Source organism: Vibrio sp. vnigr-6D03, from assembly GCF_002835515.1.
Classification (GTDB): Bacteria; Pseudomonadota; Gammaproteobacteria; order Enterobacterales; family Vibrionaceae; genus Vibrio; species Vibrio penaeicida.
In genome coordinates, this window is record NZ_PIZL01000036.1 from 1 (window position 1) to 57,671 (window position 57,671).

At 43.7% G+C, this 57,671-nt stretch carries 43 protein-coding genes; 17 read left to right on the top strand and 26 right to left on the bottom strand.

Annotated features, from left to right (window positions below):
- Nucleotides 1–233: 233 nt before the first annotated feature.
- From CW749_RS23025 to CW749_RS23050, 6 genes are all read left to right on the top strand, one after another.
- Nucleotides 234–1,214 (top strand): dipeptidase, encoded by a 981-nt coding sequence (locus tag CW749_RS23025; protein WP_101114743.1) that lies wholly within the window; start codon nucleotides 234–236, stop codon nucleotides 1,212–1,214.
- A gap of 11 nt (nucleotides 1,215–1,225) precedes the next feature.
- On the top strand, nucleotides 1,226–1,762 hold the full coding sequence (locus CW749_RS23030; protein ID WP_101114744.1) for a DUF5943 domain-containing protein: 537 nt from the start codon (nucleotides 1,226–1,228) through the stop codon (nucleotides 1,760–1,762).
- A gap of 100 nt (nucleotides 1,763–1,862) precedes the next feature.
- Nucleotides 1,863–3,923: an NADH:flavin oxidoreductase gene (locus CW749_RS23035; protein ID WP_101114745.1), complete on the top strand. Its 2,061-nt coding sequence runs from the start codon at nucleotides 1,863–1,865 to the stop codon at nucleotides 3,921–3,923.
- A 30-nt stretch (nucleotides 3,924–3,953) separates the two neighbouring features.
- Nucleotides 3,954–5,897 carry a (Fe-S)-binding protein gene (locus CW749_RS23040; RefSeq protein WP_101114746.1) on the top strand — a complete coding sequence of 648 codons (1,944 nt, stop codon included), beginning with the start codon at nucleotides 3,954–3,956 and terminating at the stop codon, nucleotides 5,895–5,897.
- Nucleotides 5,894–7,186, top strand: coding sequence for an electron transfer flavoprotein subunit alpha/FixB family protein (locus tag CW749_RS23045; RefSeq protein ID WP_101114747.1), 1,293 nt, complete (start codon nucleotides 5,894–5,896; stop codon nucleotides 7,184–7,186). Before CW749_RS23040 ends, CW749_RS23045 begins: the two co-directional genes overlap by 4 nt.
- Nucleotides 7,179–7,955 (top strand): electron transfer flavoprotein subunit beta, encoded by a 777-nt coding sequence (locus tag CW749_RS23050; RefSeq protein WP_101114748.1) that lies wholly within the window; start codon nucleotides 7,179–7,181, stop codon nucleotides 7,953–7,955. The genes CW749_RS23045 and CW749_RS23050 overlap by 8 nt, the downstream gene beginning before the upstream one ends.
- Before the next feature lie 151 nt (nucleotides 7,956–8,106).
- Here the strand turns inward: CW749_RS23050 and CW749_RS23055 are convergent, their stop codons facing one another.
- Both CW749_RS23055 and CW749_RS23060 read right to left on the bottom strand, forming a co-directional pair.
- Entirely contained in the window at nucleotides 8,107–9,156 is a 1,050-nt protein-coding gene (locus CW749_RS23055) for a GlxA family transcriptional regulator (protein WP_101114749.1), read from the bottom strand.
- A 160-nt stretch (nucleotides 9,157–9,316) separates the two neighbouring features.
- Nucleotides 9,317–9,565: a hypothetical protein gene (locus CW749_RS23060; protein ID WP_101114750.1), complete on the bottom strand. Its 249-nt coding sequence runs from the start codon at nucleotides 9,563–9,565 to the stop codon at nucleotides 9,317–9,319.
- A gap of 90 nt (nucleotides 9,566–9,655) precedes the next feature.
- Here CW749_RS23060 and CW749_RS23065 point away from each other — a divergent pair, with 90 nt between their 5' ends.
- From CW749_RS23065 to CW749_RS23085, 4 genes are all read left to right on the top strand, one after another.
- Complete coding sequence (locus CW749_RS23065; protein ID WP_101114751.1) at nucleotides 9,656–10,930, top strand: aromatic ring-hydroxylating dioxygenase subunit alpha; 1,275 nt, start codon at nucleotides 9,656–9,658, stop codon at nucleotides 10,928–10,930.
- 206 nt (nucleotides 10,931–11,136) lie between these two features.
- Complete coding sequence (locus tag CW749_RS23070; protein WP_237322551.1) at nucleotides 11,137–12,717, top strand: alkaline phosphatase; 1,581 nt, start codon at nucleotides 11,137–11,139, stop codon at nucleotides 12,715–12,717.
- Nucleotides 12,718–13,142: 425 nt separating this feature from the next.
- Nucleotides 13,143–13,763 carry a hypothetical protein gene (locus CW749_RS23080; protein ID WP_101114754.1) on the top strand — a complete coding sequence of 207 codons (621 nt, stop codon included), beginning with the start codon at nucleotides 13,143–13,145 and terminating at the stop codon, nucleotides 13,761–13,763.
- Nucleotides 13,764–13,805: 42 nt separating this feature from the next.
- Nucleotides 13,806–14,417: an HAD family phosphatase gene (locus CW749_RS23085; RefSeq protein ID WP_101114755.1), complete on the top strand. Its 612-nt coding sequence runs from the start codon at nucleotides 13,806–13,808 to the stop codon at nucleotides 14,415–14,417.
- 5 nt (nucleotides 14,418–14,422) lie between these two features.
- Here CW749_RS23085 and CW749_RS23090 read toward each other — a convergent pair whose 3' ends face one another.
- Together CW749_RS23090 and CW749_RS23095 are read right to left on the bottom strand one after the other, a co-directional pair.
- A complete protein-coding gene (locus CW749_RS23090) occupies nucleotides 14,423–14,911 on the bottom strand; it encodes a DUF1772 domain-containing protein (RefSeq protein WP_101114756.1) in 489 nt (162 codons plus the stop codon).
- A 60-nt stretch (nucleotides 14,912–14,971) separates the two neighbouring features.
- The gene (locus CW749_RS23095) at nucleotides 14,972–15,562 is read right to left on the bottom strand and encodes a Crp/Fnr family transcriptional regulator (RefSeq protein ID WP_145997878.1); all 591 of its coding nucleotides are present in this window, start codon (nucleotides 15,560–15,562) and stop codon (nucleotides 14,972–14,974) included.
- A gap of 108 nt (nucleotides 15,563–15,670) precedes the next feature.
- On the opposite strand from CW749_RS23095, the gene CW749_RS23100 reads away from it, so the two are divergent.
- From CW749_RS23100 to CW749_RS23110, 3 genes are all read left to right on the top strand, one after another.
- Entirely contained in the window at nucleotides 15,671–16,015 is a 345-nt protein-coding gene (locus tag CW749_RS23100) for a metalloregulator ArsR/SmtB family transcription factor (RefSeq protein WP_101114758.1), read from the top strand.
- The gene (locus CW749_RS23105) at nucleotides 16,008–16,511 is read left to right on the top strand and encodes an SRPBCC domain-containing protein (RefSeq protein ID WP_101114759.1); all 504 of its coding nucleotides are present in this window, start codon (nucleotides 16,008–16,010) and stop codon (nucleotides 16,509–16,511) included. The genes CW749_RS23100 and CW749_RS23105 overlap by 8 nt, the downstream gene beginning before the upstream one ends.
- Before the next feature lie 458 nt (nucleotides 16,512–16,969).
- A complete protein-coding gene (locus tag CW749_RS23110; protein WP_101114760.1) occupies nucleotides 16,970–17,734 on the top strand; it encodes a potassium channel family protein in 765 nt (254 codons plus the stop codon).
- An 84-nt stretch (nucleotides 17,735–17,818) separates the two neighbouring features.
- Here the strand turns inward: CW749_RS23110 and CW749_RS23115 are convergent, their stop codons facing one another.
- From CW749_RS23115 to CW749_RS23130, 3 genes are all read right to left on the bottom strand, one after another.
- The gene (locus tag CW749_RS23115; protein ID WP_101114761.1) at nucleotides 17,819–18,418 is read right to left on the bottom strand and encodes a dihydrofolate reductase family protein; all 600 of its coding nucleotides are present in this window, start codon (nucleotides 18,416–18,418) and stop codon (nucleotides 17,819–17,821) included.
- 33 nt (nucleotides 18,419–18,451) lie between these two features.
- Complete coding sequence (locus CW749_RS23120) at nucleotides 18,452–18,883, bottom strand: hypothetical protein (protein WP_101114762.1); 432 nt, start codon at nucleotides 18,881–18,883, stop codon at nucleotides 18,452–18,454.
- 428 nt (nucleotides 18,884–19,311) lie between these two features.
- Nucleotides 19,312–19,872 (bottom strand): malate synthase, encoded by a 561-nt coding sequence (locus tag CW749_RS23130; protein ID WP_101114764.1) that lies wholly within the window; start codon nucleotides 19,870–19,872, stop codon nucleotides 19,312–19,314.
- Between the two features lie 609 nt (nucleotides 19,873–20,481).
- Here CW749_RS23130 and CW749_RS23135 point away from each other — a divergent pair.
- Nucleotides 20,482–25,095 (top strand): discoidin domain-containing protein, encoded by a 4,614-nt coding sequence (locus CW749_RS23135; RefSeq protein WP_101114765.1) that lies wholly within the window; start codon nucleotides 20,482–20,484, stop codon nucleotides 25,093–25,095.
- A gap of 422 nt (nucleotides 25,096–25,517) precedes the next feature.
- Here the strand turns inward: CW749_RS23135 and CW749_RS23140 are convergent, their stop codons facing one another.
- From CW749_RS23140 to CW749_RS23150, 3 genes are all read right to left on the bottom strand, one after another.
- A complete protein-coding gene (locus CW749_RS23140; protein ID WP_101114766.1) occupies nucleotides 25,518–26,210 on the bottom strand; it encodes an NAD(P)H-binding protein in 693 nt (230 codons plus the stop codon).
- 19 nt (nucleotides 26,211–26,229) lie between these two features.
- Nucleotides 26,230–26,853, bottom strand: coding sequence for a LysE family translocator (locus tag CW749_RS23145; protein ID WP_101114767.1), 624 nt, complete (start codon nucleotides 26,851–26,853; stop codon nucleotides 26,230–26,232).
- Between the two features lie 80 nt (nucleotides 26,854–26,933).
- A complete protein-coding gene (locus tag CW749_RS23150) occupies nucleotides 26,934–28,673 on the bottom strand; it encodes a methyl-accepting chemotaxis protein (RefSeq protein ID WP_101114768.1) in 1,740 nt (579 codons plus the stop codon).
- A gap of 405 nt (nucleotides 28,674–29,078) precedes the next feature.
- On the opposite strand from CW749_RS23150, the gene CW749_RS23155 reads away from it, so the two are divergent.
- The 3 genes from CW749_RS23155 (at nucleotide 29,079) to CW749_RS23165 (ending at nucleotide 36,619) form a co-directional block, all read left to right on the top strand.
- On the top strand, nucleotides 29,079–33,608 hold the full coding sequence (locus CW749_RS23155) for a PAS domain S-box protein (RefSeq protein WP_101114769.1): 4,530 nt from the start codon (nucleotides 29,079–29,081) through the stop codon (nucleotides 33,606–33,608).
- Between the two features lie 71 nt (nucleotides 33,609–33,679).
- A complete protein-coding gene (locus CW749_RS23160; RefSeq protein WP_101114770.1) occupies nucleotides 33,680–34,417 on the top strand; it encodes a response regulator in 738 nt (245 codons plus the stop codon).
- Between the two features lie 198 nt (nucleotides 34,418–34,615).
- The gene (locus tag CW749_RS23165; RefSeq protein ID WP_101114771.1) at nucleotides 34,616–36,619 is read left to right on the top strand and encodes an EAL domain-containing protein; all 2,004 of its coding nucleotides are present in this window, start codon (nucleotides 34,616–34,618) and stop codon (nucleotides 36,617–36,619) included.
- 90 nt (nucleotides 36,620–36,709) lie between these two features.
- On the opposite strand, the gene CW749_RS23170 is transcribed toward CW749_RS23165, so the two are convergent.
- The 16 genes from CW749_RS23170 to CW749_RS23255 form a co-directional block, all read right to left on the bottom strand.
- Complete coding sequence (locus CW749_RS23170; protein WP_101114772.1) at nucleotides 36,710–37,372, bottom strand: sugar transferase; 663 nt, start codon at nucleotides 37,370–37,372, stop codon at nucleotides 36,710–36,712.
- Between the two features lie 10 nt (nucleotides 37,373–37,382).
- Complete coding sequence (locus tag CW749_RS23175; protein ID WP_101114773.1) at nucleotides 37,383–38,558, bottom strand: glycosyltransferase family 2 protein; 1,176 nt, start codon at nucleotides 38,556–38,558, stop codon at nucleotides 37,383–37,385.
- Complete coding sequence (locus CW749_RS23180; protein ID WP_101114774.1) at nucleotides 38,558–39,637, bottom strand: glycosyltransferase; 1,080 nt, start codon at nucleotides 39,635–39,637, stop codon at nucleotides 38,558–38,560. The genes CW749_RS23175 and CW749_RS23180 overlap by 1 nt, the downstream gene beginning before the upstream one ends.
- 333 nt (nucleotides 39,638–39,970) lie before the next feature.
- A complete protein-coding gene (locus CW749_RS23185; protein WP_145997879.1) occupies nucleotides 39,971–41,470 on the bottom strand; it encodes a GNVR domain-containing protein in 1,500 nt (499 codons plus the stop codon).
- Complete coding sequence (locus CW749_RS23190; protein WP_101114775.1) at nucleotides 41,467–42,582, bottom strand: glycosyltransferase; 1,116 nt, start codon at nucleotides 42,580–42,582, stop codon at nucleotides 41,467–41,469. The genes CW749_RS23185 and CW749_RS23190 overlap by 4 nt, the downstream gene beginning before the upstream one ends.
- Entirely contained in the window at nucleotides 42,572–43,315 is a 744-nt protein-coding gene (locus tag CW749_RS23195; protein WP_101114776.1) for an acyltransferase, read from the bottom strand. The genes CW749_RS23190 and CW749_RS23195 overlap by 11 nt, the downstream gene beginning before the upstream one ends.
- Before the next feature lie 880 nt (nucleotides 43,316–44,195).
- Nucleotides 44,196–45,314, bottom strand: coding sequence for a hypothetical protein (locus CW749_RS23205; protein ID WP_101114777.1), 1,119 nt, complete (start codon nucleotides 45,312–45,314; stop codon nucleotides 44,196–44,198).
- A complete protein-coding gene (locus CW749_RS23210) occupies nucleotides 45,311–46,528 on the bottom strand; it encodes a glycosyltransferase (RefSeq protein ID WP_101114778.1) in 1,218 nt (405 codons plus the stop codon). The genes CW749_RS23205 and CW749_RS23210 overlap by 4 nt, the downstream gene beginning before the upstream one ends.
- A gap of 176 nt (nucleotides 46,529–46,704) precedes the next feature.
- The gene (locus tag CW749_RS23215; protein ID WP_101114779.1) at nucleotides 46,705–47,724 is read right to left on the bottom strand and encodes a glycosyltransferase family 4 protein; all 1,020 of its coding nucleotides are present in this window, start codon (nucleotides 47,722–47,724) and stop codon (nucleotides 46,705–46,707) included.
- Nucleotides 47,708–49,231 (bottom strand): sigma-54 dependent transcriptional regulator, encoded by a 1,524-nt coding sequence (locus tag CW749_RS23220; RefSeq protein ID WP_101114780.1) that lies wholly within the window; start codon nucleotides 49,229–49,231, stop codon nucleotides 47,708–47,710. The genes CW749_RS23215 and CW749_RS23220 overlap by 17 nt, the downstream gene beginning before the upstream one ends.
- 181 nt (nucleotides 49,232–49,412) lie before the next feature.
- Nucleotides 49,413–51,686: a response regulator gene (locus CW749_RS23225; protein WP_101114781.1), complete on the bottom strand. Its 2,274-nt coding sequence runs from the start codon at nucleotides 51,684–51,686 to the stop codon at nucleotides 49,413–49,415.
- 9 nt (nucleotides 51,687–51,695) lie between these two features.
- Nucleotides 51,696–53,246 (bottom strand): SpoIIE family protein phosphatase, encoded by a 1,551-nt coding sequence (locus tag CW749_RS23230; protein ID WP_101114782.1) that lies wholly within the window; start codon nucleotides 53,244–53,246, stop codon nucleotides 51,696–51,698.
- Nucleotides 53,243–54,160, bottom strand: coding sequence for a chromosome partitioning protein ParA (locus CW749_RS28470; protein ID WP_237322553.1), 918 nt, complete (start codon nucleotides 54,158–54,160; stop codon nucleotides 53,243–53,245). The genes CW749_RS23230 and CW749_RS28470 overlap by 4 nt, the downstream gene beginning before the upstream one ends.
- Nucleotides 54,160–56,268 (bottom strand): SLBB domain-containing protein, encoded by a 2,109-nt coding sequence (locus tag CW749_RS23245; protein WP_101114783.1) that lies wholly within the window; start codon nucleotides 56,266–56,268, stop codon nucleotides 54,160–54,162. The genes CW749_RS28470 and CW749_RS23245 overlap by 1 nt, the downstream gene beginning before the upstream one ends.
- Entirely contained in the window at nucleotides 56,261–57,073 is an 813-nt protein-coding gene (locus tag CW749_RS23250; RefSeq protein WP_101114784.1) for an OmpA family protein, read from the bottom strand. The genes CW749_RS23245 and CW749_RS23250 overlap by 8 nt, the downstream gene beginning before the upstream one ends.
- Nucleotides 57,074–57,136: 63 nt before the next feature.
- Entirely contained in the window at nucleotides 57,137–57,457 is a 321-nt protein-coding gene (locus CW749_RS23255) for an STAS domain-containing protein (protein WP_101114785.1), read from the bottom strand.
- Between the last annotated feature and the right edge of the window lie 214 nt (nucleotides 57,458–57,671).

The following is a 57,671-nucleotide window of genomic DNA, read 5'->3' on the forward strand; positions in this document are numbered from 1 at the left end:
GGGGTTCGTCATCAATCTGAATAGCGACCTATTAGGTCGCTATTTTTTTACCCAAGCAAAAGATGACGGCATTCCTAATGTTCTTGTCGCTTTCAAGCCGTTTTTGCGCAAATTGACACGTTAGACTCAAAACCTAAGAGCAACACCTTTTATCAGCATTCCCCTAAACCAGAATGCTTTGTGCGTGCAGCACCTAATACGAGCACGAGCTTAATAAAACTTTGGAGTCGAATATGTCAGACGCAGAAAAGCTACATGAAGCATCCATCATTTTAGATGGACTTGTGATAGCCAAATGGGACAGAGCACTTTTTGAAGACATGGCGAAAGGGGGATTAACCGCCGCCAATTGCACGGTTTCAGTATGGGAAGGGTTTCAAGATACCGTGAACAACATTGCGGAATTTAACACCTTCTTTCAAGAGCACTCTGACTTAATTCGACCCGTAAGAACGACTCAGGATATTCACAAAGCAAAACAAGAAGGGCGGACAGGCATCATATTGGGTTTCCAAAACGTTCACGCTTTTGAAGACCAAATTGGGTATGTTGAAGTGTTTAAGCAATTGGGTGTCGGTATTGCCCAAATGGCATACAACACGCAAAACCTTGTTGGAACGGGGTGCTATGAGCGCGACGGCGGGCTTTCTGGCTTTGGGCATGAAATCGTTCGTGAAATGAACCGCGTTGGCATGATGTGCGATTTGTCTCATGTAGGAAGCCAAACATCAAAAGAGGTCATTCTCGCGTCTGAAAAACCCGTTTGTTATTCACATTGCTTGCCCCTTGGTCTCAAGGACCACCCTCGTAATAAATCGGATGAAGAACTGAAATTCATCGCCGATCACGGTGGCTTTGTTGGCGTAACCATGTTTGCTCCGTTCCTCAAAAATGGCATCAAGTCCACGATAGAAGATTATGTCGAAGCCATTGAGTACATCGTCAACATCGTGGGGGAAGACCACGTCGGTATTGGAACGGACTTTACGCAAGGGCACGACGAACCGTTTTTCGAATGGCTTACTCACGACAAAGGCTACGCTCGTCGTCTCACTCGATTTGGCGAAATTATTAACCCGAAAGGCATTAGAACGATCGGAGAGTTTCCAAACCTTACGGAGGCGTTACTCAACCGAGGTTGGACGCCAAGAAAAGTACAGAAGGTTATGGGTGAAAACTGGGTTAACACTCTCAAAGAAGTTTGGGGCGAATAAGGAGATTAAACATGGGCACACATGCACCTGAAATGGAAATCAAAGTAGACAGCGAAACAGGCGTTTGGGTGACAGACGCACTTCCGATGCTGTACGTACCGCGACACTTTTTCATCAACAACCACACAGCGATAGCGGAGTCGCTAGGCGACGATATGTACGCGGAGATTTTATACAAAGCCGGTTACCAATCGGCGCATTATTGGTGTGAAAAGGAAGCCGAAAAACATGGGCTTTCTGGTGACGCGGTATTTGAACACTACATGAAGCGCCTTTCCCAGCGCGGCTGGGGGCTGTTCCGCATTGAAAGTTTGGATATTGAGAATGGAACTGCGCGAGTTCGATTGGATCACTCGGCTTTTGTTTACCACTACGGAAAAGTCAATCGCAAAGTGGATTACATGTTCACGGGCTGGTTTGCTGGCGCGATCGATCAAATCGCAGAGAGCTTGGGTTACAACATCAAAACCAAAGCTACACAGATTCAAAGCGCATCCGAAGAAGGGGTTGATTACGGAGTCTTCGTGGTTGAGCCGCTGGGAAGTTAAGTGGAAGTGTCAGAAAAGTAAGTGAAAGCGGTAAAGAAAGAAGTGAAAGCACCACAAAAATAATTAAAAGCGGTCGGATGTAAACAGTAAGGAAGCAGCGATGTCTCAGTTTGATGCACTATTTCAGCCATTGAATATCAATAACTTAACAATAAGAAACCGTGTTGTGAGCACGGCTCACGCTGAGGTGTACGCCACTGAAGGCGGTATGACCACGGAACGTTACGTTAAGTATTACGAAGAAAAAGCCAAAGGTGGCGTCGGTCTTAGTATTTGTGGAGGCTCAAGTGTTGTCTCCATAGACAGCCCACAAAGCTGGTGGAAATCCGTGAATTTATCAACCGACCGAATCATTCCCCACTTTCAGAATCTTGCCGACGCAGTGCATAAGCACGGTGGTCATATCATGATTCAAATCACCCATATGGGGCGTCGTTCTCGTTGGGATGGTGGAGACTGGACAACGTTAGTCAGCCCAAGTGGAATTCGAGAACCGGTTCACCGCGCAACGTGTAAAACCATTGAACCTGAAGAAATTGAACGCATCATCGGAGACTACGCTCAAGCCGCGAGGCGAGCAAAAGAAGGCGGTCTTGATGGTGTCGAACTCTCGGCTGTACACCAACACCTAATCGATCAATTTTGGAGCCCTCGCGTGAATAAGCGAGAAGACGAGTGGGGTGGAAGTTTTGAAAACCGAATGCGTTTCGGGATTCGTGTTCTGGAGGCGATTCGAGAAGAGGTAGGGCGAGACTTTGCAGTTGGCTTAAGAATCTGTGGAGATGAGTTTCACCCCGACGGCTTAACGCACGATGACATGAAAGAAATCGCAACCTACTACGACAAAACAGGCTTGGTCGATTTCTTTGGCGTTATTGGTTCGGGTTGCGACACACACAACACATTAGCAAACGTAATTCCGAACATGAGTTATCCACCAGAACCTTTTCTGCACCTAGCTGCCGGAATCAAAGAAGTGGTGAACGTTCCAGTTATTCATGCTCAAAACATAAAAGACCCAAACCAAGCGCAGCGAATACTTGAAGCTGGGTATGTGGATTTCGTTGGCATGACACGCGCGCACATTGCTGATCCACACCTCATTGCGAAAATAAAAATGAACCAAGTGGATCAGATTCGCCAATGTGTGGGCGCAAATTATTGTATCGACCGCCAGTATCAGGGGCTGGACGTGCTTTGTATTCAAAATGCGGCAACCTCTCGTGAGTCCACTATGCCTCATATTATTTCGAAAACAGACGGTGTGATTCGAAAAGTGGTGGTTGTGGGTGGCGGCCCAGCAGGAATGGAAGCCGCACGTGTCTGTGCCGAGCGTGGGCACAATGTTGTGTTAATCGAAAAAGCACCAGAACTTGGTGGGCAAATTACACTGGCAGCGAAGGCACCTCAGCGCGACCAAATTGCAGGTATTACCCGTTGGTATGCGTTAGAGCTGGCGAGGCTCAATGTCGAAATACACTTCGACACTGAAGCGACAGAAGAGATCATTTTAAGCCATAGCCCTGATGTCACTATCCTTGCCGTTGGTGGTACACCATTCATTGAGCAAAACCCTAAATGGGGCGCGCAAGATGGTTTAGTCATCAGCAGTTGGGACGTACTGAGCGGAGAAGTGGAGCCAGGTAAAAATGTGTTGGTTTACGATACGATTTGCGAATTTTCAGGTATGTCTGTCGCCGATTATCTTTCATCCAAAGGATCGCTTGTTGAGTTGGTGACTGACGACATCAAGCCGGGAGCAGCGGTCGGTGGAACCACGTTCCCTACCTATTACCGAAGCTTGTATGAAAAAGAAGTCATCATGACACCGGATTTCATACTCGAAGAAGTCTACAAAGAAAACGATAAGCTCATCGCTGTGCTAGAGAACGAGTACACGGGGCAAAAAGAAGAGCGCGTCGTCGACCAGATCGTGGTCGAAAATGGGATCAGACCGTCCGAAGAACTCTACTACGCCTTGAAAGCGCAATCGGTTAATAAAGGGCAAATGGATATTCAAGCGCTCTACGATGCGAAGCCACAGCCGTCATTGGAAAAACAAAGCGAAGGCATGCTTTTGTTCCGCATCGGTGACTGTACCGCGCAAAGAAACACACACGCAGCAATATACGATGCGCTCAGACTGTGTAAGGACTTCTGATAATAGACGCAGAAGTAGGGAGTAGAAGCGATGATTAATCAGATCTTACCTTGGTTGCTGGTAACAGTGATCCTAGTTTGGGTTCTTGGAGCGTTAAAGCGTATTTTGATGTGGCGTAGAGGAAGAAAGGAGCCGGTCAATGTTGTTGCTGGGCTGCTATCTATTCCTAAGCGTTACCTTGTTGATTTACACCACGTCGTCGCCCGAGACAAATACATGTCGAACACGCACGTGGCAGCCGCGGGTGGTTTTGTTGCGTCGTTGCTCGGGCTACTGGTCATCTATTTATTTGACCTCGACTATCACCCTGTAGCGTGGGCGGTGCTTATTTTACCTTTGCTCGCGATGTTCATTGGGGCGATGTTTGTTTATCGCAGGCGAGTGAACCCTCCACCAAACCTATCGAAAGGTGCTTGGATGCGCCTTCCCAAAAGTTTATTGATGTTTTCAGCATCAGGTCTGGCAATTTGCGTGTTCACTCTTGCCTCTCAAGACTCGGTTGTTGGGAATGCCGTATTAGCCGTGGTTTTACTATTGGGCAGTTCTTTAGGTTTGTTAGAGCTAGTGGTTGGTATGACGTGGGGTGGGCCATTAAAGCATGCTTTTGCTGGCGCATTACATCTCGCATTTCACCGTCGCGCAGAACGTTTTTCTGGTATCCGCTCTACAGGATTAAAACCGATAGATATCAAAGAGCCCACCCCGGGCTTTGGAGTTGCTAAACCCGAAGATTTTTCATGGAAACAGCTCCTGAGTTTTGATGCGTGTGTCCAATGTGGTCGATGTGAAAAAATGTGCCCGGCGTTTGCGGCTGGTCAGCCTCTTAACCCGAAGAAAATGATCCAAGACTTAGTTGTTGGGATGGCGGGTGGAGATACATCACGCTATGCCGGTCAGGGTTACCCCGGAAAAGAGGGTGACATTGGTGAAGGCGGTAAAGACCAACCTCTATTTGAAAAGCTCTTAGATCCGGAGACCGTTTGGTCTTGCACAACTTGTCGGGCGTGTGTGGAAGAGTGTCCCATGATGATTGAACACGTTGACGCCATGGTGGATATGAGAAGGCACTTAACGCTCGATCTTGGTCAAACCCCTGGTAAAGGTCGGGAAGTATTGGAAAACTTGATCGCGACAGATAACCCGAATGGTTTGCCTCCGGTTCAGCGCCATAACTGGGGTATCGATCTAAAGTTGCCAGTACTCAAAGATGTTAAAGAGTGCGACGTGCTGTTTTGGGTGGGCGACGCAGCCTTTGATATGAGGAATCAGCGCACCCTACGCGCGCTGGTCAAGTTGCTGCGTCGTGCTGGGGTATCTTTCGCCGTTTTGGGTAACGAGGAACTGGATAGTGGGGATCTCGCACGCAGACTGGGTGACGAAGCTACCTTCCAGCGATTGGCGAAAGCCAATATTGGTGTACTGAACAAATACCGCTTTAAGACGATTGTTACGGCTGATCCCCATGCGTTTCACGTCCTAAAAAACGAGTACCCCGATTTTGGCGGTAATTTTGAAGTTGAACACCATACTCAGCTGCTTGCGAGGTTGGTTGAGGGTGGGTCGCTGCACTTGGATAGCGACGCATCTAAAGGCACCGTGACTTACCATGATCCATGTTATCTGGGGCGCTATAACGGTGAATATGAAGCACCAAGATATTTACTTAAACAGCTTGGGTTTGAATTGAAAGAGATGGAGCGTTCTGGCTATCGGTCTCGATGTTGCGGCGGTGGTGGAGGGGCTCCGGTCACAGACATACCGGGAGAGAAACGTATTCCCGATATTCGCATGGAAGACATAAAAGAAACCCAAGCAGACGTGGTCGCCGTTGGGTGCCCCCAGTGTACATTAATGCTTGAAGGTGTTGTTGAACCAAGACCCGACGTGAAAGATATTGCGGAGCTTTTATTGGAAGCGTTGCCAGCAGAAAAAGCACAACCAGCGGCGACGGTTTCCGCTAGGGAGGTTGCATGAGTGAAATCATCGTAAGGCGAGATCCACGCAGAGAGCATATCGCAAGGAATAGACTTCATTCTGAACATGCTAACCTTGGTGCTCCTCAATACGGACCGACAGGCTTGATTCGTAAAAAGGTACACGGCATTGGTTTTATCGGTCCAAGTGGCGTGAAACGCATTGATCGCCTTAATGTGGGCAGTGCCGCTACAAGTTCGGTCGTCAATGTTCGCGGAGCGTCTCAAGAATCGAAACGGAAAGACTACATCCCAGAGAGCACCGATGCCCCAATCATGGTTGTACTTGAAACCACGTCTGGAAAAATTTCTGAACACGGAAAAGACATTTTAGGGCTGGCTCATAAACTGGCGTCTTCTTCTTCTTCACCTACTCAGCCTGTCGATCTCGTGTTGTTCGGGGCGCTAAAGGAGGAGCTGGGAAGTTTGGGTGTGGATAGAGTCGTTTACGCCAAAGAAACCGTATTTTTAGGCTACAACCCTGAAGGAAAAGCCAAATTTGCTCATGAACAAGTCATGAGGCTAAACCCTAGAAACATTCTTATCGCAGAAAGTGATGATGGCAGTGGAGAGCTAGGTCGCAGGTTGGCTGCCTCGCTTAATGTGAGACCAAGTACAAACGTGTACAAATGGCAAAACGACCAATGTCATTGTTTGTCTTCCAAAGGAACGCGGCAATATGTTCAGAAGGCATCAAGAGTGATGCTGTTGCTACCCGAATGCGAAGAGCCAGTAACGGAAACGAGCCATGCGTGTATTGATATAGGAGCGGAGATCAACTCGGACCTATGTGCGCCCATAGGTATTTCAGACAAAGGCTCGGTTGATGTCGACCCTGCAACCATTTCACTTGGCGAAGCAGAATTCATTTTGTCGGGAGGGAACGGGGTCAAGGATTGGGCGTTATTCAAACAATTGGCATCGGAATTGGGTGCCACGATGGGTGCAAGCCGAGTTGCGGTAGACGATGGGTTTATGCCCCGAAGTACTCAGGTAGGTGCGACTGGCACTTGGGTTACAGCGAGAGTTTATATCGCTGTGGGTATTTCTGGAGCCGTTCAACACTTACAAGGTATTGAGAAGTGTGAAAAAGTCATCGCAATCAATACAGATTTGGGGTGCGACATGATTAAGCGCTCTGAGTTAAGTGTGATCGCTGATAGCAGCGAGATCATGGAGGCGATGAGTGCATTGCTACGAAAAGATTCTGAGGAAAGTACCGTTGGGGATGCTCTAACGTCCATTTCCCAAACAGATACCTTTGAAAGTATGGAGGTTCAGCATGCTTAAAGCGATAGGGTTAATTTCGGTTGGTGAGCACCCTTATACCAAACGCGCCAGACGAGCGGATCAAGACGCAAAAATGGTGGAATTAGCACTGGGTTTGGAAACCGTGAATTTGGAGCTATTGCACGCTGGCGATCCTGATGAACCTTCCTTAAGAGATTACCTAGGAATGGGTATTCCAGAGCTAACCGTGCTTTCGCAGCCTGTCAATGCGGATGTTATTCCTGCGCTGGTGGATTACATACGTTCTACGAATACTGATGTCATACTGACAGGGACAGAAGCGGAGGTAGGTGAATGCTCGGGGCATCTGCCTTATACCGTAGCCAATTTACTGGGTTTCACATTGGTGCCGAAGATTGTAGAGGTACTGAAAATAGACAAAAACAGCGCAACGGTGTTGCAGGCACTTCCAAGAGGGCAAAGACGAAAGGTAGAAGTGAATTTGCCGTTTGTCGGTCTCGTTGATTCGGCAGCAGCAGAGCCTAGGCAAATTTCTTACTTAAAGTCGGTCTCTGGAAACATCTATTATTTGGGAGCACCATTTATTAAAGATACGGCGCTGGAGAACTGGGAATTTGAGCCGGCAGCCAAACGACCGAAACGTTTGAAAAAAGTGAAAGCAACATCGGCAAAAGACCGATTTAAAGCCGCAACTGCTAAAGCGGAAACGAAATCGAGCCAAGTAATGCACGAGCCAGATCCAAATGAGGCTGCAGAGGAGATTCTGAAAGTATTAAAAGCGGAAGGGTTACTAAAAAAGCGAGGATAACCTCTATTTCTTTTGATCCGTTATTGCCTTTGATCAGTTGCTGCTTTTGACCAGTTTAACTCGCCTCCCAATAGGTAAAAATCCGATAAGCATTGTTTATCGGATTTTTTATGATTTCGTGAATCAGATATGAGGGTCGAAAGACCGAAAGCTAAATCACGCTTTTCACCATCACTTCTTCATGAAGGGATACCGAAGCATAAGTTGGTTCATTCGATGAAGAAGGAGCCTGGCTCATTGAGAATTTGGCTGAACGCTCAGATTTAGGAGGAGAGCCAAAGTAGTCGCGATAACACTTGCTGAAATGAGACGTCGAAACGAACCCGCACGCGATAGACACTTCAATAATGGACAGATTTGTCTGCTTAAGAAGTTGCTTTGCACGGTTTAGCCGAAGGTGCAGGTAGTAACGAGAAGGGGAGTAGTTTAAGTATTTCTGGAACAGACGTTCTAGCTGCCTTCTTGAAAGATCAACATATCCCGCCATTTCGTCCATACTGATGGTTTCCTCAAGGTTAGCTTCCATCAGCATAATGATTTCGCGAAGCTTGGGCTGAGAAGCGCCGACCAAACTTTTTAGTGGCAGTGTTTGCATTTCCTCGCTGTCGCGAATACGGTCACAAATGAACATTTGCGAAATCGCAGCACTGAGCTTTTCGCCATGTTGGCGATTAATCATTTGGAGCATCATATCCATCGGCGCAGTTCCACCCGTACAGGTCATGCGTTTCTCTGATATGGTGAAAATCTTATTACTCACGTGGATGGCGGAAAATTCTTCCTGCATACCAGCCATATATTCCCAGTGGATTGCACAAGGGTGCCCATCTAAGAGACCTGCTTTCGCAAGAATATAGCTCCCCGTACACAAGCTGCCCAACGCAATATGTTGCCGATCCAAATGCAAAAGCCAATTCAACATTTTAGGTTGGCATTGTTGTTGTACACCCACGCCTCCGCAAACAATGGCTGTTTCCGACTCGGAAGCAAGTTCCATCGACCCATCTACATTGATACTAAGTGCGTCACTCGCTTGGACCGACTGTCCATCCAAGCTTACTGTGTTCCATTCATACAACCGTTCTCCCGACAACTGATTAGCCATTCTTAGCACTTCAATTGCCGAAGCAAATGCGATCATAGTGAAGTTTTCAACCAGTACAAAACTGATCTTTGTCCCAGTTTGTATCGATGAGGTCATGACGATCCTCCTTTTGCTTCCGTGTGTGAGTAAACTGACCTTCAAGATTGCTCATGTGATCATTTTGTTATCTTTTGGTTAACAATTAATCAGTGGGTGTTTACTCTGTAAAGCCAGTTATTCTCTGTTTGTGATCCATCATTTATTTTTAATTGATCATTCAATTAAAAATAAAAAAGTAAATTTTATCGAGAGTTGTGTGTGCTTTTCGTATTTTATTGATCGTTAACACATTGTGAAGGTTTGCTTCATTAGCTTGTCTTTTTTGAGCAAATTCGTGTCTCAAATAGCTAAGTGTGAATTTTGGGTATTGCTCAAGATATCCCACAACAACCACTTTATGATTGCGGGCTTTTGTAAAGTGGGTTGTTGGCAACCCTTTAACATCGGTGCGTTTGTCATCACCCATCCACACCGCTGCTTTTTAAGGAATCAGAGCTTTTCTTAACATTGTTGGTGAAAAGCGTGTGGGATAGTTAGCGCTATAAGAGATAGACCCATGGAAGCAAATATCAAAAAAAGGCCTCAAAAAGGACTTGTAGACGAGCAAAAAGTGTTGGACATGTTGCGAGAGCGAAACCCTCGATACTCGTTGGAACAAGAGTTTTACAACAACCAAGAGCTGTTTGATATCGATATGAAATCAATATTTGAACGTGAATGGCTTTTTGCAGGATTAACGTGTGAAATTCCTGATAAAGGAAACTACATCGCGTTTGAGGTTGGGAACAATCCAGTCATGATCACACGGGGTGATAACGGCGAAGTTTATGCCTTGCATAATGTATGTCGTCACCGTGGTTCGAAGATTTGTACTAAGCATCGCGGTAAATCCGCTAAGTTAGTTTGTCCATACCATCAATGGACATACAACATGGATGGTGAGTTGATTTACGCCGGTCAGGAGATGGGTTCGGATTTTGATAAAAAGAAATTCAGTCTAAAGCCTATACACTGTAAAACGGCAGGGGGATACATCTTCATTTCTCTCGCTGAGAATCCGCCTGAAATTGACGAGTTCCTCAATGATTTAGAGCACTACCTAGAACCCTATGACTTGGAGAATGCCAAAGTTGCCATTCAAAGTGTCATGATGGAAGAGGCGAACTGGAAGCTTGTTATCGAGAACAATCGAGAGTGCTACCACTGTGAAGGTTCACACCCTGAACTGTTAGGCTCCCTTTTAGAGTGGGATGACACTAACGATCCACGGGCGTCTGACGAGTTCAAAGCGCTTGTTGCCGAAAAGCAAAAAATATGGGATGAAAATGGCATTCCACACGCTCACAAAAGTGCTTATGGGGATCAAAATCGAATTGTGCGCATGCCCTTAAAAGATGGCGTGAGCGCAATGACGATGAACGGTGAAGTGGGCTGTAAGAAATTAATGGGGCGTATCAATACTCCTGATCTAGGCTCAATGCGAATTCTTCATTTGCCGAACTCATGGAACCATGCTCAAGGCGACCACTTGATCGCTTTCCAAGTGATCCCTGTTGCACCTCAGTTAAGTAAAGTGATTACCAAGTGGGTTGTCCATAAAGATGCGGTAGAAGGTATCGATTACGATGTAGAGAACCTACGCAAGGTCTGGGATGCAACGAACGACCAAGACCGCATTCTTGGGGAAACTAACCAACTGGGTATTAACTCGATGGCTTATGAACCGGGTCCATACTCCGAGACCTATGAATTTGGTGTGATCAATTTTATCAATTGGTATGCCGACAAAATGCTCGCTAACCTTGATAGCGGCATGGCGGAAAACGAATAATGCGACTCTATTTGTTGACCGTCTTTTTAAAAAAAGATGAACATTTTAGGTTGTTCTCTTTTTCTTAGGTGATGAAACCAAAGGAACCTCTCTACTGGGGGTTCCTTTTTTCGTTTTAATGAACAAGGTGATGCTTTCGAGTTGAGCCACAACATTCAATATATGGAACAGAAACGATGAAACTACATGGAAGAAGATTATCGCTCATGTCCTTAGCAGTAGCCGCTATTGGTTTAAGTACCAATATGGCGCTTGCTGAATCGCAAACAAAAAACATCATTTTGGTCATAGGCGATGGAATGGGACCGCAGCAGGTGGGCTTATTGCAAACGTATTCCGATCTTGCCCCTAAGTCGGTGCTGAAAGGAAAAGGTACGGTGTTTGAGCGCATGATCAAAGGCGGTCAAATGAACATCTCCATGACGCACCCTGATAAAGCGATTGTGGTCGACTCCGCTGCTTCAGCGAGCCAACTTGCAACAGGGCAAATGTCGGGGTCGGAAATGATCGGGCTAAATGCGAAAGGGTATTCGGCACGTACCGTACTCGAAGTGGCAAAAGAGAAAGGCATGTCGGTCGGTTTGGTTTCGGATACGCGTATTACCCACGCAACACCAGGGTCATTTGCTGCGCATGTTGCTCATAGAAGTTTGGAAAATAAAATCGCAGAGCAAATGCTCGCAAGCGATGCTGACGTGCTGCTCTCTGGTGGTTTGAGGTATTGGATACCAAAAAGCGCGAGTGACAAAACCTCGGAAGCGCACAAAGTGCTCACGGCAAAAACTGATGGAAAAGTGCGAATTAAATCGAAGCGAAAAGATGAACGCAACCTCATTACCGAAGCTGAAGGGGCAGGATACGAAACTGTCTTTACTAAAGAGCAATTAAGCAACTCGAAGGGCAACAAAGTGCTTGGGTTGTTCTCTTATTCAGGAATGTATGATGGCATTACTAACAGCAAGCTCAAAGGTGATGATCAGCGTGCGCAACCGACACTCGAAGAGATGGCTAAACATGCGATCAGCGTGTTGGAAAAAAACGAGAACGGTTTTTTCCTAATGGTCGAAGCGGGGCAAATAGATTGGGCTGGGCATTATAACGATACGGGCAGCATGTTACATGAGATGCTAAAAATGAACGATGCCGTAACCAGCATACTCGACTGGGCTGATAACAGAAACGACACTCTCGTATTGGTGACCGCAGATCATGAAACTGGTGGTTTTGGCTTCAGTTATTCAGCGGTGGACTTACCCGATCCTCAAGAGCTGCCTGGAGATGCATTTGAAGGAAGAGACTACAAGCCTAACTTCAATTTCATTTCACCCGATGTTTTGGATAAGATTTACAACCAAAAAATCAGCCACGCTGATCTGTTTTACTCCGAATTTGATGGGTTAGATAAAGCGCAGCAAACACCCGAGAACCTGGCGAAGTTAGTCGTTGAGAATAGCGATTTTGAAATCAGCGCAGCGCAGGCGAAAAAGATACTCGACACTCAGCCTAACCCCTATTACGTTCGGGATCACAAATACCTAAGCAGTAAGACCGTACCAAAACTGGAAGGGTATGGTGCATTCTTCGTGTACCAAACGGACGATAACCGACAAAATTTGCTGGCTCGGGAATTGGCAGAACAGCAAGGTGTGGTATGGAGCACAGGAAGCCACACCAGCACGCCAGTATTCTTGTTCGCGCAAGGTGAAGACGAAGCGGTTGCACCGTTCACAAGCAAACTGTTACATCACACGGATATCGGTCGTTTTATGATAGATCTTATTGAATAGTATTAGGGTCTGTTGACCTTTCGAGATGATTTTTGCAGCAATTTGTGGGTGATTTATACAAGGCAACGCTCATTCGGTGTAGTCGCTCTACATCAATGAGCGATAACGCAGTAGAAATAAGCCACAAATGCTGCCCGAAGGGTTCGCTTCTATGCCTTTTACTCTTTGTTGCAAGGTATTTACTTAGAATGACTAAGCGACACACCTTGCGCCGCGATTAAAAGGCATAGAACTCGAACAAAATTTAACCACGAAAGGTCAACAGACCCTAAGCATCTCACACAGATAAATATGCACTCTGTTTTCAAAGCCACCTTATTCGGTGGCTTTCTTTTTATACCTGCATAGCTAACACATTTTTGATGTGTACCCAGCATAGTTCCAATGCTATCTTTTTGATTACACAAACGAGAAGGAGCATCAAAATGGATTTTGATTGGGTAGAGTGGTTTGGCTATCTCGCATCTTTGGTCGTACTTGTATCACTAACAATGACGTCCATCATAAAGTTAAGAGTGATTAATTTTATCGGCTGCTTACTTTTTGCAGCGTTTGCCTATTTTATTGATTCTTATCCCACAATGTTGATGAACTTAGGTATTGCAGGAATCAATGTCTATTATTTGTGGGGCATTTATACCACCAAAGATAGATTCAAATTGATCTCGGCTTCTGTCGATTCGGAATATTTTGACCATTTTGTTTCCACCAACTTAGCTGAAATTGAGAAGCAAACCTCGGTGGAATCGATAAAGAAATCGGATACGGCATTTTACACACTTCGAAACAACAGCATTGCGGGCGTGTTGGTAGGGAATAAAGATAAGGACGGCACGTTATCTCTTGTGCTTGATTTTGTGACGCCAGAGTATCGAGACATGAAGGTCGCGCAGTATTACTACCAATTACACCCAGAAGTGATGAAGCAACGTGGTGTAAACATGCTTAAAGCCATCGCGAAAACCAGAGAGCACGAAGAGTATCTTTTGAACGTTGGTTTTTCGCCTTCCAAGGAAAATGCCGCGGTGTATTTAAAGGCTTTATAACCCCAATGCGGCACTTGTTCATCAAATAACAAAGGCTAGGATATGACAATAAAAAATATCGTTTTTGACGTAGGTAACGTGATCGTAAAATGGTCTCCTCTTGAGATCGTATCCGCAACGTTTGATGTGGAAGGGGAAGCCGCTCAAAAACTGGCTCAAGACATTTTCTCTCATCAAATTTGGCTTGATCTAAATAAAGGTCGGTATTCTGAAAGTGAAGCGAAGCTGGCTTATCAAACACAATTGCAGCTAAGCGTACCTGAAACCGACCGACTTTTTGATAACGTGAAAGCATCCCTGTCCTTATTAGAAGGCACAGAAGACATGATGAAAGATTTAAAAGAATCAGGCTATGGCATTTACGCACTCACTGATAATGTGCATGAAATTGTTGCGTTTCTTAAAGATAAGTACAGCTTTTGGTCGCTATTCGATAATGCCATTGTGTCTGCGGAATGGGATGTGCTGAAACCTAATCCTAGAATATACCAATTGGTGGTAGAGCAATGTAACGTGGAAGCCAGTGAATCCGTATTTTTGGATGACATGCCGGCGAACGTAGAAGGAGCGAAAACAGAGGGTTTTCACGCTTTCCAGTTTTCAACCGCTAAGAAAGCGCGAGAAGATTTGCGTAGCTTAGGCGTTTCTGTATAGAGAGTTCAACAGCCCCTAGTGATACTGCGTGTTCGTAAGTGAGGGATTGCCAACGCGACCGAAAAGGTAATCATGCTGACAATAACACGCAGTAAATTCGCGGTATTCCACTGATCTCGAACGGTTTTCCAATCATCAGGTAAAGCGGCTGGATTCCATGACTCGGTGTAATAGTTAAGCGGTAAATTAACAAACCGAGTAAAAATAACTATCCCAATAAAATAACTCAAGGCGATGATTAACCAAACTAGTGCTCGTCGTTTGTCCTTTCTCAGCCACACCATTCCGGTTACTGCAGGCAACAGAGCGGCACCAAAAAAGCACATAAAAAAGCCAGCGTGTCTCACATTGATGTTAAACAATGATTGTACCGTAGCATAGGTGCTGCCATCGACGTCGAGCATGGCGTAGTTCACATTAAAACTGTAGGTGGCAAAAAAGCCAGCCATAAGTCCAAGCAGTAAAGTAGATGTCGCTTCTAGTCCCTTTTCCATTTTGCTTTCCTTTTTTTGCGTTAACGGAAAGTTTGGCGAAATGTCGGAGGGTTGTACTTATCATTTGGTAAGTGGAATGGATTTTTTTAATCGAGAAAAGGACTCTGGGGTTACGCCGATATAGCTTGCGAGGTGCATGTTGGGTAAACGCTTGAGCTCTGGTCTTAGGGTGATGAGTTTAACGTAGCGCTGCGCTGCGGAAAGTTGCAGCCAGTCTTTCTCTCTATTGAACTTTTCTGCTAAGACATTTTCCATCCAAAGGTGAGAAAACGTCATCCAGTCGTTTTCGTTAGTAAAGGTTTGTTTGAAGACATCAAAATCCCAGCGCCATCCGCTTCCACTTTCAATGGATTCGATAAAAAAACCAGCGGGCTCATTCCTTAGCGATTCTGTCACCGGCCAGAAGAAAGCATGATCGACAAAAAAGGCTTTGTTGTGCTCTTTTCCATCTCTGTCGAGGTAGTACATCCTCACTGAGCCTGAGTTCAATAGAAATACCGTGTTCCATTTTGACTGTGAATCGAGAAGAAACTCTTGTGGTTCGAATCGGAAGGATTGCGCTGAAAGGGTAAGTCTATTTTGTGTTGGCTTATCAAGTGACCTAAAGAACCGACTTTCCACCATGGTTTCCTTTTCAATATTTCTTTGCAACCAGTATAAGACCTAAGCTTACCAAGACGAGATATCTCAATGTCTCAATGATAAGAACTTGGCTTTGATCATGTTGTAATATTCCCATATAGGAATATATTGAGGTTTATGGCTAGAACAAAAACCACATTTGATCCATTTAACGCGATAGCTGAGCCTAAAAGAAGAGAGCTACTGGAAAAATTAGCTGGCAAAGAAATGACGGTTAATCAGTTAGTTGCATCACTTGGGTGGAGTCAGCCAATGGTATCTAAACATTTGGGGGTGCTAAAAGCCGTCGATTTGGTTAGAGAGCGTAGAGAAGGAAGGTTTCGCGCTTATCACGTAAATGGCGAGCAACTTAAGTCTATTCAAGACTGGGTTGTTCAATTCGAGCAATATTGGACCCATACTTTAGATAGCTTGGGTGAATACCTACAAGAGATTCAACAAAAAGGGGACAAGGATGAGTAATCAACACGTAGAACCCACCATTTTAACAAGAGAATACGATGCGCCTATCGCTTTGGTATTTGAGGCATGGACTAAAGTAGAGCACATGACAAACTGGATGGTTCCTATGCCTGGCGTAACCTGCGAATTTACCCGAGCTGATATTCAGGCTGGTGGATCGTCTCTTCACAAGATGGTGATGCCAAATGGTTTCGAGATGTGGCTTTTATCTCAATACATTGAAATTGTAGAACCGCACACGGTTGTGTTTATTCAATCGGTATCGAATGAGCAGGGCGAGATCATGCCGAGCCCGCAAATGCCTAATTGGCCAAAAGAAATGAAAACAACGGTTAAGCTTGAAGAAAATGGCAGCCAAACTAAATTGCAACTGATTTGGGAGCCCGTTAACGCGACACCAGAAGAAATCGCCGCCTTTGACGCATCGCGCAGCCAACACGGTGCAGGTTGGGGAACTGGCTTGGATAGTTTGGGACGATATCTTTCAACTCAATAGCTCAATAGCTCAATAGCTCAATAGCGACATAGCTGTATGGCAAACGTATCGGCTGTTAGGTGCTCATAACAGCCTTTTTTGTATTAGGTGACTCGGGAAGTTTTTTGCTGAGTGGGCGGTCAGTATTGTTACGAGCCTGCTGTATATATGGGGAAACCTATGCCCATAGAAATTTATTTACCCTGCGATCCAGAGTGGCTTTGCCAAACAATACTTATTGTATTTGGCATTGTGTTTGTCATCGGGTTGATACGTTTTGTTTTCATTTTGAAGAATGAGTATTCTTCAATGCAGAATACGTCTAAGCCAAAGCCCAACAAAAAGAAACCCCGCCACTAACGCTACTATCCAAACCCAAGCCATAACAACTTTGCATTCCGGATTGACGAACGATCACCTAGTCACTTAATGTTACTGAGTATTCCCCCTCTTTTTAGATTGATTTTAGAGAACATTCCATGACCACTACTGAGCAGCGTGAGTATCTAGGCCCATTTCAGGTCTTTATTTTGTTTTTGTCTGTCTTTGTTTTGATATCCGTTTTGTTGCAATTGACAACAAAACTACCCGATGACATCAACACCATGCTCAGATGGTCTGATCAATTTATCTGTGTTTTCTTCTTTATTGATTTCATTATCCAATTGAAACATGCCCCCGATCGTTGGCGATATTTTCGCACGTGGGGTTGGATAGATTTGCTTTCTTCCATCCCATTTGGTTTTTATCCGCAATTTGCCCGTGTCGTTCGTGTTATTCGTCTCATTCGGGTCATTCGTTCTGTTCGCACATTAGCCAATGTCTTTTTACGGAACAAAGTAAAAAGCTCGTTCTCTTTCGTTGTTTTTGTTTCGATTCTTATGCTAACCGTTGGCGCAATTGCATTGCTTTTGTTAGAGCAAGGGGTAGAAGGTGCCAACATTCATAATGCGTCAGACGCATTTTGGTGGGCATTTGTAACGATAACGACTGTAGGTTACGGGGATTTCTATCCCGTCACAGCTGGGGGTAGGTTTGTTGCCTCTGTGTTGATGACAACGGGTGTTGGTCTATTCGGTACTTTTACCGGCTTTGTGGCTTCTTGGTTTCTAGAAGATGACAAAGAGGATCAGGGCAAACACATAATGGCAAACCTCAAAGACGAAGTAACGGAACTCAGAACAGAAGTCGGAGAGCTTAAAGCATTGCTTATAGAATTAAACCAAAAAAAAGACCCCAATTAAGGGGGCAGTCAGATTAAGGGTAAACAGACTAGAATTGTACTGGGTCTGTTTTTTCTCACTCAATGCCTTTTTCTTAAACGTTACTCAAGATAGGTTTTTGGAATTTAGCGCAGGCATGTAGATTTGCATCGTTACACCGTTATCGCAGCTATCAAAGTTTGTAAGCTCAAATTGGTATAAGGCGCTGTCGTGTTCGAACAGACGTTTTCCGCTACCTACAACGACAGGAAATACCCAAAGGCGAAGTTCATCGACTAAACCATGCTTTAGAAGTGTTTGTATCAGATTGGCGCTGCCATGCACTTGTAGGAGAGGACCATTTTGGTCTTTTAGAGCATGAATTTCAGAAGCAATATCTCCCGCAATGGCATGGGAGTTCTCCCAATTCAACGTTTGAGGGTCAGAAGTGACAACGTATTTTCTCGCCGCATTCATCCGATCTGAAAGCGTGGATTTTGGTGCGTTGGGCCAATGCCCTGCAAAAATGTTATAGGTATTACGACCAAAAACCATATCGTAAGGTTTCGACATCGCGTAGCGTTCAACCTGACTCATTACACCTTCCCAGTAAGGCGCAGCCCAACCGCCATGCTTAAACCCACCAGACGGATCTTCTTCGGGCATACTAGGGGACTGCATGACTCCATCAAGCGTAGCGAACGCCAGAACAGCAAGATTTCTCATAGATATCTCCTTTATAAGCTAATTGCTTAAGTGTCACTTCGTGCAAGTATTTTGATGCTTGTTACTGGAACAAAATTTCTGATGGATCCAACCTAAAGCTAATCCAAAAATCCCAAATTGCAGTAACCCGACCGTAAGCTCAATTTGAATCCAGTTTGCAATTGACGGAACGGTATATTTAGCGGGTTCGGTGATCGCGATATAGCTGATAAGAAACGCTCCAAAAAGCAGTGAAATAAATACACCATCCTTCACTCTAACAGCACTATCTTTCCAAGTTCGCAGACCGATACTGATGATTGAACCTTGAATAATCATGACGACAAAGCCCATCACCATGATTGGCTCCGAGCGAAGAAAACCCACTGAATCAAAATGATCTTTGTTAATAACAAAATGGGATAAGCCTTGTGCGGCAAAGGTTACGACCATAAAGGCGAAAATTGATAGGACGTGCGCAATCATTGTGTCACTCCCTCTATTGAATTAGCTGACGTGAACGACTTTTTCATGGAACACGATACTGATGCTATTTCTATCTGGTGAACAACGGGGGATTTAGCCTTTTTCCTCTGACTAAACAAACTAGGATCTTTCAAAATATTCAGGTCGGTTAAAAATAAGTCGTCTAAATTACGTTCGACCCCAGCCCAATTTCTTTCATGATTTATTCTCACGGCTTTCTCCTTGATAAGCGGTTTAACTTACGTTCAAACCAGTTTTTAGTTCTGGCTATTATCTAGACGAGAGAAATCACAATTCGGGGACAGTTTAGATAAATTTATTTAGATTGCTTGACCCAAAAAAAAGACCCCAATTAAGGGGTCAGTCAGATTGACATAGACTAAGGTTAAGGTTTTTATAAAATAGTAGTGTGGATATTTTTGTGTATCTTAATTCTTGCAAAAGCGAGTGAGTGTATAGTCTTCACCACTGCGCGAGGTGTACTCTTTGTCGACGCTGTGCGCAATGGGGTCGCCTTTCGCTCCCGTTTCTAGAAGGCTGATCCAGTAACGGTGGTTAGATTGGGTTTCCATGCACAGCGAAGTACGCGATTCCAGCTGAATATCTTGGATGTTTGCCAAATTATCAATGCTGCCTAGGTGTGTACCAAGCGTAATCTCTAGGTGCGAACCTTGAGCATCTTTAAGTAAAATGGCTTCCGGCTCGCGTTTGTGACCTGATAAAGCGACAAACTGTGAAGGGTTGTCTAACCCCACCAACTTCCCATCTGCGAAGCAGGCAACCAAGTTGCAGTAGTACACCATATAGTTCACAACATCTTGATGAGAACCATGCTCTAGTGGGAAGGATGAATCCAATATTTCTTTTGCTCGTTGTTGCTTTTCTGTCACTCGTTGCGCATTTGATTTTTCAGCAGCGAGGACAGAAGTCGCATCAAACTGTTGTTCGGTTTCTGTATTTTGATTGTTCGAAGCAGTTGATATAGTCATAGTGATGTCCTCATCATTTATTTTTTTGCCAGCTTGGGTAAAAGAGGTGACTGTTCTTTTGCCCTTGCTTCAACTTTAGATTAGCGCCATTCACATCAAAATTTCACAATAAAAATTTCACAGTGTAAATTTTACAAAAAAGCCTGTGAAATTTTACACAGAATCTATCACTCCCATGCACTTTTCATATTTTGTCGTCTTATCAAAGCAGGGCAACGACTTGCTTATGCTTTTTGACTCGCACCATCTTTAAGCCAGCCTGTCCCGCATCACTATTTTGAGACAAACGCTAAGGTGTCATGTCTCTATTATTTTTGAGAACGAAATAAAAAGAAGGTTACCGACAAACTGCACTTGTTGAGGTAAGGGTGATGAATTGAAAAAATATTCATAATTCTTGCTAGCTCACATCACAAAAAACATAGATTTCAGAGAAATTCTTTTGATCAAAATCACTTTAAAAATTAAAAAACAGCGCTAGGTTCTGTGAATAGAAACAAATAGAAATAAACAAAAAACACGAGAAATAAAGCGAAAGAAAACGAAAGGAATCAAGAAAAGAGACACTCAATATTTGATGTTCACTTTCTGATATTAGGGAAAATATTTATGAAATGTACCAAATCATATCTCAGCGTAACGGCGTTGGTTTTCGTAACGATAACCGCTGTCGATGCCAAGGAACTCGGCGATATTGATGCAAACACTGTGCAACTTACCGGACAGACTCTCACGCTAAAAACAACGGATAACGAGCATCTTAAAATCTCTATCCTTAGTGAGAACACATTTCGGATACAGGCGAGTCAAACGGCGACGTTTGTCGATGAGACAGTGGATGCGCTATTCGACCAATGCAATAATTTTAACTGCAATGCGAGTGACTTTGATGTCAACGCACTTCCTACCATTGTCATCGACAACAACGTAGACAATGTGAATGTTCAATTGACGACGAATTCCAATTCTTATGCTCTTAATACGAATGAAATATCATTAAGAATTCAGAAATCGCCACTGATCTTTTCTTTATACAAGCAAGGTGATCCAACTGCGTTATGGTCTGAAATTGTTCCTATCAGCATTGGGCAAGCTAAAACAAACTTTGATATTGAGTCGCTTAAGATGGACAAGCCGAGTGGAAAAACTACTCAAACGCTTTCCAGTGGCTTAGAGGAACATTTCTACGGCGGTGGTCAGCAAAATGGTGAGTTTGAGTTCAATGGCAAAATCATGGAAGCGTCGTATTCTGGTGGTTGGGACGAGTACGACCGACCTAATCCTGCCCCGTTTTTTATGTCAGACAAAGGTTACGGAGTACTCAGAAACACTTGGCGAAATGGGGGGCAAGATTTTAGAAATATTGATAAATATACATCCAGCTACAACGAAAATAGGTTTGATGCTTATTATTTTACTGGGGACTCTATTAAAGACGTTGTCGAGCAATATACCGCGTTAACGGGGCGTCCTCATTTGATGCCTCGATGGGCGTACTACCTCGGTGATGCGGATTGTTACAACAACAAGAACGGCTATTACCCACAAGGCTGGCCTTCCGAACCAGGAACAACGATGGATGTTGTTGAACAAGTGGGCATTCCTTATAAAAATTACGATATGCCAATAGGGTGGATTTTGCCAAACGATGGATATGGTTGTGAATATGAAAATCTATCAGGCACCATCAATGCGCTAGACGATCTGGGAATAAAAACAGGCTTATGGACACAACGCTCGCTAGATTCTATTGCGCAAGAAGTGGCGGATGGCGTCAGCGTTTACAAATTGGATGTAGCATGGACAGGCCCAGGAAAGCTGTACTCTTTATCTGCCAATAACGATGCTCATCAGGGATTGGTCAATAATTCCGACACTAGGGGAATGATTTGGACGGTAATGGGCTGGGCAGGCACGCAGCGATACTCAATAGCGTGGACGGGCGACCAATACTCTAGCTGGGACTATATCCGTTGGCACATACCAACGTTCATTGGCTCCGGTCTTTCAGGTCAGGCGTACGCTTCTTCAGATGTTAACGGCATATTTGGTAACGGAGCTGAAAAATACACTCGCGATATTCAGTTCAAAACTTTCACCCCAGTGTTGATAGCGATGTCTGGTTGGGACGACAAAGAAAGGAAACACGCTTGGTGGCATGATGGTAAACAAAGTGGTAAATCCTATCGTGACATTAACCGCCAATATTTGAAGTTGAAGTCCGCTCTTACCCCTTACTTGTATAACTATGCTTACGAGGCGGACAGAACCGGTTTTCCTATTGTCAGAGCGATGACTTGGGAGTTTCCGGACGATCCTGTACTTAAAGACGAAACCTACAAGTATCAATACATGTATGGAGAATCTTTGTTGGTTGCCCCTGTGTATGAACCTATGCTCAAAAACGGCGGATGGCACAAGGACGTCTACTTGCCAGAAGGGCTGTGGATCGATTACTGGGACGGAACCCGTACCCTATCACCATCGGGCGGGACACTGCTCTCTCATTATCCGATTTCTATCGACACAATGCCTGTACTTGTCCGCGCAGGTGCGATTATTCCAATGTATGAAGGTGCCCAATCTGATCAGCTACAGGATAAAACTCACCTGATTCTAGACATTTACCCCCACGGTAACAGTGAGTTTACGCTATTTGAGGATGATGGCGAAACACGTGAATACAAAGAGCAAAATGCATTTGCAGATACGAACATCCGTGTGTCTGCGCCGGAAAATGCGGCAGGAGACATCACGATCAATGTTGACGCGACAACGGTGCACAATAGCTACACCGATCAAGTAACGGGTCGCAGCTACCACCTTAAAGTGAATTCTTTATTGGAACCATTAAGTGTACGGTTTGGCAATTTAGAAATGACATCTGTGAGCACGCTAGATGAGTTCAATGCTATTGAACAGGGGTGGTACTACGCCACAGATGAGAAATTTGGGACCATCCATATCAAAGTGCCAAACCAATCTGTTTACCAAGGTATCGAATTTAATATAGACATTGATGAACTAGCCACGTTACCGGTGACTCCACCTTATCCGAGCCCACTCTACGAGACAGATTTTGACAAAAGTAAGATCACCATTATTAAAAGTGCTGAAGAACAAGATTTTCAGCCGTTTAGCCATGCGCTAGATGGTGACGTCAGTACCATTTACCACTCACCATGGTGGCCTGAAAACGACGGCGATCGACTACCTCAGTCATTCAACATCGACCTTGGGGAGGACTACATTGTCTCTGGTTTCACCTATCTTCCGCGGGAGGATGCAGGAAATGGCACGGTCACGCAATATAGACTTTTCTTATCTAACGATACGAGCAACTGGGGGGACCCCGTTAGCGAAGGTGATTGGGAGGTAAGCAACGAACTGAAAATTGCGAGATTCACGGCACAGAATGCTCGATATCTAAAATTTGAAGCGTTAGCGGGTGTCGGTCAATTCTTTTCCGCGAGAGAGTTTGATGTGATCGCCGAACGCATCGAAGTTCCGCTTAAAACGGTTGATTTAACGCTCTCTAACGGTACTGCTGTGGGTAACGCCCAGCAAGATAAGGCAGTGACAGGGGACGCAATGCAAATGAACGGCTTGTCTTTCTCTGGAGGGATTGGGGTTTCTGCGCCGTCGTCTCTTACGTTCTTCCTTGATGGAACGTGGTCTGAACTCAATGCGGATGTGGGTATTGACGACAGTTGTAAAGTAGACGGGAATACCGTTAAAGCTTCTATCTATTTGAATGGGTTTAAAGCCTGGGAGTACGATATAGAAGGCCCTACCGTCGTCAAACCTAATTTAGCGTTAACCGGAATACGTAGCGTTGAGCTAACCGTTGAAGATATTGATAACAGTGCCACTGTTGATTGCATTAATTGGGCAAACTTGAGAATAAGTGGACCTGAATCCGCTACATTTAACGAGATCAATAAGTCCGACTTTGTCTTTATTGAGCAACCCAGCCACCAGCAAGGGCATGCCATAGAGAATGCGTTTGATAATGACCCAACAACGATTTACCACTCACCGTGGAATCCAACCAACGATAGTGAAAGAGCACCTCAACAATTTGTCGTTAACCTAGGTGGGACGTTTGATGTCCATAGTTTCAGCTATCTTGCACGTGAAGGTGCTGGAAATGGCACTATTGGGCAATATAGGCTTTCACTCTCGCTTGATGGTAACCAATGGACCGAAATAAGCAGTGGCCGTTTCGAGCGTTTATCAGAAATTCAAAAAATCACATTCAGTGCTACCAAAGCAAGCTACTTGAAGTTTGAAGCGTTGTCTGGGGTAGGTGATTTTGTGTCGGCGGCGGAATTTGATGTCTTTGGAACACGGGACAAAAACGATTTCGATAAGAGCACTATAACGATTATTCAAGCGCCTGATTTTCAATCTAGCCATGATCTGGCGAAAGCATTTGATAACGACCCTAGTACTATGTACCACTCACCTTGGTTCCCTGCCGATGAAAGTCAAAAGGCGCCTCAAAGCTTTATTATCAAACTTGGAGAAACACTTGATGTATCAGGATTTGGTTACCTTGCACGTGAAGATTTAGGGAATGGTACGATTGGGCAGTATCGCATTTCTCTTTCAATGGATGGCTCACAGTGGCAAGAGGCGAGTAGCGGCAGCTTTGAGCCAAATACAAGGAATCACACGCTTTCGTTTGCGCCAATTAAAGCGAACTATGTCAGATTCGAAGCGCTATCTGGATTGGGTGATTTCGTATCAGCAGCCGAGTTTGATGTGATTGGAACACGCACCGTAAATGACTTCGATGAGAGCACAATGACCATTATTCAAGCGCCTGATTTTCAATCTAGCCATGATCTGGCGAAAGCATTTGATAACGACCCTAGCACTATGTACCACTCACCTTGGTTCCCTGCCGATGAAAGTCAAAAGGCGCCTCAAAGCTTTATTATCAAACTTGGAGAAACACTTGATGTATCAGGATTTGGTTACCTTGCACGTGAAGATTTAGGGAATGGTACGATTGGGCAATATCGAATTTCTCTTTCAACGGATGGCACACAGTGGCAAGAAGTGAGTAGCGGCAGCTTTGACTCAAACATTAGAGAGCACACCTTATCGTTCACACCGGTTAGCGCAAACTATGTCAGGTTTGAGGCTTTATCTGGGGTTGGGGGATTTGTTTCTGCCGCAGAATTTGATGTGATTGGTACTCGTCATTCGCTTTAATCTGACATTCGTATCAAAGCTTCTTGCCCACCGCTGGAAGCAAGTGCGAGAAAAAGCTGAGTGAGTACCCTGCGACAATCTATCGTTGCTTTGGATGCTTTAGCTGTAGGAGCAATAAACGTTAAAGTCTAACGAATCACACGTTAGACTTCCTTCCAACTTTGTTCATAGCTCTTCCAACTTAACGGAGGAGCTATGGTCGTACCTTAAATCGACTGATTTTATTCCTCTACCCGTTTAGAACGTATGTTCTTAGATGCCTAGGTCACTGCGTATGATTTGAACTTGGTGATGCGGGAACCACACTTGAAAGGAGGTGAAATATCGATTTTTTAATCCAACGAGTTACGAGGTCTCTTATCCAGCGCTGAAGTTAAGTAAGGACGATGCCGTATTTTAGAAGGTGAAAGAAAGGGCATCCGTTATTTAAATTTATCCAGCATCGCGTACATTGAACGAGTATCAAAAATAGTGGGGTAGATCTGAGATGTTTGAGTTTCAAATAACGAATAGAGCATACACTGCGCTACGTCTTTTCCGGAGATAGGTTTGAAATTAGCAAGTTTGCCGATGAGAAGAGGCGAAAGGAGTTTAAGGATATATTCGGTTATTATTTCGTTTTTTCGCGGCTTATCACGCTCGCCGCTTAAAGGACCGGGTCTAACAAATACGACTCGCTCGAATCCCATTTTTGACACAGCGGACTCCATTCGTCCCTTGCATTTTAAGTAATGAGAGTAAGAGTCTGGGTCTGCTCCATAGCTAGAAACAACGGCAATGCGCGTAACGCCGAGTAATTTCATTTCCTGAGCAACATGGCACACCAAATCTACGTCTACTTTCGCAAGCTTCTCTTTTGACCCCGCCTGTTTAAGTGTTGTCCCTAGGCAAATAAAACCAATTTCTGGAGGGGGAGAGTCTTCATCCCACTGAGTGATCGACAGGTCTACATGGATATGCTCTTTGAGCTTGGAATGAGAGAGGTGTGTAGGTCGTCTTCCCATGGAATGGACTTTCGCAATGGCGTCTTCTTTGAGAAGTAACATCATTAACTCGTGACCGACTAAGCCACTGCCGCCGGCAACAATCGCCACTTTACTTTCTGGAATACTCATAACACCTCTCGAGAATTTATTAGCGTGAGGTTGTAGACAACAGTATACCCGAACCCACAAACACGCCACCAGTCAGCTTATTAAACAGTTTGGCACGACCACTTTGCAATAACCAATTTGAAGATTTTGCTCCTAAGTAGGCGTAGATCAAAAGCCAAGACAGTTCCATCACCGCAAAAGTACTAGCTAATATGGAATACTGAGTGAGTAAAGAGAGTTGAGGGTCAATAAACTGTGGGAAAAGTGCCGTAAAGAATATGATGGCCTTTGGGTTACTGGAGCCCACGATAAAGCCACTTAAGAACAGACTGCGAGGTGATTGTTGTTGGCTTTTCCCTTCTGCAACTTCATAGCTTTCTTGTTTAGAAAGTAATGCTTGTACGCCAAGGTAAATCAGATAAGCTGCCCCCGTCCATTTAATGATATTAAATACCCACTCGGATGTTGCGATGATCATGCCTAACCCTGTGAAAGAAAGCGTTAGGATGCCCATAATGGCGGTTAAACTGCCAAGAGCGGTAAAAACTGACGAGCGAAAACCTTGTGTGACCGATTTACTTAAACACAGCAAAACACTGGGTCCCGGTGATGCGGTGAGTATGAAAATCGCCGCGACGTAGATCATCCATGTATTCCAATCCATTTCTCTATCCTTATGAAAAATGTGCAAAAAAAAAGCAGCGATATCACTGACACGCTGCCTAAGTTGATACTTTACATAAATTACTGAACTTTAAAGCGTCCGACAACCTTATTTAAACCGCTTGATGTAGATTCAAGGGCTTGGTTCACGGTATTGGCTTGCGAAGCGTTGTCGTTCAGTTGATGTACTATCTCCTGAATGGCGACCATATTTCTATTCACTTCTTCTGTAACCTGGCTCTGCTGGTCCGCAGACGTTGCCATCAGCGCATTCAATTCGTTTATCTCTATGACAGAATCGGTAACTTGGTTGAGAGAATCCATAACCTTGTTGGTATTCTCAGCGGTGTTCTCGCAACTATTGCGCGTAGACTCCATTGCTGAAACCACATTGTCGGTAGCATTTCGTAATTTACTCAGCATTTCGTTTATTTGAGAGGTACTGTCTTGCGTTCGAGCAGCTAACGCTCTGACTTCATCGGCTACGACCGCGAACCCTCTGCCTTGCTCTCCTGCGCGGGCAGCTTCTATCGCCGCATTCAAGGCAAGCAAGTTCGTTTGTTCAGCAATTTCACCAATTACTTGCAATACGGTGCTGATCTGTTTTGTGTCTGCACTCATTGTACCGATAGACTGAGACATACTGCTTACTTCATCAACCAGCGCTGAAACGCTGTTTACCGCCTGAGAAACAATTTCTTTTGATTCCTCAGCATTTGCAGAGGTGTGCTCGGTTAACTTCGCTGCATCAGAGGCATTTTGTGCAATGGATTCAGCGGTAGCGCTCATTTCATTTATTGCCGTGATCGCTTGTTCGGTTTCAATATTGTGGTTGTTCAGCGTTTGTAAGTTCGATTCAGTTTGGCTGTTTATTTGAGAGACAGCGGTATCAATACTGTGGCTTGATAGAGAAACTTCGACAAACATCTTCTGAAGCTTTTCAATGAACAAGTTAATCGAGTGAGATATTTGACCGATTTCGTCTTGAGAAACGACATCCAAGCGTTGAGTTAAGTCGCCACTTCCTTTAGATAAATCGGCAACAACGCTTTTCAAGTTTTGCAAAGGCTTAAATGCGATATGCAGCAGGGCAACACTTATCCCGATAATAACAACGGCGCAGATGATCAAAGCCATCGTGATCAACCAGTTCAACGAAGACGTATTTTTCTCAATTAAATCTAAGTCGATGTAACCATTTAGCTGCCAGCTCTTTTCACCCAAAGATACTCGCTTGTTAAACGGCATTAGATTGTCACCTTGCTTATTTGAATAGATAACAGTGCCATTTTGGGAAATCAGTTCGATGTAACTACCGCTAATTGCGTAGTCGGCAACAATGGATGACATTTCACTTAAGTCGATAACAAAGAAGTCAACAGAGTCGTCTGAACGACGCATTGAAATGGTCAGAAGGGGTTTGCCATTTGTGACTGTCACATCACTGATGGCCGGTATTTCTGTTTGTGAAGATGCAGCGTTAATAAAAGCTTGAGAAGCGTCTTCTTCCATTATGCCTGAGTCATCAAATGCGTAGTCGTTTACGATTTTAACGACCTTATAGAAACCGGAATTTTCCTTGGTCTCTGCAATATCCATCATGCTGAAGTTTAGGCTTTTCGCCAAATTCACTTGTCGTTGAAGATCGGTACTCAGTTTCTTCTTAACCAATTCGATGTTGTGGCTGATGTTTCGTGTATCCGAATCATGAATGTATTGGCTGATGAAGTAATTAACACTGACGTAAGAAGTCAGAATTGTAATAGAAACAATGATGGTAATTAGAGCGATGATCTTGTTTTTAAAAGATAGGTTTTTCATGCACTTTACATCCCTAAAAGTGTACTGAAGAAAGCAACCACATAGCGAGGAGCTAATGATACGCGCCACATGTTAAGCAGACCGCTGTCAATGTGCAATCAATACGCAACAAAGATTCAAAATTGAGCTTTATATAAATAAAAATGAGCTTTTTCCAAGAAGGGTGATTGATAAGCACATATTTTTAAACTCGACAATAACCACCAGCTACTAAAACCGAAGATTGAGTGGCGAATCAACAAGGTGAGCTATAATTGTAAGTGTTAGAGTGGGCGATTAATACGCAATAGTGACAATTAAATCTTAAATAATATTGAAATAACAAATAGATAAATTTGTCGCGGTGCAGTTAAAAAGAGAAGTTTGCGTATTGTAGCCAATTAACCAAATGGGTTTAGGCTAGGTATGAAAATCAAAGTTAAAAATATAACACTACTTATTGCTGTTACGACATTACTGTTTTCAGTTCTTTATTACGTTACATGGAATGCAACGCATGAACTGGAAAATAAAGTTCAAGATGAAATGCAGGACGTTGCAAAAGAACTGATTGAAAAAATCGATCGTAATTTATTTGAACGGTTTCACGATGCCCGAGCTTTTGCTTTAAATGCAAGGCTTTCCTCCAGCTTTTCTAACGAAAACAGCTCTCCAAACAAAAACTTAGAAGAATACCTCGATAAGCTCATTACCGAATATAAGGTTTATAGCCACATTTTGGTTTTTACAACCCAAGGTGATCTCGTTGCCCAAAACCGAATGGATGTCTTCGGAGAGAAAATAAAGCCAATAGAATCGAAATCGGAAAAGGTACTGCTAAAGCAGTGGTTCAACAATGTGTTGAATGAATCCTACTTAAAACCTTTGTCACCAAATCCGGCCTTTCCGGAATTAGGCACCGTGGTATACGGACCCCATTCGTCTCTCTTTGGTCAACAGAGTGTGCGTGATGAGCAATTCGATATGATGTTTGCGACGGCAATAAAAAATGATATTGGCGAGGTGACGGGGGTTTGGGTAAACGTATTAGATTTTAAGTTCCTAGAAGAGATCTTTCTCGAATACCACTTATCGCTGCTAATGAAAGGCTACAACAATGTTCAACTACTGCTTGTCGATCAAAAAGACGATGTCCTTATCGATATGCGGTCAAAAGACAATCAATCCATGGATTACTTTCGGGAAAACTCGGAATTGAAAGGGCAAAATATCGATGATCACTATCGTACTCAATCCACGATTTATCGAGACTCGACCTCAGGTATTTCATTGGTGAGCCAAAAGGGTGGTGATGAACTTCTGAGATTACGCGCAAGTAGCCTAGGTGCTTATGACTTTCCCGGTTTAAGCTGGCAGGTATATATCCAAGTCCCACCAGAATCGGCGTTTGTAGAGGCGGCTCAACTAAAAACGAAGCTGTGGTTGATCTCTATTATGATTATCGCTGTATTGGCAGCAACGGGCTTGTACATGTTCTACCGCGTAAGCTCCCCACTTAAACAGTTGGCGAACATATTTTCGCAGTTGTCGCGAAACGATTTTTCTACGCCGCTACCCAAATATCGCCGAAGCGACGAAGTCGGGGAAATCATTAAGGCAGTAGACATATTTAAAAGCCGACTTCAAGAACGCGAAAAGCTGCTTAAGAAAACGTTAGACCAGCAGCAAGAGCTGGATTTACAGCGCCGAGCGATTCGAGCCGCAAAATCTGGAATGATGGTTTGTGATGCTGAGGACCACGACCTGCCTATTGTTTATGTTAATCACGCGTTCTTGGCGATGACGGGGTATACCAGTGAGGAAGTGATAGGTCGAAATCCTCGATTTCTTCATGGTCCTGACCCAGAGCATCCCGGATTAATTGAACTAAGGAGTGCTTTATCTGAAGGGCGGTCCTGTAATGTCTACATTCAAAATCAGCGCAAAGATGAATCAATATTTCAATGTCACTTGCATGTTGACCCTGTTTACTCCGATGAAGGTGAATTAACGCATTTCATTGGTGTTCAAACCGATGTGACAGAGTTGCATCAGGCTAAAGAAGAAGCTCAAGAAGCCAATAGAATGCTGCAAGATCTGATTGCACAAACGACGCTGGAATTGGAAGACAGTGAAAGTCGTATGAAGGCCGTATTCAAATCAGCCATCGATAGCTTAATCATCTTCAAATTAGATGAAACCATCCTAGACATAAACGATTCCGCTAGAAAATTGTTTGGTTGGACGAGAGAGGAGCTGTTAGGTAAGCCATTTGAAACCTTGTTGGCAGATAACTTTGAGCAAAAAGGCATCAACTTTCTTACCCACTCGATATCTGTGGACTCACCTGATAGAGCGAATGAAAGCGACGAAGTGATAGGGCAAACCAAAGAAGGAAAACTCGTTCCATTGGAGATGTCAATTACACAAGTCGCGGTTAATGGCGAAGCTTACTACTTGGGTACGTTACGAGACATTAGTGACCGTAAACACGCGGAGTCGGAGCTTAAGTTAAGCAAAATAAGCCTACAAGATTTGGTCAGACGTTTGAACCTTGCTACCGAAGCTGGGGAAATTGGTATATGGAATTGGGACTTTAGAAGCGGCGAGCTCGAATGGGATGACCGTATGTTTCTTATGTATGACGTGGACAGAGAAAACGCCACGGATACTTACGACATGTGGAAAACGCGAGTATTGGAAGAAGATGCCTCTCGCGCAGAAGAAGAGTTGATGAAAGCAAAAGATACGTTATCGCGTTTCAGTTCTGAGTTTCGGATTCAGTGGAAGAATGGTGACATTAGGTGGATCAAAGCCGCTGCGGATGTTGTGTTTGATGAAAGCTCGGGCGAAGCCATTGGAATGGGCGGGGTGAATATCGACATCACCAAAGAAAAAACCGCGCAAGACCTGTTAAGACGTGAAAGTGAATTGGCAACCGCCGCTAACGAAGCCAAATCGATGTTTCTTGCCAATATGAGCCATGAGATTAGAACACCAATGAACGGTGTGGTGGGGATGATCAATTTACTAAGCGAAACGGAGTTAGCGCCCGAACAAAGCACGATGGCAACAACGATCCGCGATTCTTCAATGACACTTTTAAACATCATCAATGACATTTTGGATTTCTCTAAAATCGAAGCTGGGCAAATGCAAGTGGAAAACATACCCGTTGAATTCCACGTAGTCATGGAACGCACGGCAGATGTGTTGTTCTTACAAGCTCAAAAGAAGAATATCTCCCTATTGTTAAAACACGACTCCCGTATTCCTCAATACATAATGAGCGACGGAGTTCGATTGGGGCAGGTGTTGCTCAATGTTGTTGGCAACGCGGTGAAGTTTACGAGTGGAGACGAACATTACCAAGGACAAGTTTGGATAATGTCAGAGCTCATTTCTAATGACGGCCAAGACGAAATCGAAATCCGTGTACAAGACAACGGCATTGGTATGTCGCAATCACAAATGGATAAGTTGTTTTCCGCATTCACACAAGCAGACACATCGACCACCCGTGTATATGGAGGAACCGGGCTAGGCTTGTCCATCACAAAATCACTGATTGAAATGATGGGCGGGCGTATTCGGGTTGAAAGCCAGGTGGGTGAGGGCAGTTGTTTCATCATGACAATACCTTGCGTTTATGACCTCAACTTTAGAATGGAGCAGGATGACATCCCTTACTCCGAAACGAGAATTTTGTCGGTCTTGCGTTCACCAGAGCTCAGTGAAGTAGTGAAATACAATCTCGAGTCTGTTGGTTGCGAGGTGGTTTCTGTTTCTTCATTTGCGAAAGCCGAAATGGTACTTACTCATGAAGAAAAAGGCTTCAATATCATGATTGCAGGCCCTGAATATTCGTCGAAAGACATCGATAAAGTGTATGAAGGGAATATAGGGAAGTTGCTTGATGGTAAAGCGAAAACATTGTTGTTGTCTGAGGATTCCTCTTCAAGTAAAGGGTTTGTCGCTTCCAATACGATGGTATCTGGTGCGCATCCATTAAAACCGAGTGAACTTGAAATGGGTGTTGCGATCCTAATGGGTAAACGCAGCCCTATCGTTGAAAACAAACAAAAACTAAGGGCGACTAAAGATTTGCCTACAAAAGAGCAGGCTGAGAAGGAAGGCAGGCTGATATTGGTGGCGGAAGATCAGCCCACCAATCGTGATGTAATAGAAAGGCAATTAAATCGGTTAGGTTATGTGTGTGATATGGCAGAGGACGGTCTAGCTGGCTTGAATATGTGGAATAAGGGGCGCTACGGGCTCGTACTGACGGACTGCCACATGCCAATAATGGATGGCTTTGAACTTACCAAAGAAATACGAAAAATAGAGCTCGAACAACATGTAGATCAGAGGACGCCGGTCATTGCGATTACCGCCAACGCGTTAGTTGGCTCGGCAGAGCACTGTATTCAAGCTGGGATGGACGACTATCTTTCGAAACCTGTGGAGTTAAATACATTAGGGAAAATTTTAGATAAGTGGCTGGACGCGTCAGCCGAATCAAGCAGTGAAAACGATGAGATCGAGCATACCGACCACAATCTTAATGTTGATGCGCCGTTTAAGCACGATTTGCAAATACCAGAGCTAGAAGAGTCGAATGCCATCAACTTTGAGCGGCTTGAAGCCATTCTTGGCACTGCTGAGTTGGATGTCTTGGCACCGCTTTTACAAGGGTACTGGGATTCGCTGCAAGAAGACATGAATGCATTGGAAAGTGCGCTAACTAATAAGGATGAAAGTCAGATACAAAGTATTGCTCACGCTGCTAAAGGTGCCGCGAATTCAGCGGGTGCTGAGCGGTTGGCTGAATCATTCCTAACTTTGCAAAATGAGGCCTTAAAACAAGATTGGGGATACTTAGAAAACGTTTATCAACAAAGTGTTACAAAAGTAACGGACATTCAAAAATACTTAGAAAAAGAAAAAATTATATAGCTTGAATAGGTTACTAAAGCTAGGGATTGAAGATTGAAAAACAACGTTAAAAATCTGGGAAGGAAAACACCATGAAAGCGTCAGAAATATTCTCCAAAATAACGGTCATGATCGTCGAAGATCATGATTTCTCCCGAAAGGCGACCCTTTCTATGCTGCTTAGGCTCGGAGTAGAAAATATCCTCACTGCTCCAAATGGTAAAATAGCGATTCAAAAACTGGATATGCATAAAGTCGATATCATTATTACCGATATCAATATGCCTGAAATGAACGGAATTGAGTTGTTAAAAGAAGTTCGAACGGGCAATACTTGCAACGATAAGTCTACGCGGATAATTGCTGTGACATCCTATTCCAACACGGAAGTACTGCGTGCGTGTATGAACCTCGATATTAATTCATTTCTTGTTAAGCCTATTACCCTCGACATGGCCAAAGAAAAGATATTGGCTGCGTTTAGCGAATCTGCCCAACTCTTTCATGAACATGAATATCATCAAGTCGATTCCGATTTTGATTGCATGACTGAAGACCCTGTTGTTCAGCCTGAAATTAAGCCAGTGAATAAAGAGCCTGAAAAGCCAACGCTAGGTATTAATGAAAGGTTGATTTTCAAATTGAGTGATCTGGAAGTAGGTATGCGTTTAAAGCAAGATATCTGTGCTGCAAACGGTTCACGCTTAATAGCCGATGGGGTGGTATTGAACGAAAGGCTGATCAATCGAATTCATGAACTCAGCGCCATCATCAACATAGATCAGCTCAAAGTGGAACTGCCCGAAGAAGATGTCACAAAAGTTTCATAAATTAAACTAATTCCAGTAATTGTTCGTGTTTATTTAACTTGGTTTTGAATTTCTTATTTTATTCTCTAAATTAAGAACGGTATTGCGCACGCTTTACTCTATAATCTGCACATAGCGTTGTGGTAGCCACTTTTAAAATGTGGTTAATGAACTTGCATATATGCATACAGATTATGTATAAATCAGGCGAATATTGAAATGAAAGCCATATTTCAAATCATTTTAAGCTCATTTAGAGCGGCGATGGTCTCACTGATCCCTTATTTGTTTTTCCGTTCAGCTTGGATTGTATTTATTGTTGTAAACAATAATTATGAGCTGATTCCCTATGAAGACATTGCAACCATAGATATTTTGCTCGGAAAAATATTCCCAGTTTTACTTACATGTACACTCGCTTATCACCTTTCTTTTCACTTCTTTGATGAGCGCTTGCTGGTCACTTCCCTTGCTTTAACGATGTTTCTCATCTTTTCAGGTTACATTACGAAGACCGAAAACGGGCTGATTCTCTCGGACGCGTTTGTTCTCGACGATGCGGTATTTGTGCCTGTTATGGTTTGCTTAGGGTATTTCCTTGTGAATCGCTACGTGAAATACAAGCTGATACACACTAGAGTCGTTAACCCTGTTTTAGAAGGCGCTATAAATGGGATGATGCCTCATCTCGTTGTTTTTATGGGGATAGGAGCGCTGTATTATTTATTTGGTCAGTATACGTTCCAAGCGCTTGTGGACATAATTGCCCAGTGGCCTACTGGTATTCAAGCTTATTTACATACTCTTATTATTCACATTACTTGGCTGTCAGGAATACACGGTGCAGCTGCGTATTACACCTTTTTTGATTCTTCTTTTGTTTCAGATATCTATGTGACAAATATGTCGTTTAGCATGTTTTTCGATGTGTTTGTTATTTATGGTGGAGCGGGAAGTACGTGGTCGTTGATTATTTCTATATTATTATTTTCTAATATGAAATACGCAAGAACGCTCGCCAAGCTTTCTATTCCTTTTGCGATAATCAATGTGAACGAATTATTGGTTTTCGGTTTACCCATTATTTTCAACCCAATTTTAGCCATACCATTTGTATTAGTGCCACTTGCCAACCATCTGTTTGCCCAAATGTGGGTAACGGCATTGGATATTACGGTTGTTCGAGACAGCATTGAATGGGTAACGCCATCGCTGCTTGATTCGTATTTGGTGACAGGCGGCAGCGTGAAGGCAATGCTGTTACAGATCGTAACTATCGGTATGGGGGTGCTGATCTATATGCCATTTGTACGAAAGTATACGAATACCAGTAACGACAGCCTGCTTAATACTTTGATTCGAAAGCTGCGGTTCAGTTATGCCGTGCCCGTTCAAAAAGAAGTCACCTTCATGGGAATGCATGATGAGTTGGTGGCTCAGCAAGATAAGTTGAATCAGAGCTTAAAGGAAATATTGGCGGGTGAACTGAAAATGTATTATCAGCCTCAGTTTGATTCCAAAACACTCAAGATGGTTGGCGTGGAATCTCTACTGCGTTTGGAAAGCGAGCATAGGCCCAATTCCCCTGATTTTATTCAGCATTTTGAAAATGCAAAAATTGGAGAATACATTGATAAGTGGGTAGTGGATGCAGTCGAAAATGACGTGAAGAATCAGTCGGTGTTTAAAAATTTCGACTTAAAGATCAGTTTGAACCTCAACGTCGATTCTCTGAGTGATAGGAAATTCATCTCTGAGGTCATTAAGCAGTTGTCTAGCTATCCTGTTTTGTTTGAAATTACCGAATCTATTTACTCCCAGCATGTGGAATTAGTCAGTGAAAGCGTTGGAATATTACGTGAGGCTGGATTTAAGGTCGCCATTGATGATTTTGGCACTGGGTATTCTAGCCTATCGATGCTTGGGGCATTAGATGCCGATGTGATTAAGTTGGATCGTATATTCTTAAAGCAAGCTAATAATGTAAAAGGAAAAGAACTTTACCGGTCTGTCGTATCTACCTTAAAGCGTCTGGGTTTTACCGTGGTATCAGAAGGTATAGAAACAGACGAAGAATTGGATTTTGTTCGAAGCTGTAATGTAGATGTTTTACAAGGTTATTATTTCTCTCGTGCGATTAATATTGAAGAGTTGGAGCTTTACTTTTCTGATGAAGAAGCTTCAGCTCAAGTGTCAGCACAACACTTCACTATGACAAACTGATCCAGTGCGATAATGCCATTAAAAGAAAAGCTCAACGTACCTTGGGTAAATTGAGCTTTTGTAGAGATTAGTGAGGTTAAAATAATAAAATTATCGACCACGTGCGTATACCACAACCAAAATGGTTTTCTTGATAATTTCCCAGTCCATTTTAATCCAGCTTGAAAAGGACATGAGTGCGAGCGCGTAGCTGTGATCGTATCCAACCTTCGAACGCACGTCTTCTATGCAGGTATCGTAACCTTGGTTAACTTGTGCAAGCCCAGTAATTCCAGGTAGCACGCCATATGTGCGATCAGAGAAAAACGGGATTTGAGATTCTAATTTACCGTAGAAGCAAGGGCGCTCAGGGCGAGGACCAATCAACGACATATCCCCCTTTAAGACATTCCAAAATTGAGGAATTTCATCCAAACGCGTTTTCCTTAAGAACATGCCAACTCGTGTAATTCTCGGGTCGTTGTCTTTGGCCCAAGTCGCACCTGTTTTGGATTCTGCATCTGTGTACATGGTGCGAAACTTGACCATCATAAATTTAGAAATACCTGACTGCGTGATCTTACCAACACGCTCTTGCCCGTAAAATATTGGTCCCTTTGAATCCAGTTTTATTGCGATAGCGATAATAGGATACAAAGGGAGAGTCGCACATGCGCCCAAAAATGCACACGCCAGATCAAACAAACGTTTTGCGAGAAGTATACGTTTTGCTCTTGTATTTGAAAGTGTTGAATTAAAAGTCATAATATCCATCATCCGTCTCCTAAATTCGTTCCCATTGACCTTTTTCTAACCCAAGCAGATACCGCATCCCACCAATGAAGCTGGCGACATGCCCTGAAATGACGTAAGCAAGGGTTTTGAAATGTTTATAGGTGAACACTCTCGGTAGCAGGCAAGCAAAAAGAGCGATAGTGTAACCAGCAATTTGTAAAGCAGCAGCGGTCATAAATAGGGGGTGTTCACTCAGTAAAATGGAACCTGCTAGAGCAAACATCATCAAATAAGGCATGGTGACACGCAGCCCTTTTCCGGAAAAGAAGGCAAAAGCCACGCCTTTGTGTTTTGGATTCAGCATGGCAAACAAGCGAAGGGTTTGTTGTAAGTTGCCTGCAGATATTCTTAATCGGCGTTTAAAATCTTGCTGCATAGAGACTTGCTCGAGTTCTAATGCCATCATCTGAGGTTCGTAAACGCCTTTATAGCCACGCTTTACAATGCGCATAGGTATGATGAAATCATCATTAATGGTATCGAATTCGAGTTCCTCAAATAACTCTCTCCTAAACATATAAAAGGCTCCGTGCGCTCCAAGAACTGAGCCTAATAAGCATTCACTTTGCTTTATCGCTCCTTGGTAATGCCAATATTGTTGTTCAGCATGGTCGCCAGAGATAATTTGATATTTTGGGTTTACAACACCAACGGATGGAGACTCGAAATGTTTAGCAGCAATCAGTAGGGCATCACATGAAATCAAGCTGGATACATCGCTTAAGGCCACAATGTCACTGTCGGCTTTTTTCACCATTTTATTGACCATCGCGACTTTTCCTTGATTGATTTGAAAATCAAAGATTTCAATGTGGACCTCTTCACATATCGCTTCTTGAATGGTATTGAATGCGATTTCAGCTGTTTGGTCTGTACAGCCATCACATGCAATCCAAACTTTTAATTGGCTTGGTGGGTAGTCCAAACAGCACACATTTCTAATTTTCTCGGCAATCCAATCCTGTTCGTTGTAGGCGGGAATAATCAGAGTAACGGTTGGAAGATCGATGTCCCCATTCTCAGCACGAAAACAGCGTTGTTGAGTAAAGAACTCCCTTGGTTTCACTCGCTTGGCGATTATGCTTAAAAATAGCGGGTATCCTACGTGATGATAGACCACCAAAAATATGCAAATAACCGTTGTAAAGATTAGGAATAACTCCATTACTTTTCTCCTTTATTACAAAGCTTTTCATAGGCAGAGGTCATATTTCTGATGTCGTAGTTTTTAACGATATAATTTCTCGGTGTGAACGAACTCGTACCATTCAGCACGCTGCTCAATGCTTCATTCATTAAGGATGAGTTGTCTGATGTCACTAGTATCCCAGACTCGGGGCAAATGGCTTCTTTAACACCACCCACGTCGGTTGCAACGCACTGTACGTTACACGCTTGAGCTTCTAGGGTGGAAAGGGGAAAACCCTCATTGCGTGACGGTAGGCAATACAAATCAAGTGATTGATAGAAGCTAACCATGTCGTCGGTGAAACCGAGGAAAAATACCCGTTCCTCTAAATTCAGTTTCTTAGTCAGTGCTTCAAGTGAAGATCGCTGTGTACCATGACCCGCGATAGCCAACACCACATTGGATGGCAGGTCCTTCAAGGCATAAAGTAATGTGTCGTGACCTTTTACCCATTCCATCCGACCGGAGCATCCAATGATCTTTTTATCGATCGGTAAGTTCAAACGCTCGCGGGCGATGTTCGTGTCACCGGGTATGAAGCGCTCACAGTCGATTCCGTTATGTATTGTTTCTACCGGAATATCTTCAAGTACATTGGCAAGCTTTTCTTTTACAAAGTCCGCATCTGCTACCATTTTGGGATTAGAAAAATGACACGCGAGTTTTTCTAAGCGGACGTTTGCGTCATTGTCTAGGTGCCACGCATCATGTTCGGTATGAATTCTTACGGGTACGTTTGCTATTCGTGCTGCGACATTACCGTAGAGTAGAGGTCCAATGTGATGGCTATGGACAACATCGGCTTTGAGCGTGGAAAGTAAGTTTCGCATTGTCATTAATAGCTTTGGTTTCAAGCCGGGGTGTTTATCGAGGAAAAAAAGCTGACTTTCGTGGTCTTTTAACCGAGGCCATGCTCGGAGTGAATTTTCTTTTGAACCTTCAAGGCTAACGACAAACACTTTGTTGGCTTTATCCGCAAATCGCAGCATATCAAGAACCATGACTTCGATTCCCCCAGGTCTTAAATGCTGAACAACATGTACGATTGTTTTCATCTATTCACTCTCAAATTCAAGTATCTTATTCACTACATAGCGAAACTCGTGCCAAGATTAAAACTGTTAATAAACAATGGCATATCTTCAATCTTGTCTTAAGATTTTTAGGTTTCTCATTTTGATAGTCGGTTTGAGAGGCTCACTATTAAAATTGCAGAGGGATTATGACGGGAGAGACGGTGTGGTAGAAGTTGTTAGAAAAAAAGCCCGTCAGGAACGGGCTAGTTTTGGTCTGATTTTGTTTAAGGTTCGCTTTCGATTTTTTCTGGTTTAAGTGAAATAGCTTTCCTGTTTAAGTTATATCGCTTTCCGGCTCAAGACAGCGACGAATCATCTTGCCGGCTTAATATCAATGAACGGTACTTCTTGAATTTCAGAACCCAAATTCAATACTTCGTCGTTCGTGTTTTTCATTTTAGGCACTCGAGTTAACACTGGCTTTCCTGTGATCTTTTCAACTTCATCTCGGCGGCGAATAGCTGTGTCGGTAAGCTCTAGCATCAGAGCAATACCCGCGCCCATACCAAGCCCTCCAATTATTCCAGCGATGAGAAATACAATAGGTGGTAAGTTGGAAGGTGCACTTGGGGTGTATGGTCTATCGATGACTTTTACACGCTTTTCTTGCTCAAAAACACCAAGTGAACTGGTGAGACGAGCCATTTCGAATCGCTCCATTAGGTTGTCATACAGCTGTCTTTTTAACGCAAGATCTCGTTGCAAATTCAACAGTTGCTTTTCATTTTCGCCAAAGCTTGACGTCAATACTTCTAGCTCTGAAATCATGATCTGAATTGTTTTTATTTCTTCACTTAAGCTGTCTACATTGGAACGTGCTTTTTGCAAATCTTCGAGCTGGGAAATTAGGACGGGCTGGCTCTCACCATAGTTTTCTAGTGATGAAGAGCTCGCGATATCCCACAGCTGCGCACTGTCTAAGGTTGGTTGGGTTTGATCTAGAAGGATGTTTCGCTCCGCTTCCAATCGTCTTAGATTACGAATCTTCGCTTGAACTTTACTATGAGAATCGGTGTATTTGGCTCTCAGTAAGGTTAAGTCACTTCGAATGCGAATGATCTGTTCTTCAATTTTTCCCACAACAGGGTTGGTTTTAGACAATTGAACATCCAAGCTGCCCAGTGTTTTCTTTGCACCAGCGTATTCTGCTTGTCTTTCAAACAACCGCTGCTTGAGTTTCGCGAGTCTGCCTAAGGCTTCTAGCTGCATCTCTGGCAGTAACGAACCGTTTTTGCTTTTGAAATCAGCAAGGTTGGCTTCGGCTTTATCCAATTCTTCTTGGCGATATTTAATATTGGTGGCCAAGAAATTTTGCGAGTCGACCATAGATGAGCGCTCTGGTGCTAAAAGTTGCTCAACAAAGTGGACACTTACGGCTTCTAATGTTTCTGCCATACCTTCAGAAGTAGAAGAGCGGTATTCAATTTTCAGTAAATCACGCCCTAGCTTGGTTACCTTTAAACTTGAAGAGAGTTCACCAATAACATAATCCAATTCTGCTGGCGTTGGATTTTCAGGGATTAGACCTCGCTCTTTTGCGACAGAAGCAAGAATGTGGCGGCTGTGTAGCAGTGTTTTTAGCGCATCTAAACGATCTTTGAGCATGGTAGAAACCGCGAGATCCTCCAAGAATGGATTCATTTTGGCGGTTTCTTGAATCAACATACTGGTATGCGAATCATAGTACCTTGGCGTGGTTTTACCGATGATAAAGCCGATAATAGGAAAAAGTACTACAGGGACGGCAATTACGTAGCGCCTGCGCCACGCGCCCATCAGTATGATCAATACACGCTGACCAATCGTCATCATAGTGCCTCCAGCCAGGTTTCTAAGTCTTTTGCACGGCTATCCCACGAATGCCTTGCTGCGGCTTGAGCCTGAGATTTATTGACCGCAAATTGGCTGTTTTCAATCGCGGAGCTGAGTTCATGAGCATTACTTACGCATTGAACAAACTGTTTAAAGGGTTCTAAAGCTGGAAAGTCTGTTGTGACGATTGGTTTCCCAGCTGCGATGTACTCTAGTAGCTTTAGTGGATTACATGCACGGATCTGTTCGTTATCAATAAAAGGAAGAAGACTCGCTTGCCAGTGTTGGCTGTATGAAGGCAAGGTATGATGCGGTCTTGGACCGAGCCAATAAACATTGGGCAGGTTGGGTAATGGGTTGGTGGGTAACTCAAGCTGACCAATGAACACAAAGTTCCACTCTGGCAGAGAACGCATGGTTTGATCTAGCATGTCGTAATCTAGCCATTTTGAAAGGCTGCCATAGAAACCCGCAATGGGTTTGCCATCTTTAGGAAGATCTGCTGCACGTTCTGCGTGATTTGAAAACAAGGTGAAGTCGACACCGTGTGGCAAGTATTGTGTTTTGTCATGGGGAAATTTGTGCATTAAGTGGTGGCTTACCGTCAATATGAGGTCTGCTTTCTCCACCAACTTAGACTCGTGTTGCAAAATACACTCGTGGTCGACGCCTGATAGGGCACCAAAATCATCGCCGCAGTAGTACACAACGGAAGATTCACCCAAAGTGCCGCAAAGGTCCGCTGCCGTAGGTAGGGAAGTCCAAAGAATCGGATTTTTCATTCCGTAATGGTCGAGAATAGGAAGCAATTGTGAGCGCATCCATTTTTGTGCTAAGTGTCGAACAAGGCGAGAGCTCGGAGCTGGAAGCGTTTTCAAAGTAATCACTGGAAACTCCGCTCGATTTTGAAGTTGCGCAGGGAGCTTCGCTTTCGAAGCGAAAATTTTGTTCCACGCTCGTTTAATGTCGTGGGCGGTAAGGCGAGGTTTACGTAGCCCAATAGAGTTTACCCACAGTACTTTACGGTTTTTACTAAGGCGATTAACCAAATGTTGGGTACTGGAGGGGAGCCCGCCCCAATCTTCTCCGAATACAATTAAATCACGAGGCATCACGCACCTCCTGTATGCATTCAGGAGTTAAACGTCGAATGATTTTTGCTGGGTTGCCTGCCGCTAATACATCCGATGGTAAATCATGAGTTACAACACTATTCGCTGCAACAATGGTTCTTTTCCCTATTGTGACACCTTTCATTATGGATACTCCGGTCGCCAACCAAACGTCGTCTTCTAATATAATGTCGCCACATTGCTCATCAAGGCAGGGCAGCCCTTTCGCTCTTGCGCTCGCGTCTATTGGGTGACCCGGATAGCCACATAGAAATGCTCGCCCTGCAATTCGAACATTGTTTCCTAATATTATAGTCGTGCCGACGGCTATTGTGGTTTGCCAGCCAACGTCAACATTATTGCCAATAAGTAACGTTGGGTTTTCGCTCAGAGTGCGTCCTGAAAATGTGGTATGCCCCGAAATTCTCGTATTGTCGCCGATTGAAATCGATATCGGTCCAGAAACAAATGGAATACCGCCGTACAAATACAGGTTTTTACCACATTGACTCAAGCGGCCTTTGAATACCGGAGTAATAAAAACAACTCGTGTGATAGCGGAGAATGCTGAAGAGAATAAATGATAGGAAAAATAGATCCCGCTGTTCACCACTGTTGGGAAGGAAAACTCGAAGTGAATTACTCTTTTGATAACGCGAAATAGGAAACGTGCGGCCGGTGTATTGCTATGCTTTAGCCAGTTTTTTAGAGTCTGTAGTTTTAATGAGAGCATAGTCTGTCCTGTTTATGCAGAAACGATGACTATGCTCTTTCAATGATTGTGCCAGAATTATTTTATTTAAAATACAGTGGCTTAAGTTTTTATTTATGTCAATGACATTGGGATTCTCAATTTGACACGCGTTTTAGATGAGTCTTTTCTTGTTGTGGGTTTCTGTTTTGTCGGTTTTTTCGATTGTTGATTAGGTAACATAACGCCTCCTAAATCTTGGCTTTATGCAAATTGAGAAAGAAGAGACTTTCAATGTTCAATTTGCCTAACAATTCACCCCTTCGATGTGTCTATTTTCTCGATATGAGATAACGAAGAGCCAATTTAGTTATGTCTGCATTTTACATGCCTAAGATTAAAAGCCTCTTTGTTTTGTGTACTAGAGTTATCACTTTTGTATACACTTTGCTTATAAGTATAGACCATACCTTTGTAGATAAAATTTCATGCTCTATTCACATGTCGCTATCCGCCTTTTACAGCAGTGACGAAATGATGCCTAAACGCAGTATGATTCCATCACGTTACGGCCGGATTCATTGAACGGAAAAAGCACAATCGATAGATGCTCGATAGTGCTTTTTATTGAGTATGTGGCTCGGAAAGAAGAGAGATTAGGGTCTGTTGATCTTTCGCGGTTAAATTTTGTTCGACTTCTATGCATTTTAATCGCGGCGCAAGGTGTGTAGCCTAGTCATTCTAAGCAAATACCTTGCAACAAAGAGTAAAGTGCATAGAAGCGAACCCTTCGGGCAGCATTTGTGACCTATTTCTACTGCGTTATCGCCTATTGATGTAGAGCCACTACACCGAATAAGCTCTGCCTTGTATAAATCACCCACAAATTGTTGCAAAAATCATCTCGAAAGATCAACAGACCCTAGTCGTGCTGCTCAGTAATAGAGCGGTTAGTTAGAGCCGAAATAATGCTGTTATAGCACTGGTCTGCGCGGTATCCATTCGCGATGTGTGCGCCAGCTTTGGATATTTGAAGCAAAGAAGACGGCGCGTTAACAATCAGTTCTAACTTCTCTTTTAACGATGACGTGTCGTAAGGCTTATATTTTAAGCAGTTCACTTGGTTAGATAACGCCAAGTCCCAGAACGACCCATCTGCCGGTAAAATCACACACATTCCTGAACTTAACGCTTTTAGAATCTGCCTTTCGTTGTCTGGGTTTTCTGGTAATGCGAGATAAACATGCCCAGGTGACCAAGGAATCGAGCCTTCGATTTTATAGCAACCCAAATGATCGGATTGATGTTTTAGGTCGGTATTTCGGTTTTCATTGGCGCCAGACTGCTTGAGTTGAATAGTCGGGCGAGCACTTTGCTCGGTATGTGCTAACGCATCAAGCAAATGAGACAAATTTTTAGTCTGCGTTTCGCAATAGACTTGAGAATGTTCAGCGTCGCTTTCTACCGCTTGCTCAACATGAGCGTAACCAAGTTTGAAGGGAGTAAACCTTTCGCTTTGGATAACGTCTTGCGCCTGCTGGTGGGCCGTTGTATTTGGGCAATGTTGCCATTGACATGCAATAGCTTCAAACATGGACTCTCGCATGCTTTGTAAATAAAACACTCGGTCTGCTTTAATGAGGCTGGCACCATTTTTAGGTGTCCAGCTGACGGGCTGACATACAATCTGAACAACTTGATATTTGAGCAGGTTACGAAGCCAGTAAACAGGGGAGCTGTGGCTCGGCTGAGCCGTCAGCAAAACGCTCGAGATCTCACCAAACTTTATTCTTGCGTAAAGCACATAACAACAAAACAGAAAGGCGCGGTACCAACGAGAAATCGCATGAACATTGGCAGCCATATTTTCTTTGCCCATCGATACTGTATTGAAGCCTTCGATCTTGGAATGGTCGGGGGCCATCACTGTAATCTTTGTATCGTCTCCTTTCAGCTGACTAAGTACATCTTGGGTAAGATTTTTTGCACTTATGCCTTGCTCGTTAGGAGAGACAACCAGTATGTGAGATGTATTGTTCATAGTGAACCTCCCGTTGCTTTACCACCCGTTAGCAACTTAGTTATGTAGCCCAAATTATTTAAAAGAGGAGATAAATGGGCAGAATCATTGGTTTCGTAGTGTGTTTCTATTTCTTGCACGTATACCGACGCAAGTGACGCACAATAGCGTCTTGGATCGGATAATCGTTGTGCTAAAAAGTGAGCTTGTTCTGAAAAGCAAGATAAGCGGTCTGAATCAGCGGTGATCATTTCGATGGCTTCGCTGAGTGAAACATGCGAATGGGCGAGTGCCAGAAAGCCTGTCATACCTTGGCGAATCAATTCTGGGTTGCTGCCTATCATAGGAGCAATCGTCGGTAATCGGTTTTGGCCAGCGGCAAGGATGTGAGCTCTTGCGCCTTCTTTTCGCGCGCCACTAATGTAAACATCAGCTTGCTGTAAATAAGGGGTATGGTCGTCAGGGCTATAGACAAAATGAACAAATTCTTTAATGTTCAAAAGCATGGCTTGCTGTTCTAGCTCGCACCTGTCCTCTCCTTGCCCCAACAAAACTAGGTGAATATTGGGTTGGTCTACACGAACGATAGAAAGAGCTTGTATCAGTGAATCAATTCCGCTTGAAACCTCTAATGGCTCTGAATTGATCAAAATGTAGTCATCTTCACCGATATCAAAGTGTTCTTTTAAATTAAGTACTCTTGCCGTACTCGATTTAACATTAGTAAGCGCAACAGGACTTGGGATAACCTCCAACTGTTCGCTCGGATACCCAAATGCTTTGAGAGTATTGGAAACGTTATTGCTAGGTGCAATAAGTTTGGGCATCAATCTAATACCCAAAGGTAACGAGTGTGCTTCTGCGAACTCAAAACCTATGTCCGCGATTATGGGAACATCGCAATGATTAGAAACCCAATTCATCCACTGACAGCACTGAATATCTAGGCAGTGAATTAATGAGATTTCTTCACTGCGTACAATTCTTTTTCCAACTTGGTATTTTTGATACCAGCCTGCCAAAGATTCAGAGCTGCGCGTCGCAGAAGAGTAAAACTTAACCGCAGGAAAATCGCTCTGTAATTCGTTTTCAAAATCTGCATTTAGGCGATGCCACAATGTGATGGTAAATTCTTTCGTATTCAGACCAGAAAATATCACCCTAAGACGATTTGCGATCTCATTTGGGTTTTCATTGTCATGCTGAACAAGCAAAATATTTGTTGTTGCCATCATATTGCCTCCCTACGATCCATTTCTTAAATGGCTTGTAATGAGTAACAGCAATAGATGTGCCAATTTGGGTTTGTGATATATCTTATTGATTTATAGGGAGGTGAAAAGTTGATGTGCTCTTTGTTTCCTATTATTGCAAAGGTGCATTAGCATTTTGAAAATCGATTCCCAAAATGCTAATCCTGAATGCACTGATGATAAATTCGTAACAAAGAGGGGATAACTGCCTGAGCTGAATAGCTATTTTCTATAGCTCGCCGCGCCATTTTTTTGAACGCCATTTTTTTGACCTGTGGCATCGATTGCCATTGTGCGATTGCCGCTGGCAACAACGCATAGTCATTGATCCATCCATTTATACCGTTTTGGATAAGTTTGGGGAGGTCTCCGACAGGCGTTGACACGACAGGGATGCTCCGAGACATCGCTTCCAGTGCAACCATTGGTAAGCCTTCGTAATGCGAGGGAATGACTAATAAGCCAATATTTTGCCACACACCAGACATGTCTGCTTGCTGACCATGAAAAACCACATTCTCGGTGGCGGTTGCACTGAGCATTTGCATCATAGGACCGTCACCATAAACGTGATACTGATGATTGAGGTCATTAGATGCCATTTCTAGGAACCTGTCTGGCGCTTTTTCTTCGCTCAACCTTCCTACAAAAGCGATTTGTTCACCGTTGCTGAAATTGGATTGTTCAATGTTGATGAAGTTTTTGATGATGGGGATCGGAGTTTTCACTCGATCCGCTATTTTCGAACTTACGGCGAAGCAATGGTGGCTTAAAAAATGGGTATTGCGTTCTAACCATAAATACACCTTAAGCTTTCCAGAACCTGTTTCACCCGCATGCATTGTGCTAATAATCGGAGGGGAAATAAAAGGGCGAACTAACCTAGCATAAAGAGATGCCTTGTAACCGTGTGTATGGATGGCATCAGGTTTCTCTATTTTAATTTGTTTGTGCAAATCTATTGGGCTTCCGGACAAGAAGCGGTAGGGGATACTAAGAGCACTCAGTTTAGGAAGCATTGGGTGGGCTGAGTTGTATTGTTTTACGAAAACAACTTCAGCCTTACACCCCAAAGAGAACAGTCCAAGAGCTAATTGGACAATATGAGACTCAATGCCACCGAAGCTCTGTGAATCTAGTACAAGCCATACACGAAGTGCATCATTCCTCTTCTTCATGGGTTTCCCATGCTTGTTTTTTTCGGTAAAGGGTTGATGGGCTCAGCTCGAGTAAGACCGCTGCATTTAACACATTACCATCACAGTATTCGATGGCATTTTGGATAACCTCACGCTCAATTTCAGCCATAGGTCGTATTTTCATATTGTCTTTTTCTATGGCTTGATGGGACGGAGAGCTTAGCGCTGCATCCTCATGTTCATTAAGTTCGGGTTGCGAATGTGATGTGTGCGCTGCAGTTGGGGTATAAATCGGATCTGGTGTAGCCGGCATTGGTTTTTTCGCCATGGTTGCCGACATATTCATGCTCTGAGCTTTACCAAGACCTGACGGCGATGAATTCAATGGTGGCGGGAGATGATCCACCGAAACTTGTACATCGTCGTTAAGAACCACAATATTGCGAATAATATTTTGAAGCTGCCTAACATTACCTGGCCAGTCGTAATTGCACAGCGTGAGTTCCGTATCTCGTTTAAAGCTGGTGAACTTTTTCTTGTCTTGTCTCGCGTACTTACGCAAAAAGAATTTTGCAATGTCGATGATGTCCGTGTCTCGATCTCTAAGGGGAGGAAGGTTGATTGGGACCACGTTTACTCGATAATACAAATCTTCCCTGAACCGCCCCTCGTACACTTCTTTCAGCGGATCACGGTTGGTCGCGCAAATGATGCGCACATCAACTTGGAGTTCTTTGGTTCCTCCAAGCGGAGTGAAACGGCCTGTTTGCAGAAATCGAAGTAGCTTTTTCTGCATGTCCAATTCCATTTCGCAAAGCTCATCAAGAAATAACGTACCACCGCTTGCGAGGGAAGCGGCTCCTTTTCGATCTGTGGCTGCCCCAGTAAATGCGCCTTTCATGTGCCCAAAAATTTCGCTTTCAACCAAATCTCGAGGTATGGCGCCACAATTTAGCGCGATAAATGGTTTGTCTTTCCGATTACTCTGGTTGTGAATCGCCTCGGCACACACTTCCTTACCGGTTCCACTTTCTCCGCAAACGAACACACTTGCAGTGGTAGGGGCAACTGAATCAATGATTTTATACACGGCTTGCATGGGTAATGACGAGCCGATAAAGCCTTGATAGCGCTTTCTATCAAGAGTGGATTGCAAATCTTCCACCAAATTTTCAAGCTTATTGCGCTTTAAATGATTTTTAATCGAGGCTTTTAGGCGATCAGCATTAATGGGTTTTTCCAAAAAATCATCAGCACCAATTCTCATCAAATCCACAGCAACATTGACGGAACCATGAGCCGTGGCAATGATGACCGAGGTGGATATTTGGTTCTCACGTATCCACGCCAGCACGTCTTGCCCTGTCATATCGGGTAACTTAAGATCCAAGATTACTAGTTGAGGTGGGGTCTTCTCAATAAACTCTTTAGCTTCAGCACCTGTAGCGACGTGAAAGAAATCATAGGGCTCGCTCTTTACGTATTGTTTGTAAAGGATAGCTAAAGAAGTTGAATCTTCGACTAAAAGAACGTTTGGTTGATTCATAGTCTTACATCTCCCATGCGTGTACATGGTTCTAATTCCACGGACGTCGAATACTTAGAGTTAACTGATCCAAGTAAGCAATTGAACGTTGTTATATTTGTTTAATATTGAGTTAAGCAGACATTGCATGATTCTGCAAAGTTAATCCTATGCTTTTCAATAAGTTCGAAAGTCCAATACGCTATTCAAAGCCACGAGAATTCCTTTCGCGTAATGCCGCAAAAGAAAGCTCAGCTACCTCTGGTAATGCGGTAGCGCATTCCAATGCTTCTTCCATTTTATTTTGCACGCACAGCATTTCGATTTTTCGCGCGTGTTTTGAAAGTCTTAGATTTCCTAACGTAACTGAACTGCTCCCAAGGGTATGGGATTCGAACTCCAGTGCTTCCCGATCTTTCGAGTTTGCTGCATCCATAAGATTTGCTACTCGTTCTTTAGATTCTTGCAAATAGAACTCGATGAGTTCCGGTAACACGCTTGCATCTGTATCGTAGATTATCTGTTGAATGACAGACTCATCGACTAACGCGATGTTGTCATCTTCATGTTCAAATGCGGTAATCTGCTCGATATCTTGTTTTCTTTCTTGTGAGCCGTTTTCCATATTGCCCTCTGACATTTTTTTGCTTAAATGTAAGCTTAGACAAGATAATAAAGTTGAGCGATTAAAAGGTTTAGGAAGGTGGTCCGACATCCCAGATTCAATAAATCGTTCTCGATCCCCAGATAGGGCATGAGCTGTTAGGGCAATAATAGGGATGTTGGAATATTCCTCAGAGAGAGCGCGTATGTGCTTTGTGGCTGTCATGCCGTCCATCTCTGGCATTGATATGTCCATCAAGATAAGATCGTAATGCGCTTGCTTTACAGCCTCTATCGCTTCACGCCCGTTATTTGCAATATCAGGTGTGATGCCAGCGTACTGCAACGTATTCTTTATCACCATTTGGTTAGCACTGTTGTCTTCAACCACCAGTAAATGCGCATTGGAAAGGTCCGTGTCAACCTCAGGCTGTTGGTGATAGTGTTGCTCTACTTCGTTTTGATTGGATTGGTCAAACCAAGCATTGAAGCGAAATTCGCTACCAATGCCTTCTACGCTCTGAACTTCAATTTTCCCTTCCATCAAATGCAAAAGTCGTTGGGTTATCGCTAAACCAAGCCCTGACCCTTCATAGTGGCGGGCAAAGGTTTGATCTACCATGGTAAACTCATCAAAAAGATGGGGTAGGTGCTTGTCTGGAATGCCTATTCCGCTGTCTTTAACGGAGCATTTAAGTTCGATTCTTCCTTCATGTCGCTCGGAGTAAACTTGGACATCTACTCCACCATGCTCAGTAAATTTGACTGCGTTCCCAATCAAGTTAAGCAAAACTTGCTTGAATCGATATACATCGCCGTATACGAAGTCGGGGACATTTGGGCTAACCGATAACTCGAGATAGATCCCTTTTTTGTGAGCTTGAGGTTTAAAGAAATCCATCGATTGATGGAGGCTTTCGGTTAGGTTGAATGCAACAGGTTCAAGTAGAAGCGTGCTGGTTTCCATTTTAGAGAAATCGAGAATATCGTTGATTATGGAAAGCAAAAGCTGACCAGAATCGGAAGCCGTATGAACCAACTCCTTTTGGTCATTTTGTAAAGGGGTTTGCTCCAATATTCCTAGTAAGCCTAAAACCCCATTCATTGGTGTGCGAATTTCATGGCTCATTGAAGCAAGGAAGCGACTTTTTGCTTCGCTCGCAGTTTCGGCTTGTTTACGTGCAATCTCTAGCTCTTTTTGTTTATCAGCAAGCTTTTGCGACATGGAGTTGAACGCTTTTGCTAAGTCGCCGATTTCGTCTCCTTCGGCGATAGCAACCTGAACCCCCGGACCTTCTTGAGTCATTAAAAGGGCAGCTTGTTTTATTTTGTACAAGTTACGAGTGAGGTAGGAACCCAAAATAAGGGAAAACAAGGTGACTAATGCGACTTCAATTGTCGCGATACTGAGTATCCACCGTTTGGCATTTGAAAGCATGCCATTAATGCCTTTTGTTGCGAACCCCATTTCGATATGACCATGGCGCATTGCCCCTGTGGTGATCGATGTGGCTCTATCAAAGACCCCATCTTTCGAGGAGGACAACCCTGTATCCATTGCAGCAAAATGCCCTAATAAGTTTTCTTCCCCTCCCTCTACAAGTAGACGACCTTGAGCGTTATATATCCGAACGTAGCAGAGGTCTTTTACTTCTAAGATGTCTTTGACTAAAACATTCAGTGTTTCTAGATCTGAGGAGATGACGGCTTCTTTTGTAGCACCTGCGAACATGGACAGCATGGTGTCCGCACGCTGGAGCAGCTGTTGTTCATTGGAATCGGATAAGAATTTTACTGAACTTAAAACAAGTGTCATCAGCATCACAATCTCGATGCCAGCTATGCCTAAAATGGTTTTCAATCTAAGACTCATTTCTTTCTCCTACCCACACTTGGATTCGATAAGAATCAATAATGTATCGTCTTTAGCTGGTGTTCCCGCTAGAACATCAAAAGCGCGCATGACTTCATCAATAGCAACATCGATGGGTTTGTGTAACGTTTCTACGAGTGTTTTCTCAACTTCTCTGGTCAGTTGTTCTCTTTCTGTGACGCTGTCACCAGATTCAAATAATCCATCCGTATATACAGCAATACGTTTTCCTTCGCCTAATTGAATGTGGGTAGAAGAGTAGTTACTGTGAGGGAGTAATCCGGGCAGCATCCCTTGTACAGGTAAACTTTCAATCCCTTTATCTGTTATCAATAGTGGACAGGGGTGACCCGCCGATGCCATCTCTATTTGGTCATTATCGAGTAATGAAAAAGCACAGCTGGTTAATGTGATTTGTGATAGAAGCTGATCTTCAAAAGCGCTGTCGGACAATTTGTTTAACGTATCTGGTGGGCTAGCTGTTGTTGTGGAGTGCAACAGCCCTCGTAAATAACCAGCGTAAGCATAAGCAAAGAATTTAGCACTCACATCGTGCCCCATAACGTCAGCCAATACATAGAGGTTTTCTTTTTCAAATTCTTTAGAAAGTAAGAAATCGCCACCACCACACCCTGTGTTTCTTTGCCGAACCTCAATGTTCCAGCGCGACTTAGGTTTGTTAATTTTGGGGAGCAAACTGTTCGTGATTTTTTCATCGAGCCTGTGAGACAATTGGTTGTACACCTGATTTGATCTGGCTAACACGCGTTGAGCTGAAAACAGTAACGATTTTTTGTCGACGGGTTTAATAAGGTAATCATCTATCCCTAAGTGATTGGCGTTCGCTTGAACGTTTTCTTCTGATAGGGCGGTTAGGAAAATGAATGGAATGCTTCGACCATCATGCGCCTCTTGGATCGCTTTTCGGAGCTCCATACCACCCATGTTTGGCATTTGAATATCTGAAATGATCAGGTCAAATTTGTTATTTTCGATAAGTTCAAGAGCCTGATCGCCGCTTCGCGCACACGTTATATCAAGGTCTTTATTTAGATAAGCGTCATACACTTTGAGCAGTAATGGGTCATCATCAACAATGAGTACTCGAGATTTACTGACGGTTTTCAATATCTTCCAGCTCATCGTGAGCTTATTGACACCATCGACTGTTTCATAATGTAGGTCATCACAGTACGTCTGTATCAGTGCGATACCTCGTCCTTCTTCAGCATCACTAAACTCGGTGATGATGGATTTTTCGTCAGTTAATGTCGGGTTCCAGCTTTGCCCTGTATCCAAGACTTTTAAAGCGATAACATCAGACTGCTTTTCAATCGAGATATCAATGTCTTCAGTCATCGGTGAGGCATGCTGAATAAGATTGGTTGCCCATTCCGAGAAACACAGCAAGATGTTGTTTTTTTGAACCGAGACTTTCATTGTGGTGTCCAGCGCCTTGGATAAGCACTGACGCAGCATTGTTACCGACTCTAAATTCGCTTTTCGGCGATGTGAAAATAATAGTATGCTGTGATGATGACTCAATTGATCTTTGGTCATATGGTCACCTGAAGAAACCTTGCTCGTCGAATCGACATCGATAGTTTTGAGACCAAAGATTTGGGAAGAAATTTGAAGCGCTTAAGTTGACGGCAAAGCTCATCTGAAAGGCTAGGGTGATGTAAATCGTTGATTACTGTGCCAAGCAGATTGGCGTTGTTGTCGTTTAAGTGATGCATAGCTGACGACAACTCAGCGTGATTGGTTTTCCCTGCCATCAGCATAAGAACAGTGCCATCACAGCATCCAGCGATTGTTTCTGCTGGGATATTGTTGGCATTTAACTGCGAGATCGGGCTGGTGTCGATGATGACTCTATCGTAGTCCTTGAGCCAAAGTTCTATCTTTTGTTTGAGCATGTGCGGTTGGCGAAAGCCCATAATTTCAGCTTTTTCCGATGGTGCGTTGACGCCAGTTATGACCTCGTGAGTACCTTCAACAATTGCGAGGTGCTGGCAGCCCATTGGTTCGGGATCGTGCGTGTGTTGGTTGCTGACTATCGTGTTTTTATCGCTATTTGTGTCAAAATTTTCAAATGTTTCTTGGTTGTCAAAGTTATTTTGGCTGTCAAAGCTCTTTGGGTTTTCAAAGGTCTCGATGTTTTCAATATCTTCTATATCCTCAAAAACGTTCATGTCATTAGCCGTATGCACATCACTAGTGAAATCAGGGCTGCCAGAAGCGTCGGGAAGCATACTGGGTAAATCAATCGACATTAGGCTTGGGTGCTTTAAGTTTAAGTCGACGAACAAAGTTCTATACCCAGCAAGCAGGTGTCGCTCGGTAAGAGCCAGTGCAATCGAACTGCTACCTTCACCGCAATTTGTCGAAGTAATACAAAAAGAGCGGCAGTGGTGTTTCTCTAGCTGAAGGAAAATTTGTTCAATTTCCATGTTACAAGCAGGAATAGACATTACAGTGCTCCTATCAATGCGACGGTAGCCAAGATACGGAATACATCATCTAAGCCCGTTCGGACTTTTTCTAACATGCTTTCATCCATTCTTGGGACATAAACGGTGTCTCCCGCTCTGAGTACTGGCAGGTTTCTAAAGTTGGCGGTACGGCTGAACTCAATAAGGTCAAATGTACGAGCTTGACCGCTACAGCAAGACATGTTCACTACACTGATTTTTTCTAGGTACGCATTGCTATTGGGCCCTCCAGCTTCTGCCAAAAGATCCAAAATAGTCATAGTATCGTTGAATCGATACCTACCGGGGTTGTTGACGGCTCCTAATACGCGAATCGTGGATTCTTTACTTTCGTCTAACCAATTTTTGTCTTTCTCTGGCACGTAAATGGTGTCGCCAGGTTTTACCTTAGGAAGTAAAGACTCATCGCCAGTTTCGAAGTAAAGCGCCAAGTTAAGTTTGCTTACTCGAGCATATTTCCCATTCCTATGTGTTACACGAATATTATGAATATCTGCACTTTGGGTTGGACCGTCAGCCGCCGCTAAAATGTCTAAAAAATGCATGTCTTCGGTAAATCGATATCTACCGGGTGCAGAAAGCTGACCAAACACATAGATGGAAACATCAGAAGCCTGACGAACCCATTGGGCTTTATTGTCGGAAGGATCTTGTGGCAAATCGTGGACACGAACCGTGCTACCTGCTCTAATTAACGGCAGATTGGCATCGCTGGACCCGTTCTTTATAAAACTATCCAAATCGAATACGGTCATTTCTGGGATACCTTCAGGCGTTGGAGTGACGACCTCAATGCGGCTTGTATCTGCTCTGCCAATCGGCCCTCCAACATGAGCCAACAAATCCATCAGGTTCATTTCGTCAGACCATTCTATTCGCCCAGGTCGTTTTACTTCTCCAATCACACGTACTGCTCGGCTAGGTGCGATTTTTAACCATGATTTCTCATTCATGTCGGTCTTTTCAGGAACAAAAATGGCGTCACCAGGGTCGATTTCTGGCGGCGTCATACGCTGTGTACCTTCGGTATAACCAGACAAATCAAAGTTGATGACTCGACCATTACTTTTAATGACTCGAATTTGGCGGGATTCAGCGAAACGAGTCGGGCCCCCAGCGTTAGCCAAAATATCCATAAAGGTCGCACCTTCTTTCCCTTCGAATGCGCCCGGTTTGGCCACTTCGCCCATGACATAAACGGTATTGGAACCGGATTTAATTTCGTCTTCTTGCTTAGGGACGAATATGGTTGCACCAGCCACTAGTTCAGGCAAAAGGTTGCTGTTACCTGTATCGAGGTATTTCTTCAGGCTAAAAAGAGTAGGTTCGTTATGAGCAATAACGCGGATCTGGTCTACGGCAGCGTAGCGAGTCACACCACCTGCACGCATGAGAAGATCGACAAGCGTATTGTCTTTTTTGAAAGAAAAAGTACCCGGAGCGTTAACTTCGCCAAACACTTTGATTGCGTTTCGTCCGTCGGCGGCGTCACCTGCATCCGCCAATTTGGCTGGGTCGAATTCTTGCTCGATGTTACCAACCATAGGAGAAGCAGGAATGAATAAGGTGTCTAGAGATTTCATATCAGGTAGCAGGTTCTTGTTACCTGTATCTAAAAACGCTTTGTAATTGAATGTTTGAACATCATCTCCACGGCGAAGTTGTATTTGGTCGAGCTGCGCACCAGAACGTAACCCACCAGCCGCATGGAGTGCCAACTGAACACTGTCACCTTTTTGAAGGGTGTACTCACCGGGGTTTTCAACATAGCCTTGGATACTAACAAGCAACTGCTTTTTACTGATGAAAACTTTGAGGTTGGAGAGATCTTGAAGCACGGTTTTCAAACTGATCGTAATCGTTGCGATCATTTGATCTTCCGTTTTACCTGCAACATGAATTGGACCCACTTCAGGAAGAATGAGCCTGCCACGTTTGTCGACTTGGAAATCCTTATTTAAGGTGGGTTCCCCCGGCAACATAACACTGACTAAATCGCCAACATTCACTGTTTCTTGTTTGGCGTGCGTATTTAAAGATATAAAACCCACCAGTAAGCAAAGTATGACACGATAGAATCTATTCATTGTTCATCTCCGCTGGCAGTATTTGTTCTGCTTGAAGCAATTCAATGGTGACGCGTCGATTTGTTAGCCGAACATGTGGTTCACTGCCTTCAAATAACGGATCTGCTGTTCCCACCGAATCGACATGAATACGCTGCGGTTCTAAGCCAAAAATGCTCAAATATCTTTTCACCTGTTTAGCGCGTTCCATCGCCAAGTCGGTGTTGTAACTCTCTTTCCCTACAGAATCAGCATGGCCAGTTACGAGCAGTTTGAACTCAGGATTTTGTTTTAGCAGGTGAGATGCTTCCGCAAGACGCCCGATATATTTAGGGCTCAGTTCATAGCTATTGAAAGCGAACTGGTTGTCTGCATTGAGTAAGTCGTATAGGCGGGTGGCTAAATCCACTTCTTTTTTACTTTTCTGATTACTTCCTGGTGGCACACAATCTTCTTTCGATAGGACATAATCCAACTGGTTTTCAAGTCTTCTGAGAAGCTTTCTTTGAATGATTAAATCGTTCGCTGCGTCGTACTCTAAACCACCCTCAAGCTCGCGTGCGATTCGCGCTTCATTATTTTTTGCATGATAAACGGTCGCAGGGAAACACCATTCAGCTTGCTCCAAAATCAGCACATCTAAGTGCCTTGCAGCCAGTTCCCATTCAAATCTGAGCCCGTGTTCAGGACCTAGAGGCTCGTCAGGCATTACGGCTGAGAAGCTTGCTTGAGGATAATGCTCTGCAAGACCACCATTGCCTTCAGGTGCAAAGCTGGTGCAGCCCGATATTGAAGCAAGCAATGACAGTAAAAAGATAAATCTCATACCAACCTCCGAACATTTCTAACGTGAAACCAACGTTAAACAGTGCGACTTAAAATGGCGTAACTAGTGGCTGTTGTTGTTAACAGGAATGGCATTGCTAATTCTGAGTAATGTAATAAGTTCAAGAGGTTGCCCATGCGCATTTTCAATTCGCATTACTCGTTTCTTCTCGATTAAGCGTTTGTAGAGATAAACAATCGCACCAACACCAGAGGAGTCTAAAAAGGAAACTTGAGATAAGTCTATTTCGACTTCTTTATGTGTATCTTCGAAAATGACTTTATCTATTTGAGGCTGTAACGACTTACATCCCATTGCATCCATATCGCCTAATACAGACAGAGTAAGTAGTTGAGGGCTTTGTTCTGATCTTTGCATTTCCATAGGTCTCTCCAGTTGTCGGAAACGTTATGCTTAAAGAATTAGCACGATATGTGCCAATAATTATTTCTTTAAATTACAATGACATAATGATATTTGATAAGAGTTTCGCAATTTGAAATGCGTAGCTTCTTTCAATTTGACAATAGAATACAGGTTGCATTTGTGCGAATTCTCAAAATGAGAATAGTTGAATATTGAGACGGTTAGTTGCGTT

Coding starts and splice junctions, on each gene's coding strand:
- CW749_RS23210 (WP_101114778.1), bottom strand. CDS start 46,528: ATGATGGCAACAACAAATATTTTGCTTGTTCAGCATGACAATGAAAAC.
- CW749_RS23220 (WP_101114780.1), bottom strand. CDS start 49,231: ATGAATCAACCAAACGTTCTTTTAGTCGAAGATTCAACTTCTTTAGCT.
- CW749_RS23085 (WP_101114755.1), top strand. CDS start 13,806: ATGACAATAAAAAATATCGTTTTTGACGTAGGTAACGTGATCGTAAAA.
- CW749_RS23245 (WP_101114783.1), bottom strand. CDS start 56,268: ATGAATAGATTCTATCGTGTCATACTTTGCTTACTGGTGGGTTTTATA.
- CW749_RS23215 (WP_101114779.1), bottom strand. CDS start 47,724: ATGAAGAAGAGGAATGATGCACTTCGTGTATGGCTTGTACTAGATTCA.
- CW749_RS23130 (WP_101114764.1), bottom strand. CDS start 19,872: ATGACTATATCAACTGCTTCGAACAATCAAAATACAGAAACCGAACAA.
- CW749_RS23100 (WP_101114758.1), top strand. CDS start 15,671: ATGGCTAGAACAAAAACCACATTTGATCCATTTAACGCGATAGCTGAG.
- CW749_RS23225 (WP_101114781.1), bottom strand. CDS start 51,686: ATGAGTCTTAGATTGAAAACCATTTTAGGCATAGCTGGCATCGAGATT.
- CW749_RS23230 (WP_101114782.1), bottom strand. CDS start 53,246: ATGACCAAAGATCAATTGAGTCATCATCACAGCATACTATTATTTTCA.
- CW749_RS23050 (WP_101114748.1), top strand. CDS start 7,179: ATGCTTAAAGCGATAGGGTTAATTTCGGTTGGTGAGCACCCTTATACC.
- CW749_RS23025 (WP_101114743.1), top strand. CDS start 234: ATGTCAGACGCAGAAAAGCTACATGAAGCATCCATCATTTTAGATGGA.
- CW749_RS23185 (WP_145997879.1), bottom strand. CDS start 41,470: ATGATGACGATTGGTCAGCGTGTATTGATCATACTGATGGGCGCGTGG.
- CW749_RS23035 (WP_101114745.1), top strand. CDS start 1,863: ATGTCTCAGTTTGATGCACTATTTCAGCCATTGAATATCAATAACTTA.
- CW749_RS23180 (WP_101114774.1), bottom strand. CDS start 39,637: ATGAAAACAATCGTACATGTTGTTCAGCATTTAAGACCTGGGGGAATC.
- CW749_RS23060 (WP_101114750.1), bottom strand. CDS start 9,565: ATGGGTGATGACAAACGCACCGATGTTAAAGGGTTGCCAACAACCCAC.
- CW749_RS23255 (WP_101114785.1), bottom strand. CDS start 57,457: ATGGAAATGCAAAGATCAGAACAAAGCCCTCAACTACTTACTCTGTCT.
- CW749_RS23140 (WP_101114766.1), bottom strand. CDS start 26,210: ATGAGTATTCCAGAAAGTAAAGTGGCGATTGTTGCCGGCGGCAGTGGC.
- CW749_RS23190 (WP_101114775.1), bottom strand. CDS start 42,582: ATGCCTCGTGATTTAATTGTATTCGGAGAAGATTGGGGCGGGCTCCCC.
- CW749_RS23170 (WP_101114772.1), bottom strand. CDS start 37,372: ATGGATATTATGACTTTTAATTCAACACTTTCAAATACAAGAGCAAAA.
- CW749_RS23165 (WP_101114771.1), top strand. CDS start 34,616: ATGAAAGCCATATTTCAAATCATTTTAAGCTCATTTAGAGCGGCGATG.
- CW749_RS23105 (WP_101114759.1), top strand. CDS start 16,008: ATGAGTAATCAACACGTAGAACCCACCATTTTAACAAGAGAATACGAT.
- CW749_RS23080 (WP_101114754.1), top strand. CDS start 13,143: ATGGATTTTGATTGGGTAGAGTGGTTTGGCTATCTCGCATCTTTGGTC.
- CW749_RS23090 (WP_101114756.1), bottom strand. CDS start 14,911: ATGGAAAAGGGACTAGAAGCGACATCTACTTTACTGCTTGGACTTATG.
- CW749_RS23120 (WP_101114762.1), bottom strand. CDS start 18,883: ATGATTGCGCACGTCCTATCAATTTTCGCCTTTATGGTCGTAACCTTT.
- CW749_RS23155 (WP_101114769.1), top strand. CDS start 29,079: ATGAAAATCAAAGTTAAAAATATAACACTACTTATTGCTGTTACGACA.
- CW749_RS23110 (WP_101114760.1), top strand. CDS start 16,970: ATGACCACTACTGAGCAGCGTGAGTATCTAGGCCCATTTCAGGTCTTT.
- CW749_RS23115 (WP_101114761.1), bottom strand. CDS start 18,418: ATGAGAAATCTTGCTGTTCTGGCGTTCGCTACGCTTGATGGAGTCATG.
- CW749_RS23055 (WP_101114749.1), bottom strand. CDS start 9,156: ATGACCTCATCGATACAAACTGGGACAAAGATCAGTTTTGTACTGGTT.
- CW749_RS23030 (WP_101114744.1), top strand. CDS start 1,226: ATGGGCACACATGCACCTGAAATGGAAATCAAAGTAGACAGCGAAACA.
- CW749_RS23195 (WP_101114776.1), bottom strand. CDS start 43,315: ATGCTCTCATTAAAACTACAGACTCTAAAAAACTGGCTAAAGCATAGC.
- CW749_RS28470 (WP_237322553.1), bottom strand. CDS start 54,160: ATGTCTATTCCTGCTTGTAACATGGAAATTGAACAAATTTTCCTTCAG.
- CW749_RS23150 (WP_101114768.1), bottom strand. CDS start 28,673: ATGAAAAACCTATCTTTTAAAAACAAGATCATCGCTCTAATTACCATC.
- CW749_RS23135 (WP_101114765.1), top strand. CDS start 20,482: ATGAAATGTACCAAATCATATCTCAGCGTAACGGCGTTGGTTTTCGTA.
- CW749_RS23145 (WP_101114767.1), bottom strand. CDS start 26,853: ATGGATTGGAATACATGGATGATCTACGTCGCGGCGATTTTCATACTC.
- CW749_RS23070 (WP_237322551.1), top strand. CDS start 11,137: ATGTCCTTAGCAGTAGCCGCTATTGGTTTAAGTACCAATATGGCGCTT.
- CW749_RS23040 (WP_101114746.1), top strand. CDS start 3,954: ATGATTAATCAGATCTTACCTTGGTTGCTGGTAACAGTGATCCTAGTT.
- CW749_RS23250 (WP_101114784.1), bottom strand. CDS start 57,073: ATGAGATTTATCTTTTTACTGTCATTGCTTGCTTCAATATCGGGCTGC.
- CW749_RS23175 (WP_101114773.1), bottom strand. CDS start 38,558: ATGGAGTTATTCCTAATCTTTACAACGGTTATTTGCATATTTTTGGTG.
- CW749_RS23160 (WP_101114770.1), top strand. CDS start 33,680: ATGAAAGCGTCAGAAATATTCTCCAAAATAACGGTCATGATCGTCGAA.
- CW749_RS23045 (WP_101114747.1), top strand. CDS start 5,894: ATGAGTGAAATCATCGTAAGGCGAGATCCACGCAGAGAGCATATCGCA.
- CW749_RS23065 (WP_101114751.1), top strand. CDS start 9,656: ATGGAAGCAAATATCAAAAAAAGGCCTCAAAAAGGACTTGTAGACGAG.
- CW749_RS23205 (WP_101114777.1), bottom strand. CDS start 45,314: ATGAACAATACATCTCACATACTGGTTGTCTCTCCTAACGAGCAAGGC.